A 57,671-nucleotide genomic window follows, 5' to 3' on the forward strand; every position below is an offset into this window, starting at 1 on the left:
TTGCATCCCCACAGTCCGAAGACGGTAGAGAAGCGGCTCTATTACGCAAATTACTCTCAATAAATTGATGAGTCACTTGTTTAACAGAACAAAGTATTTTTTGCATTTCTTCATACTCACGAGGAGTTGAGAAGAAAGCTTCATCCTGCCAGACAAGCGCCCACACGAATTGTCTGAATTCTTTGTTAAAGATCACTCTTCATCGCATCTTGTGAAGAGGATAACACCGAGCCAACTAAACAACTTGCCGGTGCCAACGAGGAGCGCATTCTACAGCGATGTGGCTTCTTGTCAACCAGTATTTCAGACGTTTAATTCAAAACATTTAAAACACTGACGACCACCGGTCGCTGCTTATCTCAAGCTCCGTTCCCTGCTCAGCAGAGAGGCCGCGAATTATAGGGCCAAAGTCGTCTTTGACAACCCCAGACCGGTAAGTTTTTCTACTTATTTTTAATTAATGCATGATTGCTGCCCGCTTTTGGGCAGCAATGTGAACAGTGATGATAGAGATCACACCATATTATTGCGGAATGACAACATGAGCTTCATTGCTATTGATGGCTCATTACCCAGCTCTGATGCATCAAAGTCTTTATTCAGAAAACCTGTGTAACCACTCATGCTTGCCAACTCATCTCGCGAAGGAGCCTTAAACCCCATTTTCCACTCGGAAAAGCTTCGTTTATCAATATATGACTGGCTGAGAACGATCACACCATAATGGCGCGGGTCGGCAGAGATAATATCGTAGACTTGCTGAACATTATCCTTCTCTCCTTCGAGCACCTGCATAAACACACCATCGCTGTACAGCAGCATACCGCTCACATCCTTGCGACTATTGTTTGCTCTTGCGACTTTTAACAGGTCTTCCAGCTCCTCATCACTGAAAAGCTCTTTAGCTGTACTGGTGTAGACGATATTGAATAGTCGGTTATCCATCCGCCTCCTCCCTGAGAACCACATTTTATATAACCACTATATTGTAGAAGATTGCCTGAATTCAGCCGTTCACGCTTTCAAAGAGGTCTTGAGCCAGTCCTTGCCAGTTAGCTTTTCCTATGCACTCCAAACAATGTTGAGAGTCTGCTAAAAGAACTCTTCAAATACCCGGAAAGCCAGAAAGATACACAGGAGGATAATGATCCACTTGGAATACTTTCCATACTGTTCATTGGACACAGGCTTACTAAATCGCTCAGCTAGCTTTACCAGTACAAACAGTCCGATAAAAAGGGCCACAAGGATTGTTATCAGATTCATTTCTTCTTCCTTCTTATTTACTCATCCCGATAACTATGCCCGGAAAAACTCAAACGGGATAACGTCTTTTATCGCACGTTTTTGTGCGATCAGCATGTGGAGCCGATCAATCCCCATTGCTACGCCCGCACAATCGGGGAAACCCTGCTCCAGAGCAGACACCATATTTTGGTCGTAGGGATATACAGGCTTCCCTAATAATTCACGTTCCTGCAGATCTTTTTCAAATCGAGCTCTCTGCTCATGACCATCTGCTAGCTCATGGTAGCCATTCGCAAGCTCATAACCATTGGCAAAAAGCTCAAAACGCGCGGCCACTTTCTGGCCCTGTTCATTCACAATAATACGAGATAGAGCAGACATAGAAGCGGGATAGTCATACACAAATACCCCCTGAATCTGACCATCAACATAGTCACCCAGGTTCGGCTCAATACTGGTACTGAACAACAGATCCAGATAGTCATTACGCGCCAGACCAGAAAGCCCACTGTCCACATATTCGTGGGTTAGCTTCATCAAGGTTTCATCAGTCGCAGTATGCGGGTCTATTCCGAACTCTTCCTCAAACAGCTCCCGATAACTAAAACGCGCCTGTTCTTCAAAGTTGGTCACTGCTGCAAGCAAGCCGGTGACATCATCCATTAGCGCATGATGGTCGATGCCCAGGCGATACCACTCCAGCATGGTGAATTCCGGGTTATGGCGACCACCCGCCTCACCATTACGAAACACGCGACCCAGGAAATAGATATCACCACTCCCTGCAGACAGCAGACGCTTCATCGGAAATTCTGGCGAGGTATGGAGATAAAGCTTTTCCTGTGCCTTGGTACCAAGAGGAGTAAAGACGGTTTGGAAACTATCTATATGAGGGTCGACGGTTGCATGATGGGAGAGCATCGGCGTTTCCACTTCCATCACATCTTCCTGATGAAAGTAGTTTCTTATATTCCGGAGAAGCTCGCCCCGCTGTCGCAAACTATCCAACTCTGCGGATGGCTGCCAAAGATGCTCACTCATTGATGACTCCAGTAATAACTTCCAAAACAATAACCAAATCCCATAACGCACAAAGCCCGGCGAACCGGGCTTTGACTATTCAGCATAATCGCTAAGACTCAGAAGTCTTACTTCTGCTGACGACCCACGTACTCGCCGGTACGGGTATCGATCTTCAGGATTTCACCTTCAGTGATGAACAGAGGCACCTTAACAACAGCGCCAGTGCTCAGGGTCGCAGGCTTGGAACCGCCAGTTGCAGTATCACCTTTCAGGCCCGGGTCAGTCTGTACAACTTCCAGCATAACGAAGTTAGGGGCAGTTACAGACAGAGGGGAACCGTTGTACAGGGTAACAGTGTATACTTCCTGCTCTTTGAGCCAGTTGATGGTTTCACCAACTGCGGCTTTGGAAGCGCCGTGCTGCTCAAAGGAACCGTCGGTCATCATGAAGTGGAAGAACTCTCCATCGGTGTAGAGATATTCCATGTCATAGTCCATAACGTCCGCACCTGGCAGGGTTTCGCCAGACTTGAAGGTACGTTCCCAAACACGGTTGGTGATCAGATTGCGCAGACGCACACGGTTGAAAGCCTGACCTTTACCAGGCTTAACAAATTCGTTTTCCAGGATGGCGCAAGGGTCGCCTTCCAGCATAACCTTGAGGCCGGAGCGAAACTCGTTAGTCGCGTAACTTGCCATTCTAATAGTCCAGGAATGTTTTAAAGCCCCGTATGATAACCTGTTCAGCCCAGACTGTGCATACCAATAACATCAAGATTCGTGAGATTTCTTCAGGATCACCTCAAGCCTCATCCTCCCGCTCGCCACAAGAATGGCAAAGCATTCTCAGCCATGCGGTTACCGAACCTGAAGAACTGCTGAACACCCTTGGGCTGAATCCTGATCTGCTTCCCGGAGCTGTAACAGCCAGCCAAAGCTTTCGCATACGGGTACCGCATACATATATAGCACGGATGGAGCACGGCAATCCTGACGACCCGCTTTTGAAGCAGGTTCTGCCAATCAGCGATGAAATGGTCGAAGCTCCCGGATTTAGCCATGACCCATTAGGCGAACAACCAAAGAACAGCCAGCGGGGCATCATCCATAAATACCAGGGCCGCTTACTGCTGATGCCCGGCAGCCTGTGCGCCGTAAACTGCCGATTCTGTTTTCGTCGCCACTTTCCCTATGACGACAACAAGCTTAATAAGGAAGAGTGGCAATCGGCCCTTGAGTACATCCGACAGGATGCCAGCCTGAAAGAAGTGATTCTCAGCGGTGGGGACCCTCTTGTACAGAATGACAGACGCCTGAAATGGCTGATCGAAGAGCTGGCAAATATTCCACATCTGCAGCGTTTGCGAATTCACACTCGCCTGCCGGTCATTATCCCTCAGCGGGTCACTGATGATCTGGTTAACAGCTTGACCAGCACGCGTCTGAAGTCGGTTGTTGTCATCCATAGCAATCATCCCAACGAGATCGACCATACCGTATCCGCAGCATTGTCTCGCCTGTACCGTGCCGGTGTACAGCTCTTGAACCAGAGCACGCTGTTAAAGGGTATTAATGATAATGCTGAAACGCTGGCTGAGCTCAGTGAGGTTCTCTTCCATAATCACGTTATGCCTTATTACCTGCATTTATTAGACAAGGTGCAGGGCGCTGCGCATTTTGAAGTAAGTGAGGAGCAGGCAAGAAAGCTGGTTGGAGATATGAGTCAGTTCTGCTCCGGGTATCTCGTACCCAAACTGGCGAGAGAAACTGCTGGCATGCCAAGCAAGACCATTATTTCACCGACTTACCACTCTATATAAACGTTATTCACCAAAACCGGGATGCACGCTTGCATGAAAGCATGCATCTCTGCGTTTGGGTGCAGAGATATGCACAGCGCAATATTTGTTTTCCAATCCATGCAATTCTGTAATATATAGTACGAGCCGATATAAGAACGTGTATAAACGCCTATATGAAAGGAAAAATGGGTTGATGCACTCTTCTCAAAATTCCATGAAGTTTGCTATTCCAGAGTGCACTCGGGAGCAGTTAACTTTTTCTAATCCAGACAAAGCCTCCATTCAGGAGTGGATTGCTAACCTTCCCAAAACCAACCTTGGGGAGACCGCGCGCAGGCTTTATTTTGCCCTTCAAGATCTGAACGGTGTTGATCTTCCGGTCACCACACGCCTGTCTATTCTTGAACAGCTCCGGCCAAGCATCTATTACGCCTGTAGAGAACTTTCTGTTCATTTTCTGAAAAAAGCACTCACGCTAACCGAAAAGCAAAGAAAGATAGCCAGCCTGTCTCAGGCTCTGCAAAGTCATCTTCTGATTGGCTATAAGATAGTTATCTCTCAGCAGCTTAAAGGCGAGCTGGACAGTCAGGGCAAAAAGAATCTGGTGATTGCGATTCATCGCGCTGTAACAGAAAGCAGCCAGACTCTGCTTCGTTGTTATCAGCTTTACTGCAGCCCGCCAAAGAACATCTGGAAAGAACTGCACACACTTTATCGTCTGGCTGAAACCTACAATCTGCACAAAGCAGCAGTCGATGACAGAGAGTGCAAAGGCAACTCTCAAAAGACCATTGCCTGCTCCTACAAAAAAGCTCTTCTGCTCAGCCGTGCCCGCCCGAATATGCTTCGCCAACAGGAACTTGGCCAACTGTTTGATACGCTGTCCGACTGGTCCGGAGCGGCAACGCTTGAACCATCTGTTTCCGAGCACAGTGTCTTTGCTATCAACGTTGAGGCCGACACTGCTCCTTCATACAGCACAACTGTCACCATTGAAGATCCGACGCACTATCGCGGCCTCGATACCCGCGAACTGACTTCTATGGTCGATGACATAACCAAAAGCGCGCAGCAGGAGTTATCTCCAATCCTGCTACACCATCTGCTTTCCTGCTGGCGTCCAAAGACTGAGCGAAGCCATGTACGTTCACAAACATCTGGCTCTATCACCTTTGCGGCCGGTTTGAGTGCAACGCACTTTTACCTTTCCGGTGAGACACCATTCCACCAGTCATTCCCTCATCCTGATCAACTGGCACTTAACACCAAAGCTGCCTTTGACTCACCATCGGATAAGGATATCTGGGACCATGTCACCGGTGCTGTGCCTTCAGGCAATCAAATGACAGCCATGGTGGGAGACATCGTACTTTTCGATGGCCAGGAAAAAACGACTCAAGCTACCTATCCACTGTTTGAAGCATCGCTGATTGATACCAGCCCGGGTGGTTACTGTGCACGCCTGCGGGGAGATATCCCTCCTCATATCCAGGCCGGTGAGATTATTGCGATCCGTTCACCTTCTGGTTATCAGTGGATGATGGCAATTATTCGCTGGGTGCGCCTGGAAGGTGCCGAACAGGTTGTCTTTGGCATTCAGCTTTTGTCGCCTAACGCCCACCCGACAGCGATATCCATCATCCATAAGAAAAGAAGTGCCAGTGACTTCCTGCGCTGCTTCTATCTTCCTGAGTTTAAAGAGCTGGACGAGCCCGCCTATCTGATTACGCCACGTGTACCTTTCCACGTAGGCAGCAAAGTACGCTTCTTTAATGGCAAAGAGTTTGTCACGGCAGTGCTGGCAGAGTGCACCATCTCGACCGGAAGCTTCAGCAAATATCTCTTTAATCTGTATGTCCCGAAGACGACACCGGACTCGGAAGATCAGATCGTCAATCAGACCCAGGCAGAGGACGAATTCCAGGTTCTCTGGAGTAATCTGTGACCATTTTACTGTAACTGGAACGCTCTATAACGCTGTATGCCCTTCTATTACTGGCTTATTCAGGTAACATGGCCAGTTGAGGGCATACAGTAACTAAAAGCAATTCCAGATATGGCATCACAATCCGGTCAGTACAGGCCATCCCGCTACAAAGAATATCTTCAAAGTCAGGGGCCTCTTCGCCTGTTGGTTCTGGAAGACTCAAGTCAGTCTGTCGAGCCATTGGTCAGCCTGTTCCGGAATGAAGGGTTTCCAACCCGTGTACATCGGGTGACTTCCGCAGAAGATCTGGATGAATCACTTGCGGCACACCTTTGGGATATGTTCATCATTTTCCAGAATGCCGAAGCCCTGTCTGCCGACGAATCTCTCGCCCATATCATCCGTCTCGACCGAGACATCCCTACTCTGATTCTGACTGAAAACGATAACAGTGAAACTGTCGTTCAATGGCTGGCCGCAGGCGGCACAGATGCCATACCGGTTGATCAGGGGGAACGTTTTATTCTGGTTTGCCTGAGAGAGTGGTACAACCTGGTCCAGCGTCGTCAGCGCCGAGCCAACGAGCTCGCCCTCAAAGATGCCGAACGTCGCTGCCAGTTACTCCTGAATAGCTCTGTAGATGCCATCGCCTACATCCATGAAGGCATGCATATCCATGCCAACCCAACTTACCTTGAGATGTTTGGTTTCATGGAGCCTGAGGATCTGGCGGGTATCTCTCTGATCGATATTATCCACCGTGATGATCAGGGTCGCTTCAAACAGTTCTTCCGCCAGTTCCAGTTAGGAAATGAGGACACACCACCTCTGGACTTTAAAGGGCAACGGGAAGATGGCGATGAGTTTCAGGCCACCATGTCCCTAAGCTCGGCCAAGTGGGATGACGAACAGTGCACTCAAATTATTATTCGTAAGGCTGCAGCGGATCCCGAGCTGGAGAAAAAGCTTGAGGCTCTGAAAAATACCGACCAGATTACCGGCCTATTCAACCGCGCCTACTTTACCGAGAAACTGGATAAGGCCATCGAACAGGTGCATAGCCATCAGGGTCGCTTCTCCATGCTTGATATCCGCCTGGATCGGTTTGATGACCTGAAAAACGAATTGGGTGTCGAAATCAGCGACCAGTTCCTGGCTAAAGCAGCTGAACTTATATCCGGCCACTTTGACGATCAGGGCTGCCTGGCTCGTTACAGTGGCGGCCGGTTCCTGGCCCTCGTTGGCACAGATATTCATACGACTCTGGAAGATCAGGCCTCTAGACTGGTTGCGGACGTTAAAGACTTCAATGTTCGTATTAACAACGCCTCAGTCGAAACAACGGCCTCTGTTGGCATTATGCCGATTACAGAAACAGCCGACAGCAGCCAATACATTCTGGGACGCGCTGAGAAAGCCTGCCTCTCAGCCCAGAACAATGGCGGCAACCGCCACCAGTTCCACGATCAGCAGCAGGAGCTGCAGGAGCTGGCAAAAGAAGGCGACACTGTAGCCCTTATACAACATGCTCTTGAAAACGATCAGTTCCGACTCACTTATCAGCCGATCATTAATACGGAAGATGAGCAGGAACAGCAGTATGAAGTCTTCTCCCGCCTGACCGACAGTGACGGTGAAACCGTTGCCGCGGCGGACTTTCTGCCTGCCGCCAGACGAGCCAACCTCACCACCAGAATTGATCGCTGGGTTATTCTGCATGCGATCAAAACCCTGTCTGAGCACCGGGCAAAAGGTAATAACTCACGCCTGTTTATTACCTTGGGTCTTGAATCTATGCAGGATCAGACTTTGCCTGCCTGGATCAATGTCGCCGTGCGCGCCGCCAAGATTCCTGGCGATGCTTTGGTATTCCAGCTTTGTGAAGAAGATGTTGCTCTGGCTGGGGAAGATGTTCTGCCTGTCTGCGAAGCCTTTAAGAAGCTTGAATGCCAGTTATGCCTGACCCATTTTGGCGGCGCAGCCGATCCAATGGCACTACTCAGTGCACTGCCAGTTGATGCCGTGAAGCTGGATGACGCTCTGGTTGCCGGGATGGACTCAGACCAGCAGGTTCTCTCACAACTTCAGGACACTATTCGCACATTGCAGCAAAAGGGCAAACAGGTGATGGTGCCCAAAGTTGAAAGCAACAAGATTCTTTCAACCTTGTGGGGCTTTGATGTGAACTATGTTCAGGGCAACTTCCTACAGCCGCCAACATCCTCGATGAGTTACGAGTTCCAGTAACTCTGCTCTTCATACCTGTCGATTATCATAAGAAGGCCTGCTCAACGCAGGCCTTCTTATATGGAGAATTTGATTCCACAACTTATTAAGCGTTCAATTCATCCAGATCACGGTCGTGCCAGCCAAGCAGATAGAGAATCGCATCCAGCCCTAAAGTGGAAATTGATTGTCTTGCTGTTTTCCGCACCAACGGCTTGGCCCGGAATGCGATACCTAAGCCAGCTTCAGCCAGCATCTTCAAATCATTGGCACCGTCACCAACAGCAATTACCTGTTCCAGCCGGATAGATTCCTGCGCAGCGATATCTTTCAGCAGCTCGGCCTTCTTGGCGGCATCAACAATATCACCCTGAACCTCACCAGTGACCTTGCCATCAACAATCTGCAGCTCGTTGGCATAGATATAATCAATGCCCAGCTTCTCTTTAAGCACATTGGCAAACCAGGTAAAGCCACCGGAGACAATGGCCGTTTTATAGCCCAGGCCTTTCAAACTTTTCAGCAGGCGTTCGGCACCTTCAGTTAACACCAGGCGAGCCGCCACTCGTTCCAGTGCCGATTCATCCAGCCCTTTCAAAAGAGCCAGCCGACGCCGGAAGCTTTCCTGGAAATCGATATTGCCCTGCATGGCCTCTTCAGTGATGGCAGCAACCTGCTCACCTACACCGACTTCTACCGCAAGCTCATCAATCACTTCTGCTTCGATCAGGGTTGAATCCATATCGAAAACAACAAGACGGCGGCTACGACGATAGATAGAGTCTTCCTGCAGAGCCACATCCACATCAAGCTCAGCGGACAGGTTCAGGAAGTCTTCTTTGAGTTTGGTGGTATCAGAAGGGGTTCCCCGCACCGAGAACTCAATACAGGCACGGGCACTGGACGTTTCCTTTTCATCAAAAGGTACACGGCCCGAGAGACGGGTAATATTTTCGATATTCAGGCCATGGCTTGCCGTCAGAGCCGCAACCCGGGACATTTTTTCTGCGGTCATTAAGCGGGTGAGCAGTGTGACCTTATACCGGCCTTTACCCTGCTGGTTAACCCAGTCTTGATACTCTTCAGGTGAGATAGTTCGATAGTTGACCTGCAGACCCAGTTCATGGAGATGAAAGAGCAGATCTTTGAGCAGTGGCGCGATTTCATCATCGCCTAAAACCCGAATCAGAATTCCCCACGTTAGTGAATCATGGATCACCGCCTGGCCGACATCCAGAATCTCCACGCCGTAGTGCGCCATTATGCCGGTGATAGCAGAAGTCAGGCCCGGCTTGTCTTCACCGGTCACATTAATTAAAACAATTCGTCCCACAGCGCTTCCCTCACCCCATCCTCACTTCATTATGGCGCTCATTCTATCGGTTGATGCCACGAACGCTAACCCCTTTGTCAGTGTATTCGGTGAGATTGAGTCTTATAAGAAGTAAAAACTTCGAGGGGACTATCGTGCAACAGATTACCAACTTCTTTTCTTATCTGATTGGCTACAAACAACAACCCAATGCGGCGCCATCCGCTCAGCCCTTCACAGCAGAGCTAGCCCCCAAACAAACGTCAGATACATCCCTGACTGAACGAAACCTGTCATCTCTGGGTGTTTCCCCGAATAAGGAACGTGCAGACCGAATCTGGCGAGACCAGATATTTGATCCCATGACACGTATCCCTCTGACCGAACAGCCCCTGCTCACACATACAGATGTTGCTTATCACTCCCTGCGCTGTACATTCCATCTGCAACAAGGGTGCATCAATTTGGGAAGCTTCCGCCTCCCAGTCCTCTACCCTGCACATGCGTTGCCCATGAAGAACTGTGATCTGCCAAGAGACTTAAAGATCACTCTGGCAGAACGCCCACGCCCACTAACAAAAGATCTCTTTCTTGAACTGCTGCATTGCAGAGCTGACGCTTTGGTTATTCTTGAAAATGACAGTGATTACTTCCGTGAGCTGTATGAGCACGAAGTCATTATCAGAGGAAAGTCTTACACCTTCTCCAACCCGGATATTCTGGAGGAGAAAGGAATAGAAACAACATCCTTGGAAATCAAAGAGAAAGACACTGGCAGGCTGGTCAAAAACATACCCGTCCTATTTGTTCATGACTGGACTGATATGAAGGATTATCACGACTTTGCTGAACTCGTTTCACAAACCAAAGAGCTCGAGAAAAAATCCAGAAGAGACAAAAGCGTCGTCATCCACTGCAATGCCGGCGTTGGTCGCTCAGGTGTTCTGGCAGCGGCAATCGCCCTCGACCTGCTGTTTGACGCAGGGAAAATTAATACCAGAGCAGAGCTTGAGCAAAGCCTGATCAGACTCACCGAGCAAGGTAAACAGGAGCGCGGCCCGGGCTTCATCATGCGCCAATGCCAGTTTGAAATGCTTTATGAATACGGCATGTCAAAACTGGAAGAGCCAACACCTTCAGCCAGTAAGCGCAAATGCAGAGATGGCGGTAAAGCCGAAGCTACGGCATCACCGACACAATCCCCCATACGCACCAGAAAAAGAAGGCTTCAATAAGGCTGAAGAATCAAAGCTATGTTCCTGTACAAAATCAGGCACAATAGGCTTCATTCAAATGTGATGGTTTCTCGACCTGCTTTATGAGCGCCACGGATAGCGCTCAATGATTCGGCCCAGATTAGGCTTAGTGGAACACGTATGCTCAAACGCCTGAAATTAATGCGTTTACCCAAATTTCCTTCTATCAGCATCAGCACCCAGGTCCCACTGCTGCTGGGAAGTACTCTGCTTGTCAGTCTTTTACTGGCCGGCTCCTTACTGACACGTCAGATAACAGAAATCACCCATCAACAGGCTCAATACCTGGGTGAGACGCTTGCCAAACAAACAGCGAACACAGCCCGTGATTTTCTGGTTTCCGGTGACCGTCTGAGCCTGACGGTTCTGCTTAACCAGCTGACCCGCTCGGATACCGTGGCCCGCGCCACAATCTTCAGCGTTGATAACAAAAGAATCGCCAGCACCGAATCCAAGACCTACGATCCGGACAAAAGCTACATCCTTTATAGCGCTCCGATTGATTACCAAAACGTAATCGCTGGTCAGTTAAGACTGGAACTCGACCTAGGGCATTTTGAAAAAACAGGCAAACAGACTCTCTGGCTGTTTATCGGTATGGCGTTCCTGCTTGGGGCCACCGGAACAATTGTGGCCTGGAACTATGCCAAATCCCGACAACTCCTGCTCAATCGTTCTGTACGCCAGCTTCAGGGGCTAACCCATGGACGCATTGCTTTTGATGAGACCACCCACGATGAGTTTGAGCAGCTGAGCCGGCAGCTGGAATATCTCATTATTCAGGATCGCAACACCCCAGATATTCAGCCTGAGCCTGTTCAGAAACTTGAAGAAAAGCAGGAACCGGAAGATGGCATCATTCTGGCGGTAAGACTCAGCAATTTGTCACGCCTGCATCGCAGCATGAACCAGATCGCCCTGCTCAACCTTCTGGAAGAACAGCTTCCTTATATTGCCCAGGCCGCCAAGCTTCACAATGGCACGATCACCTATTCGGCAGAAGGTAATGCTTACATACTCTTCTCGAAAGATTTGGGAATAAATGCGGCCATCTTCAAAGCCATCTGCTGCGCGCGGTTGATACAGCGATTGTTGAAACGCCAGCACAGTGATGAGACACCGGCATTAGAAGTGGAACTCGGCATTTCAACTATTGAGCCTCAGAACCCTGGCGAGAATCACCCTTCTCTAGCAGACTCGGCAGCCAGCCAATCCTTGATGCTTGCAAACCTCGGCCAGGGTCGTCTGCTTCTGGATGGCTACTACACAGAAGAAAGCCTGAAGAAAATTCAAACACCTCTTCACGAAACCACTTTTGGAGAAGACATCTCCGAAGTGGGTGCATTGCCTGAGCAGTTCCAACTGTTGCTGGACCGACAGGCACAGCAAATCCTTTCTCAAGAATAAAGACACCAGCCAGAGAGCTTCCTCTCTGGCTCTCCTTCACAAAAACAATCACCTGTTACAAAAAAGCCTTTCACAGCCATTGACTGCACGATAGTGCCAGTGGGACGATAGTACACCGAATAAAAATAATATTTGCAGGTTTACCCAATGAATCCCCTTCGCTTGATTGGCCCTGCGTGTTTGTTTGCTGTATTCACGTATTCTTTGCCGGCAGTGGCGCTTACATCACTTTCAGATGACGAATTATCTGAGACAACCGGCCAAGCCATTATAAAGCTTGAACAGTTTGACAATGTTGCTCAATCATCAGGTGACGCTCTCAATTTCACCCGCTTGAGCGTTGGTGCAAAAATCGATATCAATATGAATATCGAATCCCTAAAGCTTGGTAATTACTACCGACCTGATCCCGCTGCAGGAACCTGCGAACCAGGTTCACCTGGTGTATGCACTGCACAGTATGGAAACAATGACCCATGGGCCTGCACAACAGAGACTTGTGGTGGTGTTGATGGAACATTCAAATGGCCGAATCTAGTAAACGGCAATGGTGATATATCATTTTCAGATTTACCGGGTGGGTTTGAAAAAGTACCCAACTGGGATGTCGCTTTGCGCTATTTGAGCATGGGATACAAAGACAAAGATGGAAACCTCATTCCCGCTACTCTTGTTAATCCTTATATTGACTTTGCCATGGACGCAAACGGTAACCTTGAAGGATTAAGATTTGGTTATGGCAGCGCCTCTGGTGTTATGGGTAATATGATTGATGTGATTACCGGCAATATACGACCAGGCGTTGACGTGCTGGCAAAGGGCCTGTTAAACATCTCTCTTGGTACTCAAGAAATCAATTTTTCCGGCGTACGGACACCAGGTTACATTCAAGAAAGTATTGGCGTGATTCTAGGTTTAGATCTGAAAGATTTATCCCACGAAGCACAACTCCGCCCCGTTGGTAGCTTGCTGCTTAGCGATGCCGCCGACATGTTTTTTTCCGTAAATAACCGACCTATTGATTACCCTGAAAATCCAAGAGGCATACTCTCACCGACAGCAGGCCCAGGCTTCTGGATCAATATGGACGATGGCTTAACAGCTGCAACCTACAACTATAAAAACCCTGACAACTATTTTGAGAATCACCCTCTTACTCAAATATTAAGAGAGCTTGGTGCATTCGAGAATTATTACGATAACTAGTCAGGAGAAAAACATGAATACCATTAAAAGCCTGTTTCTTCTGAGTTCGCTGGCTGTCACGACTACTGCGATAGCCGAACTTGAGCCTTTCACTGATGATGATCTATCCAACATCAACGGTGCAGGCATCTCTTTTTATACTGATAACTTATCACTTGATACAACCAGTGATGATCCCGACAAGGCGGGAAAAATAGTTATCAACACAAATGAATTCAATGAAATTACACTCAAGAACCTACAGATAAATAAAAGCGGTACAACAACGAAATACAGCGAAGGTGCGAGCATTGGCAGCTTGGAAAACCCATTAACATTCCGCATTGTTGAGAAGGTAATGCCTGATGGTCAGCGCCGAGATGTTGCCATTCTCGATATGCCTGAAAATGCAGATGCGTTGGATATACGTTACGACTCGTATTTTCGTCCGATCCTTGTAGATGAAAATGGTATGCGCAGTTCTACACCTAATGAGCGACTTTTCGCACAAATGGAACTTGAAGGCACTCACTTAAACGGATCACATATTGAATTGTGGGCAACGGAAGAGGAAGGGATCAGCCTTGCCACCAACCTCAGCCTGGAAGTCGATAGTTTAAATATTAGTGCTGATTCAGATTCCAAGGCATCCATTAAAGGACTGAAACTGACAAATCTTCGTAATGGTAGTATCTTCCAGCCGCTTCATCTCCGTATTGTAGAAGAGCCGTCTTACTACTTGCCTGAAGGCACTTCAGAACTACAGATGAAAATGGTTAGCACCTTACAATTAGAAGTTGCGCCCTTAACGCCTGAGCTGGCAACACTACTCTATACAAACCCTGAAGATGACGAGCTATATTCAGCCGAAGAATATAGAACGACATTAACCGACATCTCGATCCAACAGCTGAATTTCAAAAATCAGCAAATCACAGGATACCTCGACGGCATACCTCAATATGCTTTTATCCCTCAAAACCCTAATGAGAATGTCATGGATATTCAGGGGATGGAAATTCAGAGTATGAGAGTCACTTTCCATGACTTGCCATACTAGGTGACATTATCATGAAATACTTTTATCGCGTCTTTCTCATAATTGCACTCAATTTCCCCTCATACTCCGTTGCACTGGAAGAGGTTTCAGAAGAAATTCTTCAAGGGATAAGTGGACGCGCAGGCATCACAATTGATCAATCGGTTCACGCTGAAATTGGATCAGTTGCCTTCAAACCCGGAGGTAATAAAAGTACAGGCTATATCGCAACAGGAGACGATGCTGGCGAACTGGATTTTTCCTATGAAGGTATGACCATTGATGTGGTAAAATTAACACCAAAGATCGATGCAATTGCCATTGGAAGCAATTTTACCTTTTCTATTGGAAATGTTGAGTCGACTGGCTTTTATGCAAGCAGTACGCCGGTCGTTATCCCTAACGCTCCCCTTACCCAGGTTCCGGGAGAAGAGGCTTATGGTTATCTTGCCGAGTTAATTATTGTCCCAAGTGCACATAACTGTGACGGAGCACTACTGGGATCCCCCTGTGATGACACTCCACCATCCCCAAACGATCATACAAAAAATGATAATTTTTGGGTCAGAGTAAACAAAGGAACTCTCTATAATCCCCAAAACATGGGAAATGGAAGCACAAATGGTTCAATAAGCTCTGATGGTAAGACCTGGTCTGGCAATTATGGATCTGACGGAACCCTTGGCTGTTATGTTGGGCCATTTGATACCGGATCATGTGACTTTTCACCAAACCAGATTTACAACGAACAGGTCTCTCTTATCGTTGCTTTCGATAAAAAAAGTGATGCCAACATTAATGTTACTCTTGAAACTGATGATCCTCGTATCTTTGGTAACAATGCTGATGGATATCTGTGGATACTTGACGAATTTGGGAATGAAATCGCATGCTCTGGACGTACCGAGTGTGGAAACGCAATTAATGATGGGCCAGGCTCTCGAGGAGAAGCTGTCGACGTAAATCTTTCTGCACAATTAAAAAAGATACCAAGAGCAGAGCCTAACGACTACACATTCCTATTTGGAGTGGGTTTATCAGGGGATTTCAAACTAACAGGAACAACTTACGTTTTTCCTAACTGAGCATCTATACCCATTCCAAATTTCTCAACTGTCACGCCAACCTGGTCTATCCTCTAACGCTTGTCGTTTACCCTACAAGGCCAGAACAGCCATGAACAGATACAGAGCCCTCGAAGAGCTGGATATTGAATTCAAGGAAGCTGAGAGTGCGTGGCTGGAGGCACAAGACGACGCAGGGCTTTCAGATCAGGAGAAGCAGCAGTTTCTGAGTCGGCTGCACCAGTGTCTGGAAAAGCGCAAAGCTCATATTTCCACACACTGGTCAGATCCCGCTTACTATGAAGACGGTAAGATGAGAAAGCTGGTTGTCGACTAGTATCTTCTCTCCTTTCTTAGCGCAGCCTGTTACAACCGCATTTCCACACCACGGTCAGCCATATACTGTTTGGCCTCAGGTATTGAGTGCTGGCCAAAGTGGAAGATAGATGCTGCCAGAACCGCATCAGCCTTTCCTTCTACTATGCCATCCACCAGATGATCCAGATTGCCGGCACCGCCTGATGCAATCACTGGAATAATCACGGCTTCAGAGATGGCTCGGGTCACGCCAAGGTCGTAACCATTCTTCACTCCATCCTGATCCATACTGGTTAGCAGAATCTCTCCGGCTCCAAGCTCTTCCATCTTCTGCGCCCATTCAACCGCATCCAAGCCTGTTGGCTTACGACCACCATGGGTAAAGATCTCCCAACGATCATCTCCGTCGGGTTTGCTGACTTTCTTGGCATCAATGGCGACAACAATACACTGTGAGCCAAACCTCTCGGCCGCTTCCCGTACAAACTCAGGATTAAAGACAGCTGCCGTATTAATGCTGACCTTGTCGGCCCCGGCATTCAGCATGGTGCGAATATCTTCAACCGTACGAATACCGCCGCCAACAGTCAGAGGAATAAAAACCTCACTGGCAATGGCTTCTACGGTGTGCACAGTCGTTTCACGGTTATCACTGCTGGCGGTGATATCAAGAAAGGTAATCTCATCCGCGCCCTGTTCGTCATAGCGGCGGGCAACCTCTACCGGATCACCGGCATCACGGATATCAACAAACTGAACGCCTTTAACCACCCGGCCATTATCCACATCCAAACAGGGGATAATTCTCTTTGCAAGGCCCATAAACTCGCTCCTTTAATCGCCCCTATCAAGGATTCCAGCGCAGAAAATTGCTCAAAAGCTGCAGACCAGCCTTGGCACTTTTTTCTGGATGGAACTGCACAGCAAACAGATTGTCTTTGGTCAGTGCCGCATCGAGCTGAACGCCGTACTGGCAGGTCCCAGCGACAAGCTCACGCTCTTCACATTGCGCGTAGTAGCTATGCACAAAGTAAAAACGACTCTCGTCTTTAATACCGTTCCATAGCGGATGATCAGACTGCGTAACCTGGCTCCAGCCCATATGAGGTACCTTGAGGTGTTGGTCATTCTCATAGAGCTCGCGACCAAAGTAGCGGACGTTTCCGGGAAGAAGGCCGATACAATCAACACCGCCATTCTCTTCACTGTGATCAAGCAGAACCTGCATGCCGACACAGATTCCCAGCAGCGGCTTGGTTTTGACAACCTCACGCACAAGATCATCAACACCCAGACGACGAATCTCGGCCATACAATCGCGGATAGCGCCAACACCAGGAAGAACGACTCTGTCAGCCTTGCGGATTACATCCGCATCAGACGTCACCAGCACCTTCATACCATCCGGTGCAACGTGCTCCAGGGCCTTTGCCGCTGAGTGAAGGTTCCCCATCCCATAATCAATAACTGCAACAGTGTGCATGCACTTACTTCCTACAAAGTGGGCAGGTTAGAGAGTTCCTTTGGTAGACGGCATCTGTCCAGCCATACGGTCATCAACCTCAAGCGCCATTCGCAATGCACGACCAAAGGCTTTAAAGACTGTTTCGATCTGGTGATGGGTATTTGTGCCCCGCAGGTTGTCCACATGCAAGGTTACTTTAGCGTGATTCACAAAGCCCTGGAAGAATTCCTGAAACAGATCCACATCAAAACCACCGACAGAAGCGCGGGTGTAATCAACATGAAAAATCAGTCCGGGACGACCGGAGAAATCGATAACAACGCGGGAAAGTGCTTCGTCCAGTGGCACATAGGCGTGGCCGTAGCGGCGAATGCCCTTTTTATCACCAACTGCTTTATCAAAAGCCTGCCCAAGGGTAATGCCGATATCTTCCACCGTGTGATGATCATCAATATGCAGATCACCCTTGCACTGGATATTCAGATCGATCAGGCCGTGGCGGGCAATCTGATCCATCATATGATCCAGAAAAGGAACGCCGGTATCAAAGGCGGCTGAGCCAGTACCGTCAAGATTGATTTCAACCTTCACCTGGGTTTCCAGGGTGTCGCGTTCTACGTAGGCTTTACGGTCTGCCATGATGATTTCCGGTCTACCTGTTATTAGCTATTTATAGAGCTGCGTGTCTGCTGTGATCGCCAGACGCTGCGTCTTCTGTATTGTTCTGCAATGGATTATATGAGTATGACGGCTATTTTTGCACATATCATACCCATGCGCTTGTTATTCCCCGGCACCTGCTTATTATTCGGCTCCAGTAAGGCGCCTATTGGCCCTATTTAGCTATTTGCTTATTCAAACTACGCAGAGCAGAGTGATGCCGGTTTTTGTTGAGTCCGTAACCAGTCCAGACAGCGCTGATCAGAATGATCTGGTCAAGATTTATAATGATGCTCCCGAGTGGCTGACTTCGGGCCTGCCTGCAGAAGAGTGGGTGAGTAACACTCTGGCAACGAATAACCTGCATCTGTTTGCCGGCCGCTTCAATGATCGCTTCCTGACTGCAGCGGTTATCTCGGAGAGAGACCTGCTCTGGGAACTGGAATGGCTGAACGTGCGCAAGGTCACCCGTGATCGTGGCGTTGGTCTGAGAATGATCAATGAGCTGCAACGCATCGCCCATGAACATGGCCGGACTCTTGTGATGACTCGTGAGACCGAAGGCGATCTTCCTTCTTACCTCCAGAAATTGAGAATGAAGTAACATTCCCAATAAAGGCAGAAACCTTTATTCCAAATGGTAAAAACGCGGCCGATAACCTAGTTTGAAAGTGTAACCATGGAAGCTTTCAATGAACGGACGCAAAGGTTCTCTGCCTTCTCTTATGGCATTGGCCATAGCTACTGCGCTGGGCAGTGGTACGTTTGCACCTGCATCCCGTTCAGAGTCCCCCGTCCCCTCAACCTACACAGCCAGTTGGGAATGCTCCGCCAATATGCATCAGGACTGGCGTTGCAGCCCTGAAAACGGCAAGCCCTACGCTGAAGATCTTGAGAACATTGCCAGCCAGCGCCCAACCCTGAGAGGCAGCTTCGCCAATCTGGTACAAAAAGCCATACAGCAGAGCAAGACGCCACCAGTTGAGCTGGAAGAACCTCTCATCGAGGAAAACGAAGAGCTGGTCAGTCTGATGCCTGAAGATGCTCAGGATCTCGGAGCTGCAACCTCAACTGAGGACAGCTCTTCGATCAACGTTGCCCAGCAATCCGACCAAAGCATCGACACCCAACCGGCCGCACCAGAGACAACAGCGGAAGAAGTCCGTAATGCTCCCTCACGCTCTATGGCGGATAACGATTGGATAACCCGACTCAGCCGCAGAGCCTCCTGGCCTGAAGATCAGGCCATCGTTCCCCGCAGGGAAACCAAAGTTCAGCCATCACTGACCAGCCGTGAAGTTACTGAAGAAGAAGTCAGCCGCTCCGTGCTTCTTTCAGATTGGCTGAAAAAGGCCCGAGGCCGCTCATCCTGGACCACCCGTCAGGATATTGCAGCAGAGACCAGACGCTCTGTTGAAAGAGAAGAGGTTATCCCTGATCTCTCCGGAGATAAGGATGATGCGATCTTCGACCGTAAGCGCAGCCTTTATGCTGACAAATGGCTTAACGATGCAGAGCAGAAGTCGTCCTGGTCTGAAATTGCTTCCACATCAGCACCAGAGCAGCGGGCTGAGATTGAGGAAAACGAAGAAACCATACAATCTGCAATAGCTGATACTGTTCAGGATAATGCTGACAGCCCCGAGCTTGAGCTGGTTAGCAGCATTACACTTGATGAATCCAACACTGAGCAAAGCGAGGATAATACGCTTACGCCGGAAGAGCTGGCCAGCTCTGAGACATCACCAGCTCAAACTCAGGTCGCATCAAAACAGCCAACATCACCCAAGCGAGATTTCCGCTCACGTTTGCTTGCCCATCAGTCAGCGAGTTCACAACTGATGGAGCAGTCCAGTGCTCCTGATAACGTAGCACCACCCCGCAGCGTAAAGTCAGCCCAGAGAAAAATGCCATCCTTTCAGATGGCTCTTGGGCAGGCACAAAGACAACCGGTTGATCCCGCATCGTTCTATTCAGAAAGCAATCCACCAGCTCTGGCTAGCAACAACCCTCTTGCCCTGCACCTGCGAAAAGATGAACAGCAATGGCTGCCAGATCTTGAAGTCAGCCCGCAGGAGCGACTGGCCAGAGCCTATCCACAACCTGACTTTACCTCCCAGCGCGCGATGCCCTGGCAGGGAACCGCGACACCGGAACAATGGCAGAAAGCCCCACCGGGAACCCGCATGCCGGACACCCGCTATTCAGATAGCGGCTCTGTTCCCGCTTTCGTAACGCCAGATCAGATACCTTTACCCAACACCAGAAGGTCTGAGTTGCCTCCTGCGCCGCAATCCGAGACAGCACAAGGGCTTGCTTTAAACCAAAGCTGGTCACTGACTGGCAATGTTATTGCCAGACCCGCACCTCAGGTGGAAAACCCGATTCCAGAAAAGGTTCTGGTCGCCGCCAACACCGAGCAGCCATGGCCTGAGCCACAATATAAAGCTGATAATCGCCTTGCGCCCTCACTCCCAACATTCTCCGGCAATGCTTCCTGGCCGGGAGCCAACAATGGGTATATCAAGAAGCGTCAGAACCATTCGCCACAATCACTGCAACAACGACAGTCTCTGAGAGAGTACCGCCGCCCACCTCCAGTCTCTCCGCAGGATATCTATAAACTGGCAGCGCAAGAGCCAACCTCGGCAGGCTATCTTGATCAGACTCGGCAGACTGAGAAATCCCCTTTCGGTAAGCCCACGGGTTATCAACCCTCCGGCCCTAGCTCTGTTGATAGATTCCGGGAGAAAACCAGAGAACCGGCAGCGTCTATCGAGCCACCACCGGTACCAATTGATCGGCAATCCAGCGAGCCTCGCTCAACACCACGATTAAATGGTTTCCAACATGTCGGCATCCAACAGCAACAGCCACAAGCTATGCCAAACACCGTGTCCAAAGCGGCACCTGTTTATAAAGCCTCTTTGCAAGATATGCTGGGAGCTTCAGAGAAGAGTGTTTCGATTCAATGGGCTGCCACAACCCAGCCGGCTGTGATTATGCGTTTGCTGGATCGTTATCCGATGTTGAAGGAAGCAACGATTGTTCGCTTCCGAAATGAGGGCAAAACCTGGCATCTGGTGCTGACCGGACTTTATCCGGATATGACTTCAGCCTTAAACCACCTGCGTTCTGATGAATATCGCACCATGGCCAAACGCCTTAAGCCCTGGACTCGCCCGGTCAAAGGTCTTGCCAAGCTGGATCTGGTAAAAGACTCTCCTGCGGTAGCGCTACAGAGCCAGCCAGCCCAGAAGTCTCTCCCGCAAGGTCAATATACGATTCAATGGATGGAAGCGGAGAGCCCCGGCATTCTCAGGGATTTGAAAGAACGCTATCCGCAACTTTCAGACAGTGAAATCGTTATGGTCTCCCGTAACCAGAAGCTGCGTTACTTCCTGATTCAAGGGCGCTTCAAAGGTTATCAGGATGTTAAAAATGCTCTGATGGCTCCGCGCTATTCCAATCTGGCCCACCAGCTCAATCCAAAGCCTCGTCCTATGGCCAGCCTGCGCCATAACACAGATATTATTCAGCCCCGTAAAGCGGTTGAAGCCAAACCTGCGCATACACCCATTCTGACTAAGGCTGCCTTACCTGAAGCAAAGAGCAGTCACAACCATCTCAAAAGCTGAAATAACCAAGCCCTGAGCCAAAGATCTTCAGGGCCTGATTTGTTCGCAAGAGATCAGAAGTTATACCGCAGTGAGAAGATTGCAGCATCCTGATAGGTTGCTTTACCCAGTTTGTAATACGCATAGCGGTACTGGATGCCCGCTGTAACTTCTTTGATTGGCGTCCACCAGAGAGCGACGGCGCCATTTTCTCCATCTTTCAAGCTGCGTCCGGCTTGCTGAAGGTTTTTAAATCCACCTTCACCATTGGAGATACCGGTTTGCAGATTACCTTTGTATTTATTATTCCGGTTGAACTCGGTTTCATGCCAGTTGGAAATCAGGAAGTCCTGCCCACCCAGCTTGAAAGAGTAACCCAACACCCAGCCCATCATATAACCATTTGAACCGCTATATCCGCTGGAAGTCACACCGTGATAGCCAATGAAAGGCTTCCACCAGAAAGAGCCGCCATTCAGGTTGTAGCCTAAACCGATAACCTGATCCTGCTCATTAAACCCCGGAGTGGAGAAGTTATAGCTGTGTAGATAGAGGTTAAACCCGGTATCCCCAAAAAAGTACCGGAGATTCCCTTTAAGAGCTGTGCGGCGGTCATGGTTACCGTTATTTTCGTTGGAGGTGTTCTGAGGATTCTCAAGATCAAAGAACCCGTACATTTCCCCCCAATCAAACAGAGCACCACCTTCCAGTTCCAGATAGAGAAAGTCTGACTTACCGTGATGGGTTCTTTTTTCAGTACCATCGGACCAATCAAGCCAGTTCACACTGACATCACCAAAACCCCAGAGATACTCGGCCTGTGCCGTCGATACTCCCATTCCGGATAATAAAAGTGCCGTACCGGCACACGCCCCCCAAGATTTCAGGCCACTAGCAGCCCTCTTGCAGGTTGTTGTTATTGGCATAGCTTCTTCTGGTTTGGTATCTCTTGGCATGATGCAACCCCAAAGAACTTCAGCAATAGCGCATGAAGTCTAGGAGCTATTAAAAAATCTGCATAAAAACCAAGTACGGATAAGTTCGCTTTACGCCTTTCAAGTTTCTATCATGGGAAAACAATTTCAGTTTCCGGGAAGAGGGACTTTTCATGAAGGCGCTTAAGTGGCTGCTAGGCATAGTAGCTGTTCTTGTTGTGCTGCTCGTTATTGCGGCAATCACCCTGCCAATGCTGATCAACCCTAATAATTATCGCGATCAGATTTCCACAGCTGTTTATGATGCAACCGGTATGCAGCTCGCCATTAATGGCGAGATTGGCTGGTCGGTATTCCCCTGGGTTGGTCTGAGCATTAACGATGTGGTGATAGATGATTCCCAGAAGCAACCTCTGGGCTCACTCAAGCATGCTGCCGTTAAAGTTAAGGTGATGCCTCTCCTGCAAAAGAAACTCGAGATTTCCACTCTGGAGCTTGATGGTGTCAGTCTGAATCTGGTGGTTAACAAACAGGGCATCCCCAACTGGGAGCCTGCTAAAAAGCCAGCTTCAGAACCTGCTTCCCTGCCGGCAACCTCAACATCGTCACAACAAACTTCACAACAAGGCACAGCAGAAGCGTCTTCAGGATCATCATTCACCCTTGAAGACCTGAACATTGCTGGTGTTAACGTCAAGAATATTGAAATCAAATATCAGGATATTCCTGCCAAACAATCCCTGACGATTCAGAATATGGGACTGACGACAGGTGCCATTACCTTTGGCCAACCATTCCAGATGAATACTTCGCTGGAACTGGCGGTTAAGGATCCTGCGATCAAGGCAAAGATTCAGTTATCCGGTCTGATCACACCGGCACCCTCACAGTCCACCTACACCATCAAGAACCTCGACTATACCCTGACACCAATGGGGGTATCTAACCCGCAGGCGATCGAAGTTACCGGTGATATTGTGGTGAAGGACAAGGTACTTACCGGTCAGGTAAAACTTCAGCCGATTGATCTGGCGACAGCCATGCAGCAATTGAATATTGCTCTGCCAAAGCTGGCAGGTGGCGATCAGGTTCTGCGCAAGGTAAGTATTGGCACTCAGATAAAGGCCAACAGCAACTCTGTCTCCTTAACCGATATGTATGCGGTCGTAGATAAAAACGAACTGCAGGGTCAGTTCGCTATTACCGATCTGAAAACGCAGGCGATGCGCTTCAACATTACCGGCAACAATATTGTTGTTGATCCTTATCTGCCGGTTGCAGCAGAGGCATCAGCCCAATCAACAGGTACCGGCACGACAGCTCCGACAACCGGAGGCCAGTCTGCTCCCGCACCATCCACCAGCCCATCACCTGCAGCATCAACGAATGCCGTGATTATTCCGGTTCCAACCATTCAGGCGCTGAATGTGAATGGCAAGGCACAGCTGGAATCACTTTCTATTAAAGGCTTCCTGTTTAACAAACCAACGGTGGAAGTGCAGGCTGCCGGTGGTAACGCCCGTATTACCAACCTCAGCGCTGGTTTCTATGAAGGTACGATCAAAGCCGCAGCCGGTGTTGATGTTCGCGGCCAGCTGGCTGCCAGGCCGCAGGTGTCCGCCAAGGCCGATATCAGCAATATCAGCATCGAAGCTCTTGCTCAGCAGCTGGAAGATCTTCAGAAGGTCACCGGTAAAGCGAATGCCAGCCTGAAGGTTCTCACCCAGGGTCTGACTGAGAAGCAGCTCACCAGCAACCTCAACGGTACAGTTGATTTCAATGTATCCAACGGTGCATTGCTTGGGGTGAACTTTAACCAGCAGGTTTGTGGTTTGATTGCCCGGGTGCGCAAAACGGAATCAACCCGCACAGACTGGCCAGATAAAACGGCCTTTACCCAGCTGGGCGGCACTGTGCGTATCGTGAATGGTGTTGCGTATAACAACGACCTGACGGCCGCTCTCGATCTGTTGAACCTGAAAGGTGACGGTGAAGTGAATCTGGTCAACCAGACCCTGGATTACCATCTCGGCCTGACGATTACCGGTGATATGGCCGACAAGGAAGATACCGCCTGCCGCATTAACGAAAGGTACGCCAACATCACCTGGCCGATGCGCTGCAAAGGCAAGCTGGGCGACAGTGGACTCTGTGGTATTGATGAGCAGCGTCTTGGCAAAGTACTTGGCCAGATTGCCGAGCAAGAGATCAAGAACAAGCTCCAGAAGAAACTCGAAGATAAGTTTGGTGGAGCTTTAAAGGGATTCTTTAAATAATTCTCTTCCGTATAGCCCTCCTTCCCAACAGCCGAAATTACCCGGCCTGTCAGGAAGGAGGCTTCAATCCTTTGAGCACATCTGTCATAGAACTCTGCCTGTCATTAGGGTTCAGCCTGAGACCTTTCAAAGCCACATGATCGTGAACAAATGCCGCCTGTGCTGAATTGGGTTTCCCCTGCAAACGCCAGTGCAGTGCATTAACACCCTTGTCTCTATGTACCCGGCTGTACTTGGATCCATAATGCTCGACCCATTTGCAGTAAAGGGCAGCAGTATGCTTGCTCAACATACTGTGCAAGATGCTGCAGGCTCCAAATATATCTACCCGCACATGGTCAGCGCCCTTCTTTTTGTCGTAAATTTCCGGAGCCACGACGGTGTTAAAAGCAAATCGGGGGTCCAGTTTCACTTCAGGATCTCTTGCGGTTGAGGCAAGATCAAAATCACAAATTACGGCATATTTCTGCTTATCCAATAAAATATTATCAGCTCGTAAATCGTTGTGATAGATGCCTTTATCATGCATGTAAATCAAACCTTCACCAATATCACTCATCGTTTTACAGATAAACTCGAAGGTAAATGTATTGGCGGGAATGCACTTGCTCTTCCCGAGCAGAGCCTGATCAAGTGCACATTCGTAGCGGGGGAGAACCAGTGCCATCCCTGTCTTCGTTGACAGGGTAAACAGGCTGCAAATAATGGCTGAATGCTTCAGCGAGGTTAGAATGTCGGCCTCATGTTGAATATCACTGTCAGCAAAGCCCACTTGCTTGGCCTTAATAACAATATCTCGGGGAGTCGCTCCACTTCGTAACCGTAAAGCATAGAGATAATTCGCTGTGCTGGTGTCGAGAAGTCGCTTCTGACTGTATTTATTTCTGAGTTCCCCCCTCTCCGCAGCCGTTAGTTTTTCCGTCAGCTCTGGCAATCTCGGAGTTGCTGGCTTTGGCTTAACCGCAGCTGGCTTGCCTTTATCAACCGGATGAATTTCGACAGGATCAGTCTGAACAGAGATGGCTCGGTATTCAATTCTGGGGAAACGGACGGGCTCAGGAGAAGAACGCTTCTCTACTTTTGGTTCCGGACCTTGTTTGTTATCCGATGCAACCAACTGTGGCAACCGTACAGCTTCCTTTGCTTTCGGAACAGGCTTCACTCCCCAATAACCAAATTGAAAATGGCTGGCATGATGGTGAGCCTCAGTCTCTACTTGTCTGCGTCCAGGCTTCCAATGTCTGCGATCTGTAGTAAAACCGTGGTGAGACGTATCTCTGGTGTAACCGAACATACCAACCCCTCAAAAACATATTGATCAGGTCTTAGATGCACCCAGCTGTCCGGGGTTGCTGACAAACCGGTCAGCTGTTGTTTTTCCGTGATTGGTTACCGACAATGTTCCCTTCTGTTACCCCTACTGTCTGTTGTTGCCCATGCCTGAAACTGCCGCCATCCAGAATGCCATCTTTCACTGGTTCGACCAGTACGGCCGCAAACATTTGCCCTGGCAGCAGAACATTACGCCTTATAGAGTCTGGCTGAGTGAAGTGATGTTGCAGCAAACCACTGTTGCGGCAGTCATTCCCTATTTCGAGCGTTTTACGGAAACCTTCCCAACCGTTGCCGATCTGGCAGCTGGCGACGTTGATACTGTACTCCAGCTTTGGAGCGGGCTTGGCTACTACAGCCGCGCCCGTAACCTCCACAAAGCTGCACAGATGGTGGTTAATGAGTTTGGCGGCCAGTTCCCAAGATCGTTGGATGATCTGCAGAAGCTTCCAGGCGTTGGCCGCTCTACGGCTGGTGCCATTGCCAGCATCAGCATGGGGATCAAAGCATCCATTCTGGATGGCAATGTCAAACGGGTTCTGGCCCGCCTGCATGCTGTTCACGGCTGGCCGGGGAAATCATCAGTCGCCAAAGAGCTATGGGAGATTACCGACCGGTACACTCCCGACACCCGCCTGCCCGACTGGACTCAGGCCATGATGGATATGGGTGCAACACTATGCACTCGTAGCAAACCCAAATGTGCAGAGTGTCCAATCTCACAATGGTGCGTCGCTCATGCAGAGGGGCGGGAAACCAGCTATCCGGAACCAAAGCCTAAAAAGGAACTGCCAGAGAAGCATGTGCGCATGCTGATGCTGCTTAACGAGAACGGGCAGGTCTTACTGGAAAAACGGCCACCAACTGGCATATGGGGTGGATTATGGAGCTTCCCGGAGTTTTCTGCGGAAGGGGATCTGGCAGAGACTCTGAACGAGACGCTGGCCATGCAGCTTACCGATGCCGAAGTATGGAATAGCTTCCGCCACACCTTCAGCCACTATCATCTGCATATCGAACCGGTAAAAGCCTTCACGGAAGGTACGGCTAATCAGATTTCTGATCGTCCAGATACCAGATGGATCGACCTACAGGAGGCATTGTCTGTTGGTCTGGCTTCACCGGTAAAAAAGCTGCTACAGAACCTTTTGAAAAGCTTATAACAATCCCGGACAGGGTGCGGCCGAGGCCTTTTAGCCTGGGCCTACCTTTGCCTGATAAGTTTGCCAACTTCCCTTTCTCTCGATAGCTGGAGAGCCTCCAGAGGTTGTCTACACTGCTGCCCCCGGAATAGTCCTCTAGCAGTCAGAGCAGACTTGTGAGTAAAACGATCAAAGGCTTAAAGCCTTCTTTTACTAACGCTCTCTTCGTCATTATTTGCATCACGGCCGGCCTCGGTTTGGCAGGGTTCTCCCATGATTTGAAAGCCGGCAGAAAAGGTCTGACATTAGACGGGCACCTCGGTATCTATCGCCATAATCTGGACCATTTATCGACAACATCAATACCAGGCACCGGTACACCGGTTGCACCTCTGGGGGAGTGTCTTTTCTGTAAGAATGTTCCAGCAAAATCTCCGCTTCACTGCTCATCCTGTACGGCTTATGCCTGCAAAGAATGCTTTGCCGACTATAAGAAACACAAGGGTAGCAATCTAACTTGTCCACAATGCGACAAAAGCATTGTCAGTGCCACAACCCAGTCCAGTGAATCCACAAATCACGATGATGAAGTCGATTTCTATCTTAAGGCGCCAGAAGACACGATTGAAGCGCACGAGGTGCGTTACACCCTAATGAATGGCTGGAGTGAAAGCCTCGGGAGCATAGATGTTCTTTGTGACAATGAAGGCTGCAGTTGGACCGTGAAATATGGCAATGGGGAGGGAAAGAATTCTTACAAACAACATGTAGCCGAGTGTGAATATCAGGATATTGATTGCCCTCAGGGGTGCGGGGCACAGGTGACGAGAAACAGCCTTGATATTCATTCAGACATTTGTGGCAAAGCATCAGTCTCCTGTACAGAGTGCAAAGGCTCAATATTGCGCGATGAGATGGAGCAACACTGCAGCAGTAATGACTGCAAAGTGCAGAAAGCAGCACAGCTATTGGGACGAATATCCTTGGACTCCTCAGATATCTATACCGTGATGAAGGAAGTTCTGACTGTTCAAAATGAACTGGTTACCAGTATGCATAACCAGATTCAGGGGCTGGAAGCAGAAAAGACCAAACTGATAGCCAGGGTGGACGATCAGGCCCGGCAACTGCACTTGTCATCCTCTCTGGCTCACTGGGAAGGCGGACAGTTTATCTCCATCAATCTGCACGGGGAGCCCGGCACACCTTTGCCGAAGTTGCCCAAGGTATACTATTCAGAACCGTTTTTGATCGATGGCAATATTCATGGAACGGCCCGGCTGGTCCTTGCCATTATCTATCACGGCTCCGGTGAACTCAGCCTTGACCCTCCGCACACTGCCGATGTTTACATGCTGGGTGATCAGGCACTTCTCGACAGAGTTACAGAGCAACAGGAGAGCGTAGAAGTCGAGCTGGTTTTTCTATCCCCATCCCGGGAAGATGCAATCCCCCCAGCCTTTATGACACTGCATTTGAATCGGTCAAACTATCAGATGACGGCTGATGCACCCAATACCGGCCAGATCAGCAAGCCCGGATTCTATCCCATGAGTTACAGCAACCATTCCCGTTACAAGCAGTGGCTGATGGCTGATGAACATATCAGGTCCAGGGCTGCGTCTGTGTTTGTGAAAAACCGGAAAAGCGGTAGCCATTCTCAGGATCATCTTGCCGTAACACCAGCCGCCGGTCTGTCGCTAAGATACAAGAGCAGTCCCGTCACCGTCTTACCCAGCGCGCTTCATCTTCTTATTGACCAGAAAGATATTTTCAATGGTGGTCAAATCACCTATCCGCTGCTGATAGACGAAAGGAAATATATGATGTCCGTTGAGGCTGATTTAGCTTCCCATATCAGAATAAAGTTCCAATATATGGGAGCACCGGATGACAGACCGGATGTTGTCTATGGAAAAATGCAAGCAACTACCATCAATAACGGAATCCCGTTTACTGACCCTCCCCTTTCGATCAATCTTAATACGGAACATGTACTACTTGGCAAACTAAGAGGAGACCAGCCATTTTCACAAGTGGTGTTCATTTTTAAGAGTATGGGAAGTGATAACCGATTAGGCCTCACAGAAATAGCGCAGGACGATCGCCCACTATCAGCCGCACACCAGAACTCAAATATCCAGCTGAAGTCCATGTTGTTAGAAATGCAGGGTAATTTTCAGCAACGGGAACAAATGCAGGATCGACGAATAGATCGAAGAGATGAGCGACTTCACCAGTTTTTGCGTGCACAACATAAACACCATAACTTACCGTTTGGTTCAGCGGGCACGAATCCGGATGCAAAAACTATTCAGTGGACCATCCCCGAGATGCAGCTTTGTATGGATTCCAAACTACAGAAATTCAGTACGACTACAGCCAGACTGGGGAATATGGACTACTGGCTCGACTTTGTACGACAAGATGACAGCATGTATGGAATGTTCCTGCGGGCGGCCCCCAAAAGCTGGCATACTGAAGGACAACCCTCCTTCTTCAATAAACTTTCATTCACTTTCCAGCAAAATCCCCAGACAGAGCGGAGCATTAATGTTGGCAACCCTGGTTTTATCCATGATTCCAATACATGGCGCGGCATTATTGACCGTGGACATGGCTGGCAGCGTTTAATTGGTGTGTCAGCCGATAGTGCCCGGATAGTCACAGATGCTGAAGGCAAACTGGTCGTCCAACTACAATTTGTCAAAGAACAAAGACCGGCTGGCCGCAGGCGAATCATCAGGGGTGTAGTGGAAGACGAAAGAAGTCTTCTGATCAATCCTTGAACAGGAAGCCCGTGCTTTGGCTAATCAGATTTCTGATCGTCCAGATACCAGGTGGATCGACCTGCAGGAGGCATTGTCGGCTGGCCAGGCTTCACCAGTGAAAAGCCTGTTACAGCGCCTTTTGAAGAGCTTATAACGGCAGCTGCAGCACCATCGACAGAACCCGAGCCTTGCGGTTTGGGCCTGCCTTTATCCTTGTCCGATTTGTGATAACCGCTGACTGCCGGGTACAACATGTGCACCTGCCCCAACATATAACGCGGGATTTTAACGCCCGGCTTACCTGTACAGTCCATGGTATTTTCCAGCTGATTTGAACAGAGCAGCAGAAGACTGTTGTTAAAAAAATCGGTATCGGTCAGATGCCGATCTATAGGCGGAAGAACCTGCATGCTTTGCAGAGAGCTTTCTTCTGTTGCAGCACCCTCTCCGGGTTCCATGGTGCCCAGAGACTCTTTCAGTTTTCTTCGAGACAGGCTCAATCGCAACGCCATCTCAATATTGGAACGCTCATAGTTACCGGTTCGGTCTTTGGCACTTTTGCAGCCACTGATATTCGCCACGCCTAAAAGCCGCCCCAGCTCACTCAAGTAGTTATGGAAAAGAAACGGTTCCTGCCCCAACGTATGATGCAGCCGTCTGGTAAACATGGATCGCAACAGATAAGCGATCTCTTCGATCTCTTTCAGAACAATGGGATCAAGGGTCTGATGTTCAGTCAGGAAGGTGCCAACAAAACTATCCGGCTTTATCGGTTCATCTGGTGAGGTCGTTCCAAACAGTTTTAAAAAAGCTTTGTGGTTGTAGACATCGGCATTTTCCCAGGCCTTGGCAAAATCCAAGCTTGAAGAGTAACCCAACTGATTACACGGACAGACAAACAGAAACAGATTGGGCCGGATGGTGATATGCCCTTTCTGGCCATCTCGCTTTCTTATATTCAACTGCAAAGGCTTGCTGCTGAGATCCTCCATTTTCTTATCGATCTCATAACACCAGTTACGCTCGTTATCGACACCCTCAAATGTCGAAAATGGTGGCCGCAGGTTATCCGGGCTCAACAAACACATATAAAAACCCGGCACAGCAAACGCCGGCTTGCTTAACTCGCCTTCAGGGCAGAAATTATTGAGCACTCGACGGGGAAAATACGACACACTGCAAAGTGTCAGGATGTCTCTCCAGCGTTGGTCTGTGATCTGGTTGCGTTCTGCTTTTTTGCTTACCGCATAGGCATAAGGAACTGCAGTGCGGACTTCCTTAAGGATGACATCATCGCCGAGCTTGACCCTTGTCACCATCAGGTTAACGGCCCTTGGCGCATCTCTTTGACAGGAAGGGTAGGTGTGACCATCAAACGACAGCAAATCATATTCCCGCCCATCTCTGGCCTCTCCCAGATAAATAAACGTAGCCGGACGCTGCTCAATCGTAATTTGATGAAAACTGTCGTTAAAATGAAACGGTAAGATCTTGGAGCGGAGTGTGGCCGGCTGTGTTTTTAACCGCTCTTCCCGATATTGCTCGAAGACTTTTTTCTCTATTTTGAACAAGACCATCAGCTCTTGTTCACAGGTGGTAAGGTCTTCATAAATATGTGGCCGGTTGGGATGCCCGGGATAACGGTAGGTTTTCCCTTCACGCCACTTTTCCAGTATCGAGACACGATCAATAAGCTCTGAACCGCTGTAGCGTTTTCCCAGATAGGATTTCACTGTCTCAGCCATAACACGTATACAGTAATCCCAGGTTTTCTTATTCCTGAAGTCATTTTCACTGAAGGCTTTCAACGCCTTGTTGTAATCTGCGATCTTGCTTTGCAGATCTTCCAGATCATCCCTGAAGCAGCTTACAAGATTGTTCCTGGCACCTTCTCCATCCATCTCCTTCCCGGGCAGAGCTTCTTTAAATTCCTTCACTTTTTTATAAAGCCGGATGTACTTATCCGTCGCCGGGATATAACGCATATTCAGGATATCTTTTGGCGTAACAATCTCGGAGCTCAAAACCTTCTCGACATCATCCAAAAGTAAACCCGTCCTGGTGGTAATGGCACCAACAGAGCCAGTATCAATGCAAAGAAAATCATCATCTTCACAAAGCACCTCAATCACATCTTCCTTCCAGACTGGGCATCGGAAAGTTGGTGAAGCACCTCCATGATCATCGGATCCCACTGAAATATTGATCAGCACCTCACAGGTACGGGGAAAATAAGAATGAAACAGTGTCTGATAAACACATAAGTAGTTCTTTAACAGTTGGCACATGGCCTGATCATTTTCAGGGATAAAACGGCTGGAATTGAGCAACTGAGCACAATGCAGCTGAATGTTGGTTTTCTCTCTATCTGTTAGGTCAAAAACCTCCTTCATCCAGCTTTCTGAAATCGCCAGATAGAGGGGAGATTTCTCATCCGTAAGTGACAGAGTCTCTCGCAAACGGCTTCTGCGCTGTAGCTGGACAGGCTGATCATTATGAAAGAGGTCATCCCCGGCTAAAGAGCTTGAGGACGACGAAAAAGATTTGCTCACAGGTGTGGCCGGTTCACTGCCAGAGTCCGAATGACTTGTGTCATAGTCACTGTCATCATCATTCAGATAGTGGATGAAGCCCATCGCCTTTTTGGTGTTGCTGAACTTCAACTGGCTCACCATCATGCTCAGAATCCCATCTTCCTTATCCGTCAGGGATTGCCCTCTCTTTTTATCGTCTGAGGAACCTCTGGAAAAGAGGTACATAGACCTCCTGTTTTTGCTGGTTACCGACCCGGATGACGAAGAACCGGTATCCTGAGAGCAGGAATCATCATGACTGACGGACTTTGGTCGGCGTAGCACAGGTACGGGTAAAGGAGTAGTTATCCCACGCCCCGATATCTTCGCAGAGCCCTCAAGAGTCGAAACAGAACTCTGGTTCTCGGTATCTCCATCCGTTTGTGACGATGTTCTTTGCAGCAGGCTTTCCAACTGAGAGGTGAACACCTTGCTTTTCAGCGTAGGTGTGGCCCCGCTGTCAGCATTAGGAACCATGGTCATCCGGCGCTTTCTTTCAGCAACTTTTTCTGCCGGTGGTTCTGGCGCAGGACGTTTTGGTTTCACTTTTTCCGTGCTTGGAGTTGTGACCTGCTGAACCTTACGTTCAGTGATCGGAGGTGGCCGCTTCGTCCGTGGCTTAGGTTCTGGTGCAGAGGTACTGAGCTCGCGACTCACCCCATCCTGACCAACAACCGAAACAACCATCCCTGTCCCCGGATCCTGAACCAGCTTCCAGACGCCCGCACGCGATACGCCTCTCCGAGCCGGAGTGGGAGGGAAGGTGCTGGTAAGGCTCTCTTGACCTTTGCTGTTGGGCAATCGTGTGGGTGTAGCCATGCCTGGTATCCGAGCGTTATTTCATCCAGATTTGACCTCTAACGCTCAAAAAACAAAGTAGCGAGACTGTCAGCATGCCCAACATTCTCATAAGGCCTGTAAGGCTGTACTATTTTCCCGACACTGACGTAACTGGAGCTGCATTTCATGTCTCGCAAAGTCCACTGCATCAAATTGAAGAAAGAAGCTGACGGCCTGATGGTTCCCCCAATGCCGGGTCCTAAGGGGCAGTGGGCCTACGAGAATGTATCTCAGGAAGCCTGGCAGATGTGGCAACAGCATCAGACCCGCCTGATCAATGAAAAGCATCTGAACCTGATGGATGTAGAAGCACGTAAGTACCTCCAGGAGCAGATGGAAAAGTTCCTGAACGGTGATGAGTTTGATCAGGCAGAAGGTTATGTGCCGGAAGCCGGCAAATAACACGCTCTTTTTATAGGGGTTTTCCCTAAAAGAGGGCTATGATGCTGCGAATCTCGCTTGCGGGTGTTGACTCTGGAAAACGAAAACAGTTTAATACGCCCGCACTTGTCGCAGAGCCTGGGTAGCTCAGTTGGTAGAGCAGCGGATTGAAAATCCGCGTGTCGGTGGTTCGATTCCGCCCCTAGGCACCATCTCCTCTGCATAAGACAAGACAGCCCAAGCCTGGGTAGCTCAGTTGGTAGAGCAGCGGATTGAAAATCCGCGTGTCGGCAGTTCGATTCTGTCCCTAGGCACCATATTTAAAAGCCCCGAAGCCATGCTTCGGGGCTTTTTTCGTTGTATGGCCAACATAAAGAGTAACGAGCACGACGGACTGGCTTTCAGGCCATGTGCTGGTTATGAGCTTTCTTCCGAATTCTGGGTCCACTCCCCTATTTTTTCGTTATAACGTGTTTTCCAACCTCAGGAGCTGCTCCTGTAACAATGCTAGCCACCGGCCTTTGAGTTGTTCCCTTTGGTTATGGGCTAGCTCCTCCAGATATCAATTTGGTGTCACAGTGAAATACGTTAACGTTAGGGAGGAATCTTGGGGTAGTGTATTTTGCTTAATGAAAAAGAATGTTTTAACAACTTAAAAAAACATAGAGTGGCAGGCCAGCAACAATAGTCGTGTTGCCAAAAGCATATTTTATAAAAAATGAAAAAATCTCATGCTCACCTCACGCTGCTCGTCTTTGATATAGCCTCTGTGGCAACTGTCGTGTACACGATACGTGAAATTCATTTCATTTCTGAGTCCATGACTTCTAACCTTGACCAGATCAACTTTCAGCCAGAAGCCACATACCTTCTACTCTTGGGACTGATTCCTTTAATCCATATATGGTCGCTGATAGAGACTACTTATTCACCATCACAAAATACTCTGAAGTGGATGAACAGACTTTTAATTACGTCTTTCTTTGCAGGAATAATATTCTGCTATCTGATCAACAACTCCTTGGCTTATCATCTGGAAAAATCAAACTACTCCAAATGTTCCAGTATTTATGGAACACATTGTAAAGCTGGATAAAACAGCCTAAGGAAAGCAGACCTAAACACTCATGATATCCATATAAGCAGGGTCAAACTTGGAGACTGCATCTTTCTTGCGATCCCAAGTGAAGAGTAGTTCTTTGCATACTTCATACTGTACAGTGGCCAGTACAGAACTAAGCAGCGACACCAAAGCCTCGCCCAAGCAGGGCTCTACATAAGAATGAAAACAAGAAAAGTAAAAACAGTATTCGCGTTTCTCTCGGCAGCTCTCGTCACAGCTCTTTTGGCATGCATGAGTCACACTCTTTTTGTGCTGCATGAACTGGCAGAGCTGGGTATTTCAATTACAACATCTATTCGTATACAGGCAATACTGGACGATATCGCTGGCCTGATGCCTGCTTACGGGGCAGTTATAGCGATTGGATTGTTAATAGCTTTTTCGGTTCTGAAACTGATCTCAAAGAAGCTGGCAAAGCAACCCGATCCATCGTGGATGTGGTGGGGGCTGGCCGGTGGATTTACCCTCTGTAGTGCCCTGCTGTTAATGCAGCCGCTTCTCGATATTACCCTGATTGCCGGTGCCCGCAGTGATTTTGGCTTTGCCATGCAGTGCCTGTCTGGTGTGTGCGGTGGCATTGTTTATGGAATACTGAGGCCCACAATATCCCAAGCCGGAGAACACGAATAATGAGGCATGTGACGTTTAAACAGGCTGTTTTCCCGCAGAGTCTTTTTGTCCTGCTGCTTTTGTTGCTGGTGCAACCTCTCCGGGCAGATCAGCCGGAATTCAAGGTGGACGAAGTCGCCAACGAGCTGAGTCACCCCTGGTCTCTAGCTGAACTACCTGACGGGCAGCTGCTGGTTACCGAACGTTCTGGCGAACTCAAACGCATTTCCAAGGGCCAGGTGCAAACCATCGAAGATGTTCCTGAGGTTTATTTTGCCGGCCAGGGTGGCTTGTTGGATATCAAGCTTCACCCTCAGTTTGCACAAAACGGCTGGATTTATCTCAGCTATGCCCACGGCACTCTCAGTGATAATGCTCTGAGTCTGATGCGGGCCAAGCTCAATAACAACGCACTGACTGAACAACAGATTCTGTTTACTGCAGCGCCTTCCAAAGATACACCTGTGCACTATGCAGGCAGAATCGCTTTTATGCCGGACAACACTCTTCTGCTGGCTATTGGTGATGGCTTTGACTACAGAGAGCATGCCCAGAAGAAAGACAGCTTGTTGGGAAAAATTATCCGCCTGAACGACGATGGTTCCATTCCCTCTGATAACCCTTATCTCTCCGATACCGAGGCGCGTGGAGAGCTGTACTCCATCGGCCATAGAAACCCTCAAGGGCTCGTATACGACAAACAACGCAATATAGTGCTCTCCAATGAGCACGGCCCTGCCGGTGGCGATGAAATTAATATTATCCAGCCGGGCAAGAACTATGGCTGGCCTGTGATCACCTATGGGCGTGATTACTCTGGTGCTTCTATCACGCCATTCACCGAATATCCGGGCATGGAACAGCCACTCGTGAACTGGACGCCTTCTATCGCACCATCATCCATGGTCGTTTACTACGGTGACATGTTCCCTGAGTTCCATGGAGACCTGCTAAATACTACGCTTAAAAACCGTGAGTTACGCTGGGTTCACATGGAAAATAACAAGCCGGGCAAAGAAACCTCTTTGCTGAAACATCTTAAAGAGCGCCTGCGTCATATTGAGGTGGCGAAAGATGGAAGCCTGTATCTGCTGACGGATAGCGGCAAGGTGCTTCGAGTCCACCGGTAGAGGCTTTTCAGGTCTCTACCATCCTTTCTCTACTACTACGAATTCTGAAACGATAAATCTTTATCGTTTCAGGGTTGGCATACCAAAACGCTTGTTAAAGCGTTCAATACGGCCACCGGTATCCATAACCTTTTGGGTTCCGGTATAGAACGGGTGTGAGTAAGAGGAAACATCAAGGCCCATGCAAGGATAGGTTTGACCATCTATTTCCACGGTTCTATCGGTTTTCACCGTTGAACGAACCAGAATATATTTATCTGCACCTGCATCATGAAAAGCCACCATTTTATAGTCAGGGTGTATGCCTTTTTTCATGATATGCCCTCCCAGCGATAAGAACTGTTTCCAAAATTAGCTGAGGAACATCACACGTCAAGTGACGCTAACAGGAGCGGGATGATATCGGTGCCGTGGATACTTTCAGTTTAACTGACAGAGTGTCAATTTTCCGAAAGCGGACCATAGCATGGGCTATATGCTGTGCTTCAGAAGTCAGTCTTATGAACCGGGTATCGGCATAGCCTGTAAACCTTCAGGCTTTGTTACTGATACCTTCGATCCGGATCTGGCATTCCTCCATGCATTATATTAAGGCTTTCCTACTCGACGCCCTGCCTATCTTGCTCATCCGAAAAAACTGAAGCTTTATCTTCTCTGCCCCATAAGAACCCTTAAAAAGAACCTGTGAAACGGACTATCTCTAAAAGGATGTGACAGATTTTCGACCCCGCCCGACAAACTCTCAGTAGAACGTCCATTGTTGCCCAACTTTGACCCTACACTCAGGGAAGACCACACGACACCACTGCTGTAGCCCGTCGCTAAAGCCAGTTAACCCTTCAATGTGGAATGAAGTAGGAGGGATCGACAACACCTGAGATAGAGAATTGAAATGGAATTCCAGAAGAGTCTTTTGCCTGCTGCAATTGTATCTGTGCTTTTATCGGGCACTTACAGCCAACTCACCCTCGCCGAAGAACAAGATCCGGCCCCTTTTCATGAATCACTTTTTGACGAAGCGGGTTCTTTTGCCGGGCCTCCTGAAGGTATCCCTGAAGGCGGTATCCCACCCGAAGGTTTTCCTGAGGGCAGCATCCCTCCTGGTGATATTCAGGGTTCCAATGACCAGGGCATGGACGGTGACCTCGGTGTTTCATCTCCCGACGACCCGGTATATTTCGAGGGTGGCTTCCCCAAGCCTTACGTAGAAATAGACGGCATCTCAGAAAGTGATGTGATCGCTGGCAATGCTCCCCTATTCACAGCACCGGGAAACATTACATTCAATGAAGCTGTAGAGATTCAGATTGATGGCGGCATAGAAAATTTCATTGATGCCAGCGCCGGAAAAGAGTTCATCCTTCTCAAAGCTGAGGGCACCCTGAACTACACAGAAGGTTATCTGAAAGTTCTAACGGACTCCCCTCTGTTCGATATCACTGTCGTCGCTGAAGATAATGCCCTGAAAATTCGGGTTGAAGCCAAAGATGTCGGCGATGTCATTGAACAAAGCGGTGCCTCCCTGGATGCTCAGGAAGTCATCAGTACCTTCCAGCAGGACGTGATCACTGAACTGGATGAATCCGATCCTCTCTACGCCCTGTTTGAAGCGGCCAGTAATAGCTCAGAAGAGCTTGCCGATCTGGCCGAAGACCTTAAGCCTGAGGATTCCAACTCCACGACGGCTGCCGCCACTGCCACACAGTCGGCCACCTTTGGCAGTATTGCTACCCGTACCAGCTCCGTGCGCTCGGGCGGTACCGGTATCAGCTCCGGTGATATGTTTCAATCCGGTGGATTCTGGGCTCAGGTTCTGCACAGTAAAGGTAATCAGGAAACGAGGAATGCCAGCAAAGGCTTCACCTCTCACTTAACCGGCGTTACTGTCGGCCTGGATACCGAATTAAATACCGATTGGGTCGCTGGTGCCGCTCTCACCACAGCCAAAAGCAAGACCAACACCAAAGACTCCAACAACACGACTACCGCCAGCAGTTTTATTGGTTCGTTCTATGCCAGCTGGCAGTTTAAAGACTGGTTTGCTGATGTGATGGCCAGTGCCGGCCGTACCAAAAACAAGGCCAAGCGTTTTAATCAGCTGATCAAGTCTGACTTCGACGCGCATCAGTACGGCCTGCGCCTGACGGTGGGGCAGGATATTCCGCTCAAGAATCTGGATATACAACTGCAGCCTACTGTCTCGTTTAACTACGGACGGGTTGATATTGGCAAGTACCAGGAAGAAGGCACAGCTGGCGCGCAAGAGATACAGGCCCAGCGTTATGAAACAGTAGAGCTGGGTGCTGGTATCGCTGCCATGAAGTCCTTCAGCTTTAACAAAAACACCCTGAACGTCTCGGTTAATCTGATGGGCTGGCATGACTTTGCTGCAGATCAGGCAAAAACCCAAAGCCGCTTCCTGACCGGTGAAACCATTCTGACAACGTTTGGTGACAAGCCAGAGAGAACAACCTGGCAGGCAGGCCTTGGCCTGGATTACCTGGCCGGCGATAACCTGACCTTCTCCCTGAACTACGACCACACTTGGAAGAAGAGCTTTAAAGCCGATAGTGTAAGTGCGAAGGTTCGTTACGACTTCTGATCAAGCGAATACGCGCTTAATACAAAAGCCTGCTCTTTTTGAGAGCAGGCTTTTCTATATCCTGTACGCCTGAAAAATGAGCGTTTACCGCCTAGTCATTATCAAAAAGACTCTTCAGTTCTTCTATCACCCAGGCAGTAACCGGCCCAATAGAAGCCTTAGGGCTCACAATCTCCACCGGTGGACTCCAGGGTTTGTGATCAAACAAAACATCCATCCGCTCTATCTTCCCCTTGCTGATCCAACCTTCCGCAACATAAGCCGGAATATAAGCCCAGCCGCAACCACTAATCAGCATGGAGTAAAGTCTGTGAATATCATTGGAATACCAGGCCAGCGTGGACATTTTTGGGAAGTGCCCCAGCTCAAAACCCGAGGCTCCACGCAGAAGCAACTGCCGGTATGGAATCACATCATGCATGAAGATCTTTTGTTTCTGTGCCAGAGGGTGATCCGTGGCACACACGGCAATAAACGGCATATTCCCGATACCACATAGCTCGACATCTTTATCGATATCCAGCTTGGCAAAGGTTAACCCCACATTCGCTCGGCCAGACTTCACCAGATCATAGATATCCGGGCTGGCTACTGAGAGAACTTCCAGTTCGGTATTGGGGTATTTATTACTGAAATCGCGATAGAGCTGCTGAAGTCGGGGTAGCTCAAACGCGCGATCCACAGCCAGACAAACCCGCATCTCTTCGCCTATAGTCATTGAGGCTGTGGCCAGTTGCAGATCATCAACCTGACGCAAAATCGTGCGGGCAAATTCCAGAACATATTCCCCCTCTGGAGTCAGCGTTGGCTTGCGCGTGGTACGGTCAAAGAGTTCAAGATTCATATCGATCTCAAGGCTGGCAATCCCCTGACTGACTGCTGACTGAACCTTACCGATCTTTCGTGCACATGCCGAAAAAGAACCCGTTTCTACGGTCTCCACCAGCATGCGCAAATGATCCAGACTGTACATCTCCATCTCCCGCACTGACTCCGCTCAACCATCACAATATCTGATATTTATTAACTTCAAACAATCATATTTGTTGATCAAAATAGGCAAAAACTGAGGAGGCACCTAAAGCTATGAGCATTAAAGAACGCATCGTTCATATGTTTCTGTTTGAAATCATCGCGCTGGCTATGTTTGTGCCATTGGCCATGCTGGCCTCAGGTCAGAGTGCTGGTGCAATGGCGGGTTTGAGTATCGCACTCTCGGTTATCGCGATGCTGTGGAATTTTGTTTTCAATTGGGTATACGACTCTATTCGTGGTGATGATCGCGCTTCCAGAAAGTTTTCCGAACGTTTGCTTCATGGAGCAGGCTTTGAACTTGGCATGATTGCGACCTCTTTCCCGGCCATTATGTATGTGACTCAGGAAAGCTTTTTGAATGTGCTGATTATGGATATTGGCGCCGTCACCTTCTTCTTTATTTACGCCATTATCTTTAACTGGGTATATGACGTAATCCGCAGCCGCTATGTAAAACAACCAGCAACCATCACTAATGAGTAATGGATACTATAACTACGATTTTACAGATTGATAGCAGTGTGAATCAGGGAAGCTCTGCATCCAGACAACTGGCTTACGAGCTGACTTCGGCCTGGCAAAAGAAAGAGCCTGACTCTAACGTAGTCATCCGCGATTTGGCTAAAAATGCTCTCCCGCATATTGATCACAACACCATGGCTGCATTTCAGAATCCAGAGGGAGAGCTAAACCAAAAGCAACAGGGTGCTTTAGAGCTATCCAATACTCTGATCGAGGAACTGAGACGTGCAGATATTCTGGTGACCTCCGCACCACTTTATAACCTCAGTATCCCATCATCACTCAAGGCCTGGTTTGATCACGTGATGCGTGCCCGCGAGACTTTTATCTATACGGGCCCGGGTCAGCATAAAGGTCTGCTTGAGAATAAAAAAGCCTATGTCATTTCATCTCGTGGCGGTGCTTATGAAAACACCACTGCCGACCTGCAAACACCACTCATCAGGAGCCTGCTTGCATTCATAGGAATAGAAGATATCGAATTTATCTATGCTGAAGGTCTGGCTTACGGAAATGAGCACTACACAAACGCAATGGCCAGCGCATCAGAAAAAATCACAACACTGGTGAGCGCAGCTTAACCTAAACGAATTAACAACCCGCATTAGAATTAAAACAAACCGTTAGAGAAGAGCGACTCTTATAGATGTAATCCAATACATCAGAAACTTGTTTGCATTTAAAGTTGTTGTACGTGTGTTAAGGCTGTTCAAATGCACAGCCTTTTTTCTTTGCGAAGTTATTATTTGCGCGACCACTCACGAATCGCTTTAACTTCCTCAGCTTCAATACTCAAGGACTCCAGAAACTCCTGATGAGCTTCCGGCTCCATTTTCTCGAACTGCTTATGCCAGTTCTGCATGGCTTGCTCATCAAAACCAGCCGCTTTCATAATCTCGACCCAACGTTCTTTATTAACCATTTGTTGCTCCAGTAATTCAGGATGTTCCAATAGCATCACGATCGCATTCTGCTGCTGCCGCAGTTTCTGGATTTCATTCTCCAGTGCTGCAAACTGTCTGCGCAAAACACGCTCTTGCTCCATGCCTTCCGGAATATCGAGAAGCGAACAGATATCACGAACCGGTACACCATAAGAGCGATAGGCCTTAATGGCTTCCAGTCGGTTTTCCTCCTGCTCGCCATACCAGCGGTAACCATTCTCAGACCGGGATCTGGGTAGTAACAGCCCCTCACGTTCGTAGTAAAGAATGGTTGTACGAGAAACATCATGCCTTCTCGCCAGCTCGGTAATCGTCAGCATCTCACTTCTCTCGAAAGGCAACGCAATCATTCTGAACCCTGCACTTATAGACGGGTCAAGCAACGGATATAGCCAAAGATGGTACTCAAAGATCAGGCCTATACTTCGCCTCTTTTTGGGAGCCTCATGCCAGGGCGTAGCCTGCAGGCATCATCCAATGAACAATGAAGCCTGACACCAAACCTGATTTCAACAAGCTGACCGGAAAACCTGTATTGGTGTTTTTTTATCACCTTGTCCCCTGGTCACTTGGCATACTCTGCCAGTCTTCTGTTCCCATTATTGATGGTTATTTTCTGGGTAACTACGTGGGGCCGGAGGCATTAGCCGTGGTCAATCTGGCCATGCCGATACTTGGTTTGTTTATTGCTATCGAAGTTATGATTGCGACCGGGGCATCTATTCGCTGCGGCCATTATCTTGGCCGGGGAAAGCTCAAAGAGGCATCACGTATCTTCACGCAGGCCATTCTTGCCGTCTTTAGCCTGATTGCCCTGCTCGCTCTGCTCTGCATTCTGGGACTGGATACTCTGGTCCAAATCCTTGGTGCCGATGAAGCTCTGGCTCCACAACTGCATGAATACCTCTGGGTGATGTTGCTGTTTACGCTGGTATTGCCCAGTGCCTTTATCCTTGAATATTTTGTTGGTCTGGACAATAACCCGGCACTGGCTTCAGCCGCCATGATGATGGGAGCGACAAGTAATATTGTTCTCACCTGGATACTGGTCAGTCAGCTGCAACTTGGCGTGGCCGGAGCCGCCATGGGTTCAGGCATCAGCGCACTGATCAGCTTTATGACTCTGTTGCTTCACTTTCTCCGCAAGGACCGCCAACTCCACTGGACACTGACAAAACGTAAATGGACCGAAGTTTTCACTACTATGAAGAACGGTATCTCGGATGGCCTGAGTGATGGGGCGTCGGCTCTGTTTATCCTGTTATTCAACTGGATTGTTATCGCCGAGTTTGGCTTGCCCGGGCTGGTTGCCATGACGGTTGTGAACTTTCTTCTGGAAACACAGGAAACCATTACCTTCGGATTTGGCGATAGCCTGCAAATGCTGGTCAGTGCAAATACCAGCGCCAGGCATCCTGAACGTGTCGCTCAATTTCTTCGGTTAGCAATGATAGCCGGACTCACTCTGGGGATTGGCTTTCTCTTGCTGGCTCTCTTAGGTTCGACCTGGGTCTCTGGCTTTTTCATAAAGGACGATAATGAAGCCATCCTCCTGACCAGTCAGATTGTGATCTGGATATTCCCTGTGTTCCTTCTTGGCAGCATCAGTGTTGTGCTGATGGCTTATTTTTCCGCGTTGGAAAAGCCTTTATATGCAGGCACCATAGCCCTTGCACGTTCATTTCTCTTTCCAGCCTTAATGCTTATTACACTCCCATGGCTACTTGGAAAGAAAGGTATATTTATTGCCATTCCTGTTGCAGAACTACTTACCATGACTTTGGCACTGATGCTTTTGCGAAAGCAGCGGCAACAGGATCGTTTTCACCAGCTGGATGCAGCCTAGAGCTGTATGAAGCTCGGGGTATAATGAAAAGCTATTTAAACGGACTGCACGACCATGAAATCAGCCATGTATTCTGAATACGCCGAACAATATGATCAGGCTGTTCAGGATAATATTTATAACGCCCATTTTGAGCGCCCTTCTCTGCAGGCTCTGCTTCCGGAAATCCGTGGTCTGAACGTGCTGGATTTAGGTTGTGGCACAGGTGTGTACGCCCAATATCTGCTCGACCAAGGCGCTGATGCTGTTACCTGTATTGATTACTCGGAAGCCATGGTTGATCTGGTACGCTCAAAGCTGGGCGAGAAGGTCACCGCTTATGCTCAGGATATTTCGCTCGGGCTGCCGCAGGAAGAAACTGGGTCATACGACCTTATAATTTGCCCTCTGGTTCTCCATTATCTGGAAGACCTCAATCCGCTCTTCCAAGACGTATACCGGGTTTTGAAACCGGGTGGCGTTATGGTGTTCTCAATGCATCATCCACTGGCCGATTTTGAGTACTCACAAACCGGAAACTACTTTGATCGTGAACTGGTTACGCAGGAATGGGATACCGTTGGTAAGCCATTAGAGGTTAAGTTCTATCGCCGTTCACTGAGCGAGCTGACAGATGCCATTACCTCTTCCGGACTGGTAATTACCCGCATCTCCGAAGGGCAGGTATCCGATAAGGTCAAAGAGCTATCAGAGAGTGCCTATAACTTCCTGTCGAGAAACCCGAACTTCATCTTTGTAAGATGTCAGAAGTAGCAGGCCAACTGCGTTCCCTGCACGGATTTGGCTCTTTGCTCAACGCTGATATCATAGCCCTGTTTAGATATTGAGCTGTTATGCATGAACCGTCGTAAGAAAGGGAACCAGATCCTTAAAGCCCGAGTTAAAAAGGCCAAGGCGAAGCTTTCTCCCAAAAGCAGCAAGCCGAAATACATCAGTAAGGCTGATCGTGCCAAACTGGAAGCTGAAGCCAGTGCAGCAGACACTGTCATTGCTGAAGCTGATACACCTGAGTCCACCAGCGCTTAAGCCAGAAGCCTCAGAAGCACTACCCTTCAGAGGCTCTCTTTCACACATCAGAAATAATAATTAAACCGGGTTCGGAAGGCGGTGGTCTTTTCATCCACGCCCTTCTTGCCGTAGGCATTTTTGGTATCGGAGTAAGACAGCGCAAATGTGACCGCAGTATTTTCAAAGCCAAGGATAGGAACGGTGTAGGATGTGTAGATCAGATAGGATTTGGCATCCTCTGTCTTGTAAGTTGTAGCATCGTGCTTGAAGTTATTCTTGGCATAGGAAGCACCGATAGCAGCAGCGCCAGCATAGATAATATTGCTGTTTACCGTCCAGGCCTTCCAAGACTCTTTCGCATTCTGCCAGGCAACACTAGTATTCCATTCAAGTTGCCCGGTGTTAATTGTGGTCGTTGCAGCCAGACCATAGCGATGGGCTAAATCATATTTTTGCGCAACATCTGTTGGCCCTGCATAGGTAACTGAGTCTTTATTAACTTCATACTCCCCCCCAAAGCTCACACCCCAACCATTATTTTCGCTTTGATAATTAATAGCCGGACGAACCATAAAGCTGTTGTTATCTGAGCTCACATTCGGCTCGGCATCATTGCGGTAGATGGTTGAGCTTTTCAGAATATCGGCAGTGTTGCCGTAGATGGTGGACACCTCGGCAGTCCACTGCCCCATTTCTCCCACTATCCGAGCCTGTCCGGCCTTATCCAACCGCCCTCTGGCCTCCTTGGCCATGTAGTAATAAATACCTTCACCGATACCATCGGAGCCAGCCGCATAGAACATGGCTATATCTTTACCCAGCGGGAACAGGTTCATCGCCTCATAGCGACCAAGCTGGAAGTACCATTCTTTCTTGTACCCAAACATCAGGTAGGCTTCGTCTACCAGCACCTGATTATCTGTGCGAATCAGGGGTTCGGCCTGTGCGCTCACAAACGCACCATCATCCCGGGTCAGATTCCATTCCACCTGCAAAAGTATCCGAGAATCGTCGTTCAATTGGGCTTTAGTCAGTTTGCCGGTCGTTGGATCACCCTTTGCGGCTCCATCCTTACAACCTCCATCTTTGGCACAGATATGCACGCCTCTATCATCATGAATCACATCAAAGTTCAGCTCGGCATTACCACCAATCGTCAGAGAGCCATCCGGTGATGTCCATGCCGCCAGCAAACAGGAAGGCGTAAAGCAGAGAGCCGCAATGATGGATGCTCGGATCGTGTCGACATGCATTCTGTTCACAGTTGTACTCCCGGAGTTATAAACCTGCGAATACAAGGTAGGCCAGATTGCTCAGATATGACTTTTTGATCTAGCTCCGTCTCCCACCAGAACCATCACATTCCATTATGAAAATCATCACCGATTATAATTTCCTGAGCTTTTGCCATCGCATTAGACTCTGATGCCAAAATCGTTTTTTGGAACTCAGGCTTTATGAATCTCGAATTGCAGGGCAAGCGTGTACTGGTCACTGGTTCTACCGGTGGTATCGGCAAGGCGATTGCGAGCCACTATCTGGCAGAAGGTGCCGTTGTCATTATTAATGGCCGTGATCAGGCACGCTGCGAAGCGATCGCCAAAGAGCTGTCCACTGAGCACAGCGCAGCCGATCGTGTTCTGGCTATGGCTGGCGACCTTTCCGATGCTGCACAAACCAGTGCACTGCTGGATCAGCTGGAAGCGCAGGGCGGCGTTGACATCCTGATCAACAATACCGGCATCTTTGAAGTTAAGGCTTTCGAGAACATTGAAGACGATGAGTGGATGCACTACTTCAATGTGAATGTGATGAGTGCCGTACGTTTGTCCCGCGCACTGCTGCCGAAAATGCTGGGGCGTGGTTTCGGTCGTATCGTCAATATCTCTTCCGAGTGTGGCGTGAAACCTCTGGGTCAGATGGTTCACTACTCAGTAACCAAAACTGCTTTGATGTCTCTGTCCCGTGCCCTGTCTGAACTGACCAAAGGCAAAGACGTGACTGTGAACTCCGTACTGCCTGGCCCGACCTGGACCGAAGGTGTAGAGAACTACTTCGATACACTGTCTGCCAAAGAAGGCAAGCCGGTTGAAGAACTGACCACCAACTACTTTGCCGACCACGAACCAACCTCTCTGCTACAGCGTTTCGTGGATGTGAATGAAGTGGCCAAGGCAACTGTCTTCCTTACCTCCAACCGCGCAATGAATGGTCAGTCCCTGCGTGTAGAAGGTGGAATTATCCGCGCTTTGTAAACGCATCAATACAAACATTGACGCCCGGATAAGATTTAACAATAAAACTTATTCGGGCCTTCCTCATAGATCAAACAACACCCTTCTACTATTTTTGAAAAACACTTTAAAATTATTAAAAAAGAGATAAGTGTAATTACGCAAACTTTGTTAGCGCGCAATTCCTATTGATTCACATCATAAAAACAACCGACAAAACATCCATATACTGAATTCACGATTTAACCACCGGCTATTTGTAGGAACTGATTAATATCAATTCGTTTAGCTATCGAGTTTGTAAAGAATTTGATTATTGAAAGTCATTAAACTGAATTTTCAACAAACATTCTATTTACATTTCAATCTGCTTTATCAAACAGCCAAAACTGATTTCAGTTTTCATTGGATTCTTTTGTCTTTGAAAATATCAAGAACCCAATGACAAATTGAATTGTTGTTATAACTCACATTTGAGTGTTTCTAATGAAAATGACCAAACTGGCCTCTGCTATTGTTGGCCTGGCACTGCTTTCTGGCAATGTACTGGCGGATGATCTTCCGAACGTATCCATCCTGGCCACTGGCGGTACTATCGCAGGCTCTGCGTCCAGTGCAACCAATGCCGAATACACTGCCGGCAAGGTCATGATCGACACTTTGGTGAACGCAGTTCCACAACTGAAAGACATCGCCGATGTAAAAGGTGAGCAGATCGCCAGCACCGCATCCGGCAACCTGACCGAACAAGACTGGTTCAAGCTCGCCAACCGTATCAACGAACTGCTCGCTCAAGACGACACCGACGGTATTGTTATCACCCACGGTACCGACACCATTGAAGAAACCGCTTACTTCCTGAACCTGGTTGTTAAGTCTGACAAGCCTGTAGTGCTGGTTGGTGCCATGCGCCCATCCACCGCTATCTCTGCTGACGGCCCTCTGAACCTGTACAACGCTGTATCCCTGGCCGGTAGCGAATCCGCTAAAGGCAAGGGTGTTATGGTTGTTCTGAACGACACCATTCACGGTGCCCGCGGCGTAACCAAAACCAACACTGCCAGCGTTAACACCTTCGAGAGCAAGAACGGCGGCCCTCTGGGTTACATGAGCTATGGCAAGCCAAGCTGGGTGCGTCAATCTCCATACAAGCACACCTACCAGACCGAATTTGATATCAGCGATATCAAAGCTCTGCCAACCGTAGATATCATGTACCTGTACATCGAAACTCCAGCCGAAGCTGTTGATTACTACGTGAAAGAGCGCAAGGTAGACGGTATGGTCTTCGCTGGCAGCGGTAACGGTTCCCTGACCACCCCTCTGCAGGCGACCATGGAGCAGTACTCCAAGCAGCTGCCATTTATCCGTGCTTCCCGTACCGGCAGCGGCAACACTCCAGACGTTAGCTACTACCCAGAATTCCCAGGTTCCCAGGGTCTGAGCGCTCAGCAAGCCCGTATCCTGCTGAAACTGGCTCTGACCGAAACCCAGGATCCTAAGGAAGTTGCTGAGTTCTTCCACAAGTACTAATCAGCACCTTTATCTATCAGGCACTCATGGATGAGCGCAAAAAACCGGTCTTCACAGGCCGGTTTTTTATTTCCTGACAGAAACCGGTGAGAAGGAGCTTTCATGATAAAATAATCTTTTACTCCCTCCTCCGAGATTCCCATGCCGTTCTCTTCTCTTGGTTTAAGCACACCGATTCTGGATGCTATTCGTGATACTGGGTACAACGAACCAACCCCTATTCAAAAGCGTGCGATTCCCGTCGTTTTAAAAGGCAACAACCTGATCGCTGTCGCCCAGACAGGTACCGGTAAAACCGCCAGTTACGTGCTGCCTATCCTTGAGCGTTTAAGCAAAGGACAAACCCAGCGCAAGAAGCGTGTACGTGCAGTCATTCTTACGCCTACACGAGAGCTGGCTGCTCAGGTTGCTGAGAACATTGCTATCTACAGCAAGCATCTGTCTCTTACTTCACTGGCGGCTTATGGCGGTGTGGATGATCAGGAGCAAAAAGCCCGCCTGATCGAAGGTGTGGATATTCTGGTAGCGACCCCGGGTCGTATTCTTGATCTGTACGGTCAGCGTGCCGTGCATTTTGAAGAAGTGGAAACTCTGGTTCTCGATGAAGCTGACCGCATGCTGGATATGGGCTTTATCGACGATATCAACAAGGTTATGGATCGCCTGCCGGCCGGTTTTCAAACCCTGCTGTTCTCCGCAACACTCTCAAACTCTGTACGTGATCTGGCTCACGATGCCATTGAGAACGCTGAAGAGATCATTATCGGCAAGAGCAAGAAAGGTGTTTACGAATCCACTATCAACCAGTGGATTACGACTGTTGATAAAGACAAGAAATCAGCGTTGCTAAGCCACCTGATCAATGAGCACCAGTGGCCTCAGGCACTGATCTTTATCGAAACCAAACATGGTGCCGCAAAGCTGGTTTCCCAACTTGAAAAGCGCGGTATTACTGCAGAAGCGATTCACAGTGGTCGCAGCCAAGCGTCCCGTACTCAGGTTCTGAACGACTTTAAAACCGGCAAGCTGAAGTATTTGATCGCCACCGGTGTGGCCGCTCGCGGTATTGATATCGAAGAGCTGAATCTGGTGATCAACTACGATCTACCATTCCCGGCTTCTGATTATATCCACCGTATTGGTCGTACCGGCCGTGCAGGTCAGCAGGGTGAGGCAATATCTTTGGTATCCAAGGATGATTTCAAAAACCTGTGCATGATCGAATCACAGCTGGGTCATCTGCTGGAACGTAGAGAGATTGAAGGCTTTGAACCGCGCAAGCCTGTACCGATCTCTATCCTGAACTATGTGCCAAAGCATAAGCGCACTGAGAAGAAGGGCTAATTTTCAGAGTGCATAAACCAGCCAGAACCTTTCTGGCTGGTCAAAAGAAGTGTCCGGCTTAGGCCACCGAGCGATAGAAATATCGCTCAAACCTTTCGGTGACAAACAGCCTGAGAAACAGCGACAACATCGCCACCAGCAAGACTGAAAAGATCATCCGCCCCCAGAATATGGCACTGAAATCAGCACCGATCAGCAGTATCAGCAAGGTGTCTTCAATCAGGCTGTGCAACAGGTTGAGCAGCATAATGGAGCAGAAGATATCCCGAGGCTGAATATGCCCTTTACGGGCTTCCTGAATCAGTAGTCCACCGCCGTATGACAAACCCAAAGTCACACCAACAATAGTCAGATTGGTTGCATCCCGACTGATACCAAGCACTTTCAGGAACGGACTGAGAGCTTTGGTCATCAGGGCTTCAATACCAACGGCTTTCAGGATTTTAAGCACCAGCATCAGCACCAGAATCACTACGTAGATCATGATCAGGTTTTTAACCTGGGCAAGACCCCAGTCAAACAGAGAGGAATCAGCACCCAGCCCCGTCTGTTGCCAGAGCACGGTTGCAATCTGTTGTGAGGAATCTGTGGCTTCGTAGATCAGGTGCAGGATATAACCAAAGAGGAAACCGCCTCCAACTCTGACTAAGATCGTCGACCACAATGAAACGCCAGCCTGACGAGCAATCGCCCCTTCAACAGGTAAGGCGTGAGCCACCAGCATCATACTGCCCAGAACCGACACCTGGGCAACGGTCAGCTCCATATTCAAATTAATAAAGACCAGCAGGCCGCTGTATATATTCACCAGCAGCGTTGCTGCCCAGACAAGCCCCAGCTCACTGGGCAGGCCAACAGCTGACATCACCGGCCCAAGCACCTGACTCAGATAGGTAATACCGCCGAGTTCCTCAATAAACTTGAAGATAATGATGGTCGGGATCATCACCCGAAACAGGGTCCAGGTAACCTGCAGGCTGTCCTGGATAAGCTGTTTGAAAAACAGGGAAATCTTATCGGTTTGCACTTTTCTAGACTCGAGAGCTTTTTCTTTATTGTACCGATCCCCCAAAAATTTCTTCTTCGATTTACCAGCCTATATATAACTTAGATTTCTTATTTATAGACAGAATGGAAACTTTACCCTCAATATAAAGCCTACAAGTTAATAACTGGTTCCTGCCAACACATGCAACTTGATCGCATAGACCGCAAGATTCTCACCTTACTCCAGGCCAACAACCGGATACCGAATGTTGAGCTTGCTGCCGAGGTTGGGCTTTCTCCCCCTGCCTGCCTGAAGAGAGTCAAACAGCTTAGAGAGTCTGGTGTTATTGCTCAGGATGTCGCTCTGGTTGATTCGGAGCTCTCCGGAAACAAGATGACAATGTTGGTTTCCGTTGAGATGGAACGGGACCGAAGGGATATCTATAAACAATTCCAGAAGTCGATTCATGCCGCTCCCGAAGTAACCCAGTGCTATCAAACCACCGGCAGCTATGACTTTACCCTTGTCGTTTGTGTTAAGGATATTCTGGCTTACGAGGCATTTATCGAGCGGGTACTGCGGGCCGATCCCAATATCCGAAAGTTTCACAGCTCCGTATCCATTCGGAGGATCAAGTACTCAACAGCGATTGATCTTGAGTAGAGGGTTACGTTTGGTCAGAGGCTGAAAGCAGACTCTGACCGAGTAATGATGCGTTATCAGTGAGACTTGATGGAAGCGGCAGCGATCTTGATCACAGCCTTCTTGATAGGGGCCGGCTGATCTGGAGCTACCAAAGGACGATGCGGCTGCATGGTATCGAAGACGACAAACTCTCCCGCGGAGACTGTGACAAACTTCTCATCAACAATATCTTCGCTAAACGCCAGATCCTTCTCCTGCAAATAGTCTTCTGCCAGAGAGTTAAAAGGTTGGAGGCTATAGCCAAATGACTCTTCACCATCTAATACGATCTGAACGTCTATGTATTTCTTATGGCATTCGGATTTGCGCTCAGCCAGGAGCTGGGTGTGATCATTCACGATGAAATAGAAAACATCATCACCATCAACGGAATAATGCCCGGGTTCCTGTTGCTGGTTAAGTCTCGTTCTTACATCACAGATAATATTGGCTACGGCTTCAGGAAGATCACAGCTGCTCTCAAAGGAGCTCAGTTCGCCTTTGTACACGGTCAGTTTCTTCACAATCAACAAGGGGAAGGAGCTTGATTGTATTGACCACTAAAGGGTAAAGGTCTTTTATTTACACTCTCTCAATACAGATTTGATCAGTCATTGATACATATCACACTGTCAAGGCAGGCACCGCGCTCGACCACTAAAGCTCACTACATATCCAGAGCCGGCACCCGCTTCATGACCTTAGATCAAAGCACCTTCTGCATTCACCTTTACATACAGCGTAATTCCGGTCTGTGCACTCAGGTAATCCATATAACGCAGCAAAGCTTTCGGGAGTTCCAGCTCAGCAACCATCATCAGGTTACGTAACTCCGGGAAGGCATGGATATCATCCATGGAAACCGCACGCTCGCCATTCACCAAAGTCTCAGCCTGCAGAACATCCGCCAGAGTCTGCAGATGCTCAGCAACAACAGACGTATATTCGCCTGTCTTGGCCAATGCCTGCTCCAGCGTCACGCCCAGCTTGCCCTCAATCATGCCGCTAAACATCGCCAATGCTTTTTCAGAGCTCAGCTCCGGCAGGCTTAGGAACGGCATCCGCGGATAACACAGCGCACTGGTTGTGCCCTTCACATCATCAAACCAGTTCTGCAGAGCCTGGGAAGACTGATAGCCATCCAACATCGGCGCACCATTCATGCCATCCAATATCATCAGGATTTCTGTGCTGTCCTGGATAAAGCGACTCTCCCCTGTTGCCGGTTCGTGCATTTCCAGCATGGGAACAGTGGTCTTCTCAATCTTTTCTGCAACCTCTTCCGGCCACTGCCCAAGCGGGAAGGTCACAATCTCCAGAGGAATATTTTTCAGTGCTGCCAGCATGCGTACACGCACACAGTAGGGGCAGCTATCAAACACATACAGCTTCATGGTGTTATTCGTCATTCCTTATCGACCGTCTTGATTAATTGCCGTGCCAGATGGAGTAAGCCATACGCTCAACATGAGCAGGAAGGTTCTGCTCATAGCCTCTCCAATGGCTGAACTCTGGCAACTTGATCGTTTTCTTTAGCTCATCAACAGACTTTCCAGTCTGTATGCCATTAAAAACTGCATCAAACAGAGCCTGGTTAAAACGCAGGTCTTCATCAAACAGTTCAGGATTGGAAACCGGAGCGTGACCGCTGATCACAGTATCGAAGTCCAGCTCGGCTTTGGTGCGTTTCAGGGTATTCAGCGAGCCAACATAATCGTGAGCATTGAGACGATAGGGCTCATTCACATACTGTGGAAGGTGCCAATCAACAGCCAGCAGAACCTTATCTTCCGGCATATGAACGACACTGGTGCATCGACCATCATTGGAGCCAAAGTAGTTCAGATCAACCTGCTTATCACCCAGCACAACGCTGTACTTGGTCTTGTAGGTGATATCAGCCGGTACAACCTTGTTTTCCACATCCCTGTTCAGCAGGTCTTCACACAGTTCATGGGTAATAAACTCAGCACCGGCATCCTTGAAAATCTGGCCACCGCGGGAATGATCATAATGAGCCTGAGAATAGATCACCTTTTTTACTGGCTTGTCGGTTACCTTCTTAATCTCTGCCATCATGTCAGCGGCACGCTTTGCGCCAGAAGGATCGGTCACAATCACGCCATCACTGCTCACCACAACCAGACTGTTGTAGAAGAACTGGGAGTATTGGTACACACCCGGCTTCAGTTCCACCATGGATGGTTTAGCAGGATCAAACCCACCTCCGGCTGCACTTGCTGCCCCCGAAGCGACTGCAACACCCAAAGCGATAGTTTTAATGACAGTGCCGAATGGTTTCATGTTTGGAATCTCTTCTTATAACAACATGTTTACTCTGTCGCTTATGCTAATAGATACTCCATCCGGGTTAATGATCGCTCCAATGTTTTCAGAGTGTACTCTTTGTATCGAATACTGATGTCATAACTATGGATAAACTAAGGAATATGGCTCTGTTCTGCAGAGTCGTTGAGCAAGGTAGCTTTGCCAAAGCAGCTCATGAATTAAACCTGACTCCAGCCATTGTTGGCCGCCATGTTGCCAGCCTTGAGCAATCACTGGGCATGCGTCTGATATTGCGTACGACTCGCAGCATGGAGATCACACCAGCCGGGCAGGAGTATTACAACGGCTGCAAACGCATTCTGGAAAACGTAGAAATACTCGAACACTCACTCAACCTGGGGCAGACTGGTGAGCCGAAAGGATTGATTCGTATTGGCGCACCGGATGGCTTCGCTGCCCCTTATCTGCTGGATCAGGTTGCCAGTTTTCAGGAGATTTATCCTCAGGTTCAAGTTGATATTCTTGAAGACAATGGTCGTACGGATATGGTCAAAGACCACATTGATCTGATGATCCGTTTTGCCATCGCTCTCGATGATGCCAATTACATAGCGACACCACTGACGACAACACCGTTGGCCTTATTCGCCTCACCCGAGTACATCGAAAGACGCGGCAGACCAACCTCTATCAACGATCTGAACACCCACGACTGTTTATTATTCAGTGCATCGCGTTATGGCGGAACCTGGCCGGTCATCATTGATGGTGCTCCTAAGAAACTTCAACTGCCATGGAGACTCTCCTTCACTAACACGCATGTATTGATCAGCGCTCTCGATAAAGGGCTTGGTATCGGTTTAATGCCGGAGATTCTGGCCAGAGGATTAAGCCAGAAAGAGCTGGTAAAAATTGATGACCTCTTCGATTTTCATACCGTCACGATTTACGCCATCTACCCTTCCCGGGAGTATATTCCTGAACGTGTCAGGTTATTCCTCGAACACCTCAAACAGACCTTCAAGAAAAGGCTCTAGCATCAACCCCTGCGAACTCTGTGCACACGCTCTACGTGGTATATCTTTTGCTTTGGATGCGTATAATCCCCGCATCCAAACAAACGACAGAATTATAATATGTTGGACAACTCTCACAGTTATATTGAAGACCTGTTTGCTCTTCTTTGTTCCGGTCTCTTTGTCTCTTTTGGGGTTTACCTGTTTCAGGTTGAGGAGCTGATGGTTGGAGGAGCGGCAGGGCTCGCATTACTGGGAACCTATGCCACCGACCTGAGCTGGGGCACGCTGTTCTTCCTGATCAATCTCCCCTTCTATGCTCTGGCCTGGACCCAAATCGGCAAACGCTTCACCATCAACACCTTCATCTCCGTCACCAGCATCTCCATCCTCTCCGAATATGTTCCAAATCTGGTCACCGTTGACCATATCCATCCGGTGTTTGCTGCAATGATGGGCGGTGTTCTTATCGGAATGGGCATACTGATTATGTTCCGCCACGCTTCCAGTCTCGGCGGACTTGGGATTCTGGCTTTCTACCTGCAGAACCGTTTTGGTATCAAGGCAGGAACCTTTCAGCTGGCGATCGACAGTCTGATACTGCTGTGCTCAGCTATCTATATCTCCTGGCCTTTGGTCACAATCTCGGTGCTGGCTGCTTTCTTCCTGAATATGGTGCTGTCCCTGAACCACCGCCCGGATCGTTACTCTCTTCAGGCCAAAGCAGATACCGAAGCCAAAACGGCTTAATAAGAATACCAGCAGGAGACTGCCTCCTGCTGGTTTGAGAGGAAAGTCTTACAAAGACTTCTTCGCAGGGAAGATCATCCGGGCAAAGATGAGGCCCGCAAGAATGGACATAAACATCATAAAGGTCTGTACGCCAATCTGGGGCAGGTCTACAAAAGCTACGCCATTGTTGATCACCTTATCGAGACCGATATAAGCCTTACTTCCTGGCACCAGCAGAACCACACCGTGCAACAGGATGATAAGTGACGACATCCCCGTCGCCCGGGACCAGATATTGCTGTAGATACCCACAATCAACGCACCAAGAAACGGTCCCATACCCTCGCCCAGATATTGGGAACCAAACAAGGCACCGCCATAAGCCAGAAAGCAACACAGCAATCCCCAGGGCGTATCCCGCAGGCGATTCTTAAAGACGATAATCAACGACAGTGACAGCAGTGGGACTGCAACAATATCCATCCAGTCCGGAATAGTTACGACCGGTTCCATCACCGGCTTAACCCATACCAGCTTGACCAGAGCCGAGCCCAACGCCGAACCAAAATAGAGTTTGCACAGGCACAGCATACTGTCCATAAAACGACTGGTACCGGATATAAGATGCCGTGCCGCAAGGTCCTTCAATGCCAGGGTAATGGAGAGGCCAGGGATAAATACAATAATGCCGGAGAGTACCACCAGCGGCACATTGATCTCCGGAAACCAGTAACTGGCAAATCCACCGAACAATGCAGCGACCAGAGCAACCAGTGGATCAAGGGCTTCACCACTGGAAGCGAAACGCTCCACCAGAAGAATCACCCCAAACACAATCAGTCCGGCAACCGAGGATACCCAGACCTCCGACCAGTTCTGTCCGACAAGCATGGCAAAAGCACCACTAGTCAGACCAAAGGCAAACCATGTTGTTTTTACACTGTAGGGCGGAGGTTCGTTCTGAATATCTTTGAGTTTGGTAGCAGCTTCGCCAATCTCGCAATTGCCGCTGATCACATCATCAACCAGCTTATCGGTCTTGGCCAGAGAACCGAGATCCAGATCACCCGGCTTAACCCGGATATGGTAGTTATGCTTTTTATTTTCTCCGGGAATCCAGAGAACCACTGTCAGGAGAGTGGGAGAAACGAGAAAGTAGCCGTCCAGTTCTAATGCACGACAGACATTGAGCATATGGTTCTCAATGCGAAAAGAGGGCGTGCCAAATTTATGCAACGCCTGCCCGAGGCTGACAAGAAAGTCTCGCCGCTGCTGGTAAGTCTTGCGGTCCACGAGGATACATTCAAACAGGTGATAAGAGGAAAGATGGGGCGGATAGTATAGAAAGAAGGGCAGGATGGAAGGGTTTCTTAAGAAAAAATCCTGCCCCGAAGGGATTTGCTGAAACGCCTTTATTCAGCGGTGTTTTCGTCTGTACAACACTCGTCACGCAGGAAACAAACGAGGGCATCAAACGTGGCATATTGGGGAACACAATACAGCGTTCGGCTCTCCCTTCTCTGCTTCACCAGCCCAACAGAAACCAGCGCAGAAATATGATGGGACAGTGTTGAGCCCGGTATACCCAGTTCCTTTTGCAGAGCTCCTACCGGCAGGCCACTGTGGCCAGATTTAACCAGTCGCTTGTAGATCATCAACCGACTTGGGTGTCCGAGCTCTTTCAGGATTTTTGCGTAGTCTTCCAGATCCATACGACAAAGCTGCTATCGATTAATGCTGAGACCATACCAGAAGTCTGTCAGCGTTTCCCAAAAACAAAACCGCCAGCGTGAAGCTGGCGGTTTCCTATGAGGTTTAGATGAAGGTCATAACCAGACCGGCGGAGACTGCCATGGTGAAGATCACCACCAGAAAGGCAATAACCATCGGGTTACGGAAGATGCTCTTCAGCAGAATCACTTCTGTCAGACTGGCACCCGCGCTGCCGATAATCAGAGCCATCAGCGCGCCCATTCCCATACCTTTTGCTGCCAGTGCGGAAGCCAGAGGAATCACCGCTTCAGCACGAATGTACAGAGGTACACCGATGATCGCCGCAAATGGAATGGCCAGAGGGTTGTTCGGGCCGGCCCACTCAGCGATAAACTCCGCTGGGATAAAACCGTAAGTGAAAGAACCAATACCTACGCCAAGCATCAGAACCGGGAAGATCTTCTTGAACTGACTCCAGGTTTCAGACCAGATGCGAGCCCAACGGTTTTCTGCTTTCGGCT

The 57,671-nt window shown here is 48.9% G+C and carries 52 protein-coding genes and 2 tRNA genes (1 of these 54 running past the window's edge); 31 read left to right on the plus strand and 23 right to left on the minus strand.

The features are described 5' to 3' along the window. The 5 genes from EHSB41UT_RS24735 to efp all read right to left on the minus strand — a co-directional run. Nucleotides 1–196 (minus strand): hypothetical protein (locus tag EHSB41UT_RS24735; RefSeq protein ID WP_207626715.1); only part of this gene is annotated, 196 nt, incomplete at its 3' end. Between the two features lie 317 nt (nt 197–513). Beyond that, nucleotides 514–945 (minus strand): BLUF domain-containing protein, encoded by a 432-nt coding sequence (locus EHSB41UT_RS19710; protein ID WP_165767349.1) that lies wholly within the window; start codon nt 943–945, stop codon nt 514–516. A gap of 147 nt (nt 946–1,092) precedes the next feature. Further along, nucleotides 1,093–1,266: a hypothetical protein gene (locus EHSB41UT_RS24665; RefSeq protein WP_165767350.1), complete on the minus strand. Its 174-nt coding sequence runs from the start codon at nt 1,264–1,266 to the stop codon at nt 1,093–1,095. A 33-nt stretch (nt 1,267–1,299) separates the two neighbouring features. Next, a complete protein-coding gene (epmA, locus tag EHSB41UT_RS19715) occupies nt 1,300–2,289 on the minus strand; it encodes an EF-P lysine aminoacylase EpmA (protein WP_087112592.1) in 990 nt (329 codons plus the stop codon). A gap of 107 nt (nt 2,290–2,396) precedes the next feature. After that, the gene (efp, locus tag EHSB41UT_RS19720) at nt 2,397–2,969 is read right to left on the minus strand and encodes an elongation factor P (RefSeq protein ID WP_087112593.1); all 573 of its coding nucleotides are present in this window, start codon (nt 2,967–2,969) and stop codon (nt 2,397–2,399) included. Between the two features lie 32 nt (nt 2,970–3,001). Between efp and epmB the strand changes: the two genes are divergently transcribed. From epmB to EHSB41UT_RS19735, 3 genes are all read left to right on the plus strand, one after another. Further along, nucleotides 3,002–4,090 (plus strand): EF-P beta-lysylation protein EpmB, encoded by a 1,089-nt coding sequence (gene epmB / locus EHSB41UT_RS19725; RefSeq protein WP_087112594.1) that lies wholly within the window; start codon nt 3,002–3,004, stop codon nt 4,088–4,090. Nucleotides 4,091–4,265: 175 nt separating this feature from the next. Then, on the plus strand, nt 4,266–6,017 hold the full coding sequence (locus tag EHSB41UT_RS19730) for a hypothetical protein (protein WP_133060588.1): 1,752 nt from the start codon (nt 4,266–4,268) through the stop codon (nt 6,015–6,017). A gap of 111 nt (nt 6,018–6,128) precedes the next feature. Beyond that, on the plus strand, nt 6,129–8,246 hold the full coding sequence (locus tag EHSB41UT_RS19735) for a GGDEF/EAL domain-containing response regulator (protein WP_087112596.1): 2,118 nt from the start codon (nt 6,129–6,131) through the stop codon (nt 8,244–8,246). Nucleotides 8,247–8,331: 85 nt separating this feature from the next. On the opposite strand, the gene serB is transcribed toward EHSB41UT_RS19735, so the two are convergent. Continuing rightward, nucleotides 8,332–9,558: a phosphoserine phosphatase SerB gene (serB, locus tag EHSB41UT_RS19740; protein ID WP_087112597.1), complete on the minus strand. Its 1,227-nt coding sequence runs from the start codon at nt 9,556–9,558 to the stop codon at nt 8,332–8,334. 134 nt (nt 9,559–9,692) lie between these two features. Between serB and EHSB41UT_RS19745 the strand changes: the two genes are divergently transcribed. The 6 genes from EHSB41UT_RS19745 to EHSB41UT_RS19770 all read left to right on the plus strand — a co-directional run bounded on the left by EHSB41UT_RS19745 (nt 9,693) and on the right by EHSB41UT_RS19770 (nt 15,825). Next, nucleotides 9,693–10,772 carry a protein-tyrosine phosphatase family protein gene (locus tag EHSB41UT_RS19745; protein ID WP_165767351.1) on the plus strand — a complete coding sequence of 360 codons (1,080 nt, stop codon included), beginning with the start codon at nt 9,693–9,695 and terminating at the stop codon, nt 10,770–10,772. A 141-nt stretch (nt 10,773–10,913) separates the two neighbouring features. Next, a complete protein-coding gene (locus EHSB41UT_RS19750; RefSeq protein ID WP_087112599.1) occupies nt 10,914–12,200 on the plus strand; it encodes an AhpA/YtjB family protein in 1,287 nt (428 codons plus the stop codon). 147 nt (nt 12,201–12,347) lie between these two features. After that, entirely contained in the window at nt 12,348–13,406 is a 1,059-nt protein-coding gene (locus tag EHSB41UT_RS19755; protein ID WP_087112600.1) for a hypothetical protein, read from the plus strand. Between the two features lie 13 nt (nt 13,407–13,419). Beyond that, nucleotides 13,420–14,445: a hypothetical protein gene (locus EHSB41UT_RS19760; RefSeq protein ID WP_087112601.1), complete on the plus strand. Its 1,026-nt coding sequence runs from the start codon at nt 13,420–13,422 to the stop codon at nt 14,443–14,445. A gap of 11 nt (nt 14,446–14,456) precedes the next feature. Further along, entirely contained in the window at nt 14,457–15,509 is a 1,053-nt protein-coding gene (locus EHSB41UT_RS19765; protein ID WP_087112602.1) for a DUF6160 family protein, read from the plus strand. Nucleotides 15,510–15,600: 91 nt separating this feature from the next. Then, complete coding sequence (locus tag EHSB41UT_RS19770; protein WP_087112603.1) at nt 15,601–15,825, plus strand: hypothetical protein; 225 nt, start codon at nt 15,601–15,603, stop codon at nt 15,823–15,825. Between the two features lie 29 nt (nt 15,826–15,854). Here the strand turns inward: EHSB41UT_RS19770 and hisF are convergent, their stop codons facing one another. The 3 genes from hisF to hisB are packed head-to-tail and all read right to left on the minus strand — an operon-like array spanning nt 15,855 to nt 17,910. Further along, nucleotides 15,855–16,628, minus strand: a complete 774-nt coding sequence (gene hisF, locus EHSB41UT_RS19775; RefSeq protein ID WP_087112604.1) for an imidazole glycerol phosphate synthase subunit HisF — start codon at nt 16,626–16,628, stop codon at nt 15,855–15,857. Between the two features lie 25 nt (nt 16,629–16,653). Continuing rightward, nucleotides 16,654–17,289, minus strand: a complete 636-nt coding sequence (gene hisH, locus EHSB41UT_RS19780; protein WP_087112605.1) for an imidazole glycerol phosphate synthase subunit HisH — start codon at nt 17,287–17,289, stop codon at nt 16,654–16,656. A 27-nt stretch (nt 17,290–17,316) separates the two neighbouring features. Continuing rightward, entirely contained in the window at nt 17,317–17,910 is a 594-nt protein-coding gene (gene hisB, locus EHSB41UT_RS19785) for an imidazoleglycerol-phosphate dehydratase HisB (protein WP_087112606.1), read from the minus strand. 238 nt (nt 17,911–18,148) lie between these two features. On the opposite strand from hisB, the gene EHSB41UT_RS19790 reads away from it, so the two are divergent. Together EHSB41UT_RS19790 and EHSB41UT_RS19795 are read left to right on the plus strand one after the other, a co-directional pair. Next, complete coding sequence (locus EHSB41UT_RS19790; RefSeq protein WP_087112607.1) at nt 18,149–18,535, plus strand: acetyl-CoA sensor PanZ family protein; 387 nt, start codon at nt 18,149–18,151, stop codon at nt 18,533–18,535. Nucleotides 18,536–18,623: 88 nt separating this feature from the next. Then, complete coding sequence (locus EHSB41UT_RS19795; protein ID WP_087112608.1) at nt 18,624–21,569, plus strand: hypothetical protein; 2,946 nt, start codon at nt 18,624–18,626, stop codon at nt 21,567–21,569. A gap of 53 nt (nt 21,570–21,622) precedes the next feature. Here the strand turns inward: EHSB41UT_RS19795 and EHSB41UT_RS19800 are convergent, their stop codons facing one another. Then, nucleotides 21,623–22,387, minus strand: coding sequence for an outer membrane protein OmpK (locus EHSB41UT_RS19800; protein WP_087112609.1), 765 nt, complete (start codon nt 22,385–22,387; stop codon nt 21,623–21,625). A 269-nt stretch (nt 22,388–22,656) separates the two neighbouring features. Here EHSB41UT_RS19800 and EHSB41UT_RS19805 point away from each other — a divergent pair, with 269 nt between their 5' ends. Next, nucleotides 22,657–24,759 carry an AsmA family protein gene (locus tag EHSB41UT_RS19805; protein ID WP_087112610.1) on the plus strand — a complete coding sequence of 701 codons (2,103 nt, stop codon included), beginning with the start codon at nt 22,657–22,659 and terminating at the stop codon, nt 24,757–24,759. Nucleotides 24,760–24,808: 49 nt separating this feature from the next. Here EHSB41UT_RS19805 and EHSB41UT_RS19810 read toward each other — a convergent pair whose 3' ends face one another. Then, the gene (locus EHSB41UT_RS19810) at nt 24,809–25,693 is read right to left on the minus strand and encodes a protein kinase domain-containing protein (RefSeq protein ID WP_165767352.1); all 885 of its coding nucleotides are present in this window, start codon (nt 25,691–25,693) and stop codon (nt 24,809–24,811) included. A 502-nt stretch (nt 25,694–26,195) separates the two neighbouring features. On the opposite strand from EHSB41UT_RS19810, the gene mutY reads away from it, so the two are divergent. Together mutY and EHSB41UT_RS19825 are read left to right on the plus strand one after the other, a co-directional pair. Then, on the plus strand, nt 26,196–27,254 hold the full coding sequence (gene mutY / locus EHSB41UT_RS19815) for an A/G-specific adenine glycosylase (protein WP_087112767.1): 1,059 nt from the start codon (nt 26,196–26,198) through the stop codon (nt 27,252–27,254). A gap of 155 nt (nt 27,255–27,409) precedes the next feature. Next, the gene (locus EHSB41UT_RS19825) at nt 27,410–30,022 is read left to right on the plus strand and encodes a hypothetical protein (RefSeq protein ID WP_133060589.1); all 2,613 of its coding nucleotides are present in this window, start codon (nt 27,410–27,412) and stop codon (nt 30,020–30,022) included. 20 nt (nt 30,023–30,042) lie between these two features. Here the strand turns inward: EHSB41UT_RS19825 and EHSB41UT_RS19830 are convergent, their stop codons facing one another. After that, the gene (locus tag EHSB41UT_RS19830) at nt 30,043–33,396 is read right to left on the minus strand and encodes an inositol phosphate phosphatase SopB (protein WP_133060590.1); all 3,354 of its coding nucleotides are present in this window, start codon (nt 33,394–33,396) and stop codon (nt 30,043–30,045) included. Between the two features lie 147 nt (nt 33,397–33,543). On the opposite strand from EHSB41UT_RS19830, the gene EHSB41UT_RS19835 reads away from it, so the two are divergent. From EHSB41UT_RS19835 to EHSB41UT_RS19855, 5 genes are all read left to right on the plus strand, one after another. After that, nucleotides 33,544–33,819: an oxidative damage protection protein gene (locus EHSB41UT_RS19835; RefSeq protein WP_087112615.1), complete on the plus strand. Its 276-nt coding sequence runs from the start codon at nt 33,544–33,546 to the stop codon at nt 33,817–33,819. 115 nt (nt 33,820–33,934) lie between these two features. After that, nucleotides 33,935–34,010: transfer RNA gene (locus EHSB41UT_RS19840), tRNA-Phe, on the plus strand. Between the two features lie 29 nt (nt 34,011–34,039). After that, nucleotides 34,040–34,115: transfer RNA gene (locus EHSB41UT_RS19845), tRNA-Phe, on the plus strand. 1,037 nt (nt 34,116–35,152) lie between these two features. Then, on the plus strand, nt 35,153–35,551 hold the full coding sequence (locus EHSB41UT_RS19850; RefSeq protein ID WP_087112616.1) for a hypothetical protein: 399 nt from the start codon (nt 35,153–35,155) through the stop codon (nt 35,549–35,551). An 8-nt stretch (nt 35,552–35,559) separates the two neighbouring features. Beyond that, nucleotides 35,560–36,660 carry a PQQ-dependent sugar dehydrogenase gene (locus EHSB41UT_RS19855; RefSeq protein WP_207626716.1) on the plus strand — a complete coding sequence of 367 codons (1,101 nt, stop codon included), beginning with the start codon at nt 35,560–35,562 and terminating at the stop codon, nt 36,658–36,660. 60 nt (nt 36,661–36,720) lie between these two features. Here the strand turns inward: EHSB41UT_RS19855 and EHSB41UT_RS19860 are convergent, their stop codons facing one another. Continuing rightward, nucleotides 36,721–36,975, minus strand: coding sequence for a type B 50S ribosomal protein L31 (locus tag EHSB41UT_RS19860; protein WP_087112618.1), 255 nt, complete (start codon nt 36,973–36,975; stop codon nt 36,721–36,723). 577 nt (nt 36,976–37,552) lie between these two features. Here EHSB41UT_RS19860 and EHSB41UT_RS19865 point away from each other — a divergent pair. Further along, on the plus strand, nt 37,553–39,262 hold the full coding sequence (locus tag EHSB41UT_RS19865) for an autotransporter outer membrane beta-barrel domain-containing protein (protein ID WP_087112619.1): 1,710 nt from the start codon (nt 37,553–37,555) through the stop codon (nt 39,260–39,262). A 91-nt stretch (nt 39,263–39,353) separates the two neighbouring features. Here the strand turns inward: EHSB41UT_RS19865 and EHSB41UT_RS19870 are convergent, their stop codons facing one another. Beyond that, nucleotides 39,354–40,235 (minus strand): LysR family transcriptional regulator, encoded by an 882-nt coding sequence (locus EHSB41UT_RS19870; protein ID WP_165767353.1) that lies wholly within the window; start codon nt 40,233–40,235, stop codon nt 39,354–39,356. A gap of 113 nt (nt 40,236–40,348) precedes the next feature. On the opposite strand from EHSB41UT_RS19870, the gene EHSB41UT_RS19875 reads away from it, so the two are divergent. Both EHSB41UT_RS19875 and EHSB41UT_RS19880 read left to right on the plus strand, forming a co-directional pair. Then, nucleotides 40,349–40,780, plus strand: a complete 432-nt coding sequence (locus EHSB41UT_RS19875) for a PACE efflux transporter (RefSeq protein ID WP_087112621.1) — start codon at nt 40,349–40,351, stop codon at nt 40,778–40,780. Next, on the plus strand, nt 40,780–41,400 hold the full coding sequence (locus EHSB41UT_RS19880) for an FMN-dependent NADH-azoreductase (RefSeq protein WP_087112622.1): 621 nt from the start codon (nt 40,780–40,782) through the stop codon (nt 41,398–41,400). Before EHSB41UT_RS19875 ends, EHSB41UT_RS19880 begins: the two co-directional genes overlap by 1 nt. Nucleotides 41,401–41,561: 161 nt before the next feature. Here the strand turns inward: EHSB41UT_RS19880 and EHSB41UT_RS19885 are convergent, their stop codons facing one another. Then, the gene (locus tag EHSB41UT_RS19885; protein ID WP_242667372.1) at nt 41,562–42,113 is read right to left on the minus strand and encodes a MerR family transcriptional regulator; all 552 of its coding nucleotides are present in this window, start codon (nt 42,111–42,113) and stop codon (nt 41,562–41,564) included. 134 nt (nt 42,114–42,247) lie between these two features. On the opposite strand from EHSB41UT_RS19885, the gene EHSB41UT_RS19890 reads away from it, so the two are divergent. From EHSB41UT_RS19890 to EHSB41UT_RS19900, 3 genes are all read left to right on the plus strand, one after another. Beyond that, the gene (locus tag EHSB41UT_RS19890; protein ID WP_087112623.1) at nt 42,248–43,609 is read left to right on the plus strand and encodes an MATE family efflux transporter; all 1,362 of its coding nucleotides are present in this window, start codon (nt 42,248–42,250) and stop codon (nt 43,607–43,609) included. A 54-nt stretch (nt 43,610–43,663) separates the two neighbouring features. Next, nucleotides 43,664–44,362 carry a class I SAM-dependent DNA methyltransferase gene (locus tag EHSB41UT_RS19895; RefSeq protein WP_207626717.1) on the plus strand — a complete coding sequence of 233 codons (699 nt, stop codon included), beginning with the start codon at nt 43,664–43,666 and terminating at the stop codon, nt 44,360–44,362. Between the two features lie 84 nt (nt 44,363–44,446). Next, complete coding sequence (locus EHSB41UT_RS19900; protein WP_087112624.1) at nt 44,447–44,635, plus strand: DUF2986 domain-containing protein; 189 nt, start codon at nt 44,447–44,449, stop codon at nt 44,633–44,635. Nucleotides 44,636–44,682: 47 nt separating this feature from the next. Here EHSB41UT_RS19900 and EHSB41UT_RS19905 read toward each other — a convergent pair whose 3' ends face one another. Continuing rightward, nucleotides 44,683–45,870 carry a carbohydrate porin gene (locus tag EHSB41UT_RS19905; RefSeq protein ID WP_087112625.1) on the minus strand — a complete coding sequence of 396 codons (1,188 nt, stop codon included), beginning with the start codon at nt 45,868–45,870 and terminating at the stop codon, nt 44,683–44,685. A 204-nt stretch (nt 45,871–46,074) separates the two neighbouring features. Between EHSB41UT_RS19905 and EHSB41UT_RS19910 the strand changes: the two genes are divergently transcribed. From EHSB41UT_RS19910 to EHSB41UT_RS19920, 3 genes are all read left to right on the plus strand, one after another. After that, complete coding sequence (locus EHSB41UT_RS19910; RefSeq protein ID WP_087112626.1) at nt 46,075–46,872, plus strand: SDR family NAD(P)-dependent oxidoreductase; 798 nt, start codon at nt 46,075–46,077, stop codon at nt 46,870–46,872. Nucleotides 46,873–47,337: 465 nt separating this feature from the next. Then, entirely contained in the window at nt 47,338–48,384 is a 1,047-nt protein-coding gene (locus EHSB41UT_RS19915) for a type II asparaginase (protein ID WP_207626718.1), read from the plus strand. Between the two features lie 141 nt (nt 48,385–48,525). Continuing rightward, the gene (locus tag EHSB41UT_RS19920; protein ID WP_087112628.1) at nt 48,526–49,728 is read left to right on the plus strand and encodes a DEAD/DEAH box helicase; all 1,203 of its coding nucleotides are present in this window, start codon (nt 48,526–48,528) and stop codon (nt 49,726–49,728) included. A 58-nt stretch (nt 49,729–49,786) separates the two neighbouring features. On the opposite strand, the gene EHSB41UT_RS19925 is transcribed toward EHSB41UT_RS19920, so the two are convergent. Next, nucleotides 49,787–50,755: a hypothetical protein gene (locus EHSB41UT_RS19925; protein WP_087112629.1), complete on the minus strand. Its 969-nt coding sequence runs from the start codon at nt 50,753–50,755 to the stop codon at nt 49,787–49,789. A 162-nt stretch (nt 50,756–50,917) separates the two neighbouring features. Between EHSB41UT_RS19925 and EHSB41UT_RS19930 the strand changes: the two genes are divergently transcribed. Beyond that, nucleotides 50,918–51,379, plus strand: coding sequence for an Lrp/AsnC family transcriptional regulator (locus EHSB41UT_RS19930; protein ID WP_087112630.1), 462 nt, complete (start codon nt 50,918–50,920; stop codon nt 51,377–51,379). Nucleotides 51,380–51,435: 56 nt separating this feature from the next. Here the strand turns inward: EHSB41UT_RS19930 and EHSB41UT_RS19935 are convergent, their stop codons facing one another. The 3 genes from EHSB41UT_RS19935 to EHSB41UT_RS19945 form a co-directional block, all read right to left on the minus strand. After that, a complete protein-coding gene (locus EHSB41UT_RS19935; RefSeq protein ID WP_207626719.1) occupies nt 51,436–51,924 on the minus strand; it encodes a NanQ anomerase/TabA/YiaL family protein in 489 nt (162 codons plus the stop codon). Nucleotides 51,925–52,101: 177 nt separating this feature from the next. Next, the gene (gene grxB / locus EHSB41UT_RS19940) at nt 52,102–52,809 is read right to left on the minus strand and encodes a glutaredoxin 2 (protein ID WP_087112631.1); all 708 of its coding nucleotides are present in this window, start codon (nt 52,807–52,809) and stop codon (nt 52,102–52,104) included. 19 nt (nt 52,810–52,828) lie between these two features. Next, nucleotides 52,829–53,704, minus strand: a complete 876-nt coding sequence (locus EHSB41UT_RS19945; RefSeq protein WP_087112632.1) for an MBL fold metallo-hydrolase — start codon at nt 53,702–53,704, stop codon at nt 52,829–52,831. Nucleotides 53,705–53,832: 128 nt separating this feature from the next. Here EHSB41UT_RS19945 and EHSB41UT_RS19950 point away from each other — a divergent pair, with 128 nt between their 5' ends. Together EHSB41UT_RS19950 and EHSB41UT_RS19955 are read left to right on the plus strand one after the other, a co-directional pair. Further along, nucleotides 53,833–54,726 carry a LysR family transcriptional regulator gene (locus EHSB41UT_RS19950; protein ID WP_087112633.1) on the plus strand — a complete coding sequence of 298 codons (894 nt, stop codon included), beginning with the start codon at nt 53,833–53,835 and terminating at the stop codon, nt 54,724–54,726. A gap of 99 nt (nt 54,727–54,825) precedes the next feature. Further along, complete coding sequence (locus tag EHSB41UT_RS19955) at nt 54,826–55,455, plus strand: YitT family protein (protein WP_087112634.1); 630 nt, start codon at nt 54,826–54,828, stop codon at nt 55,453–55,455. 48 nt (nt 55,456–55,503) lie between these two features. On the opposite strand, the gene EHSB41UT_RS19960 is transcribed toward EHSB41UT_RS19955, so the two are convergent. From EHSB41UT_RS19960 to EHSB41UT_RS19970, 3 genes are all read right to left on the minus strand, one after another. Continuing rightward, the gene (locus EHSB41UT_RS19960) at nt 55,504–56,730 is read right to left on the minus strand and encodes a threonine/serine exporter family protein (RefSeq protein ID WP_087112635.1); all 1,227 of its coding nucleotides are present in this window, start codon (nt 56,728–56,730) and stop codon (nt 55,504–55,506) included. Nucleotides 56,731–56,849: 119 nt separating this feature from the next. Beyond that, on the minus strand, nt 56,850–57,149 hold the full coding sequence (locus EHSB41UT_RS19965) for an ArsR/SmtB family transcription factor (protein ID WP_087112636.1): 300 nt from the start codon (nt 57,147–57,149) through the stop codon (nt 56,850–56,852). A gap of 103 nt (nt 57,150–57,252) precedes the next feature. Further along, a protein-coding gene (locus EHSB41UT_RS19970; RefSeq protein WP_087112637.1) for a permease crosses the window boundary here: on the minus strand, nt 57,253–57,671 show its end. The gene runs 652 nt beyond the window's last position; 419 of the gene's 1,071 nt are visible here — the last part of the coding sequence; its start codon lies beyond the right edge, outside the window; it ends in the stop codon at nt 57,253–57,255.

The organism is Parendozoicomonas haliclonae (genome assembly GCF_900174585.1).
In the GTDB taxonomy this organism is placed as follows: Bacteria; Pseudomonadota; Gammaproteobacteria; order Pseudomonadales; family Endozoicomonadaceae; genus Sansalvadorimonas; species Sansalvadorimonas haliclonae.

Excerpts from the sequence above, each read along its gene's own strand:
- EHSB41UT_RS19800 (WP_087112609.1), bottom strand. The coding sequence starts at position 22,387 with ATGGGAGTATCGACGGCACAGGCCGAGTATCTCTGGGGTTTTGGTGAT.
- EHSB41UT_RS19890 (WP_087112623.1), top strand. The coding sequence starts at position 42,248 with ATGAAGCCTGACACCAAACCTGATTTCAACAAGCTGACCGGAAAACCT.
- EHSB41UT_RS19790 (WP_087112607.1), top strand. The coding sequence starts at position 18,149 with ATGCCGGTTTTTGTTGAGTCCGTAACCAGTCCAGACAGCGCTGATCAG.
- EHSB41UT_RS19920 (WP_087112628.1), top strand. The coding sequence starts at position 48,526 with ATGCCGTTCTCTTCTCTTGGTTTAAGCACACCGATTCTGGATGCTATT.
- EHSB41UT_RS24665 (WP_165767350.1), bottom strand. The coding sequence starts at position 1,266 with ATGAATCTGATAACAATCCTTGTGGCCCTTTTTATCGGACTGTTTGTA.
- EHSB41UT_RS19850 (WP_087112616.1), top strand. The coding sequence starts at position 35,153 with ATGAGTCACACTCTTTTTGTGCTGCATGAACTGGCAGAGCTGGGTATT.
- EHSB41UT_RS19965 (WP_087112636.1), bottom strand. The coding sequence starts at position 57,149 with ATGGATCTGGAAGACTACGCAAAAATCCTGAAAGAGCTCGGACACCCA.
- hisB (WP_087112606.1), bottom strand. The coding sequence starts at position 17,910 with ATGGCAGACCGTAAAGCCTACGTAGAACGCGACACCCTGGAAACCCAG.
- EHSB41UT_RS19735 (WP_087112596.1), top strand. The coding sequence starts at position 6,129 with ATGGCATCACAATCCGGTCAGTACAGGCCATCCCGCTACAAAGAATAT.
- epmA (WP_087112592.1), bottom strand. The coding sequence starts at position 2,289 with ATGAGTGAGCATCTTTGGCAGCCATCCGCAGAGTTGGATAGTTTGCGA.
- efp (WP_087112593.1), bottom strand. The coding sequence starts at position 2,969 with ATGGCAAGTTACGCGACTAACGAGTTTCGCTCCGGCCTCAAGGTTATG.
- EHSB41UT_RS19955 (WP_087112634.1), top strand. The coding sequence starts at position 54,826 with ATGTTGGACAACTCTCACAGTTATATTGAAGACCTGTTTGCTCTTCTT.
- EHSB41UT_RS19945 (WP_087112632.1), bottom strand. The coding sequence starts at position 53,704 with ATGAAACCATTCGGCACTGTCATTAAAACTATCGCTTTGGGTGTTGCA.
- EHSB41UT_RS19765 (WP_087112602.1), top strand. The coding sequence starts at position 14,457 with ATGAAATACTTTTATCGCGTCTTTCTCATAATTGCACTCAATTTCCCC.
- EHSB41UT_RS19835 (WP_087112615.1), top strand. The coding sequence starts at position 33,544 with ATGTCTCGCAAAGTCCACTGCATCAAATTGAAGAAAGAAGCTGACGGC.
- EHSB41UT_RS19905 (WP_087112625.1), bottom strand. The coding sequence starts at position 45,870 with ATGCATGTCGACACGATCCGAGCATCCATCATTGCGGCTCTCTGCTTT.
- EHSB41UT_RS19880 (WP_087112622.1), top strand. The coding sequence starts at position 40,780 with ATGGATACTATAACTACGATTTTACAGATTGATAGCAGTGTGAATCAG.
- EHSB41UT_RS19900 (WP_087112624.1), top strand. The coding sequence starts at position 44,447 with ATGAACCGTCGTAAGAAAGGGAACCAGATCCTTAAAGCCCGAGTTAAA.
- EHSB41UT_RS19870 (WP_165767353.1), bottom strand. The coding sequence starts at position 40,235 with ATGTACAGTCTGGATCATTTGCGCATGCTGGTGGAGACCGTAGAAACG.
- EHSB41UT_RS19755 (WP_087112600.1), top strand. The coding sequence starts at position 12,348 with ATGAATCCCCTTCGCTTGATTGGCCCTGCGTGTTTGTTTGCTGTATTC.
- EHSB41UT_RS19865 (WP_087112619.1), top strand. The coding sequence starts at position 37,553 with ATGGAATTCCAGAAGAGTCTTTTGCCTGCTGCAATTGTATCTGTGCTT.
- EHSB41UT_RS19860 (WP_087112618.1), bottom strand. The coding sequence starts at position 36,975 with ATGAAAAAAGGCATACACCCTGACTATAAAATGGTGGCTTTTCATGAT.
- EHSB41UT_RS19895 (WP_207626717.1), top strand. The coding sequence starts at position 43,664 with ATGAAATCAGCCATGTATTCTGAATACGCCGAACAATATGATCAGGCT.
- EHSB41UT_RS19950 (WP_087112633.1), top strand. The coding sequence starts at position 53,833 with ATGGATAAACTAAGGAATATGGCTCTGTTCTGCAGAGTCGTTGAGCAA.
- EHSB41UT_RS19760 (WP_087112601.1), top strand. The coding sequence starts at position 13,420 with ATGAATACCATTAAAAGCCTGTTTCTTCTGAGTTCGCTGGCTGTCACG.
- EHSB41UT_RS19710 (WP_165767349.1), bottom strand. The coding sequence starts at position 945 with ATGGATAACCGACTATTCAATATCGTCTACACCAGTACAGCTAAAGAG.
- hisF (WP_087112604.1), bottom strand. The coding sequence starts at position 16,628 with ATGGGCCTTGCAAAGAGAATTATCCCCTGTTTGGATGTGGATAATGGC.
- EHSB41UT_RS19875 (WP_087112621.1), top strand. The coding sequence starts at position 40,349 with ATGAGCATTAAAGAACGCATCGTTCATATGTTTCTGTTTGAAATCATC.
- EHSB41UT_RS19930 (WP_087112630.1), top strand. The coding sequence starts at position 50,918 with ATGCAACTTGATCGCATAGACCGCAAGATTCTCACCTTACTCCAGGCC.
- mutY (WP_087112767.1), top strand. The coding sequence starts at position 26,196 with ATGCCTGAAACTGCCGCCATCCAGAATGCCATCTTTCACTGGTTCGAC.
- EHSB41UT_RS19805 (WP_087112610.1), top strand. The coding sequence starts at position 22,657 with ATGAAGGCGCTTAAGTGGCTGCTAGGCATAGTAGCTGTTCTTGTTGTG.
- EHSB41UT_RS19750 (WP_087112599.1), top strand. The coding sequence starts at position 10,914 with ATGCTCAAACGCCTGAAATTAATGCGTTTACCCAAATTTCCTTCTATC.
- EHSB41UT_RS19770 (WP_087112603.1), top strand. The coding sequence starts at position 15,601 with ATGAACAGATACAGAGCCCTCGAAGAGCTGGATATTGAATTCAAGGAA.
- EHSB41UT_RS19915 (WP_207626718.1), top strand. The coding sequence starts at position 47,338 with ATGAAAATGACCAAACTGGCCTCTGCTATTGTTGGCCTGGCACTGCTT.
- EHSB41UT_RS19830 (WP_133060590.1), bottom strand. The coding sequence starts at position 33,396 with ATGGCTACACCCACACGATTGCCCAACAGCAAAGGTCAAGAGAGCCTT.
- EHSB41UT_RS19885 (WP_242667372.1), bottom strand. The coding sequence starts at position 42,113 with ATGATTGCGTTGCCTTTCGAGAGAAGTGAGATGCTGACGATTACCGAG.
- hisH (WP_087112605.1), bottom strand. The coding sequence starts at position 17,289 with ATGCACACTGTTGCAGTTATTGATTATGGGATGGGGAACCTTCACTCA.
- EHSB41UT_RS19910 (WP_087112626.1), top strand. The coding sequence starts at position 46,075 with ATGAATCTCGAATTGCAGGGCAAGCGTGTACTGGTCACTGGTTCTACC.
- epmB (WP_087112594.1), top strand. The coding sequence starts at position 3,002 with ATGATAACCTGTTCAGCCCAGACTGTGCATACCAATAACATCAAGATT.
- EHSB41UT_RS19730 (WP_133060588.1), top strand. The coding sequence starts at position 4,266 with ATGCACTCTTCTCAAAATTCCATGAAGTTTGCTATTCCAGAGTGCACT.
- EHSB41UT_RS19795 (WP_087112608.1), top strand. The coding sequence starts at position 18,624 with ATGAACGGACGCAAAGGTTCTCTGCCTTCTCTTATGGCATTGGCCATA.
- grxB (WP_087112631.1), bottom strand. The coding sequence starts at position 52,809 with ATGACGAATAACACCATGAAGCTGTATGTGTTTGATAGCTGCCCCTAC.